At 44.8% G+C, this 57671-nt stretch carries 50 protein-coding genes and 1 tRNA gene; 26 read left to right on the top strand and 25 right to left on the bottom strand.

All coding sequences use genetic code 11. The annotated features are described in order from the left end of the window. Nucleotides 1–74: 74 nt before the first annotated feature. Complete coding sequence (locus L3C95_RS03550) at nucleotides 75–1064, top strand: SPASM domain-containing protein (RefSeq protein ID WP_236385284.1); 990 nt, start codon at nucleotides 75–77, stop codon at nucleotides 1062–1064. Nucleotides 1065–1070: 6 nt separating this feature from the next. On the opposite strand, the gene L3C95_RS03545 is transcribed toward L3C95_RS03550, so the two are convergent. Genes L3C95_RS03545 through L3C95_RS03535 form a run of 3 tightly spaced genes read right to left on the bottom strand, consistent with a single transcriptional unit; the run spans nucleotide 1071 to nucleotide 2142 of the window. Beyond that, a complete protein-coding gene (locus L3C95_RS03545; RefSeq protein WP_236385280.1) occupies nucleotides 1071–1439 on the bottom strand; it encodes a hypothetical protein in 369 nt (122 codons plus the stop codon). A gap of 31 nt (nucleotides 1440–1470) precedes the next feature. Continuing rightward, on the bottom strand, nucleotides 1471–1920 hold the full coding sequence (locus L3C95_RS03540) for a hypothetical protein (RefSeq protein ID WP_236385279.1): 450 nt from the start codon (nucleotides 1918–1920) through the stop codon (nucleotides 1471–1473). 24 nt (nucleotides 1921–1944) lie between these two features. Then, a complete protein-coding gene (locus tag L3C95_RS03535; RefSeq protein ID WP_236385278.1) occupies nucleotides 1945–2142 on the bottom strand; it encodes a YtxH domain-containing protein in 198 nt (65 codons plus the stop codon). A 258-nt stretch (nucleotides 2143–2400) separates the two neighbouring features. Between L3C95_RS03535 and L3C95_RS03530 the strand changes: the two genes are divergently transcribed. After that, the gene (locus L3C95_RS03530) at nucleotides 2401–3435 is read left to right on the top strand and encodes an AI-2E family transporter (RefSeq protein WP_236385275.1); all 1035 of its coding nucleotides are present in this window, start codon (nucleotides 2401–2403) and stop codon (nucleotides 3433–3435) included. A 1-nt stretch (nucleotide 3436) separates the two neighbouring features. On the opposite strand, the gene nadD is transcribed toward L3C95_RS03530, so the two are convergent. Genes nadD through paaA form a run of 5 tightly spaced genes read right to left on the bottom strand, consistent with a single transcriptional unit; the run spans nucleotide 3437 to nucleotide 6750 of the window. After that, nucleotides 3437–4006, bottom strand: coding sequence for a nicotinate (nicotinamide) nucleotide adenylyltransferase (gene nadD, locus L3C95_RS03525; RefSeq protein ID WP_236385273.1), 570 nt, complete (start codon nucleotides 4004–4006; stop codon nucleotides 3437–3439). A 56-nt stretch (nucleotides 4007–4062) separates the two neighbouring features. Continuing rightward, on the bottom strand, nucleotides 4063–4554 hold the full coding sequence (gene paaD, locus L3C95_RS03520) for a 1,2-phenylacetyl-CoA epoxidase subunit PaaD (RefSeq protein WP_236385271.1): 492 nt from the start codon (nucleotides 4552–4554) through the stop codon (nucleotides 4063–4065). 12 nt (nucleotides 4555–4566) lie between these two features. Further along, nucleotides 4567–5322 carry a 1,2-phenylacetyl-CoA epoxidase subunit PaaC gene (gene paaC / locus L3C95_RS03515; protein ID WP_236385267.1) on the bottom strand — a complete coding sequence of 252 codons (756 nt, stop codon included), beginning with the start codon at nucleotides 5320–5322 and terminating at the stop codon, nucleotides 4567–4569. Nucleotides 5323–5335: 13 nt separating this feature from the next. Further along, nucleotides 5336–5704, bottom strand: a complete 369-nt coding sequence (locus L3C95_RS03510; RefSeq protein WP_089829587.1) for a 1,2-phenylacetyl-CoA epoxidase subunit B — start codon at nucleotides 5702–5704, stop codon at nucleotides 5336–5338. Nucleotides 5705–5745: 41 nt separating this feature from the next. After that, nucleotides 5746–6750, bottom strand: a complete 1005-nt coding sequence (paaA, locus tag L3C95_RS03505) for a 1,2-phenylacetyl-CoA epoxidase subunit PaaA (RefSeq protein ID WP_236385251.1) — start codon at nucleotides 6748–6750, stop codon at nucleotides 5746–5748. Between the two features lie 63 nt (nucleotides 6751–6813). On the opposite strand from paaA, the gene L3C95_RS03500 reads away from it, so the two are divergent. Beyond that, nucleotides 6814–7488, top strand: a complete 675-nt coding sequence (locus L3C95_RS03500; RefSeq protein ID WP_236385250.1) for a hypothetical protein — start codon at nucleotides 6814–6816, stop codon at nucleotides 7486–7488. Here the strand turns inward: L3C95_RS03500 and L3C95_RS03495 are convergent. From L3C95_RS03495 to L3C95_RS03480, 4 genes are all read right to left on the bottom strand, one after another. Beyond that, the gene (locus tag L3C95_RS03495) at nucleotides 7428–8333 is read right to left on the bottom strand and encodes a M28 family peptidase (protein WP_236385248.1); all 906 of its coding nucleotides are present in this window, start codon (nucleotides 8331–8333) and stop codon (nucleotides 7428–7430) included. The genes L3C95_RS03500 and L3C95_RS03495 overlap by 61 nt on opposite strands. 58 nt (nucleotides 8334–8391) lie before the next feature. After that, entirely contained in the window at nucleotides 8392–10527 is a 2136-nt protein-coding gene (gene feoB / locus L3C95_RS03490) for a ferrous iron transport protein B (protein ID WP_236385246.1), read from the bottom strand. A 180-nt stretch (nucleotides 10528–10707) separates the two neighbouring features. Then, nucleotides 10708–12495 carry a PspC domain-containing protein gene (locus L3C95_RS03485; RefSeq protein WP_236385244.1) on the bottom strand — a complete coding sequence of 596 codons (1788 nt, stop codon included), beginning with the start codon at nucleotides 12493–12495 and terminating at the stop codon, nucleotides 10708–10710. 25 nt (nucleotides 12496–12520) lie between these two features. Further along, nucleotides 12521–12859: a PadR family transcriptional regulator gene (locus tag L3C95_RS03480; protein ID WP_236385242.1), complete on the bottom strand. Its 339-nt coding sequence runs from the start codon at nucleotides 12857–12859 to the stop codon at nucleotides 12521–12523. Nucleotides 12860–13571: 712 nt separating this feature from the next. On the opposite strand from L3C95_RS03480, the gene L3C95_RS03475 reads away from it, so the two are divergent. The 3 genes from L3C95_RS03475 (at nucleotide 13572) to L3C95_RS03465 (ending at nucleotide 16458) form a co-directional block, all read left to right on the top strand. Next, the gene (locus L3C95_RS03475; protein ID WP_236385241.1) at nucleotides 13572–13865 is read left to right on the top strand and encodes a hypothetical protein; all 294 of its coding nucleotides are present in this window, start codon (nucleotides 13572–13574) and stop codon (nucleotides 13863–13865) included. Nucleotides 13866–14076: 211 nt separating this feature from the next. Further along, on the top strand, nucleotides 14077–15723 hold the full coding sequence (locus tag L3C95_RS03470; RefSeq protein WP_236385240.1) for a SulP family inorganic anion transporter: 1647 nt from the start codon (nucleotides 14077–14079) through the stop codon (nucleotides 15721–15723). Between the two features lie 54 nt (nucleotides 15724–15777). Further along, nucleotides 15778–16458: a carbonic anhydrase family protein gene (locus tag L3C95_RS03465; protein ID WP_236385239.1), complete on the top strand. Its 681-nt coding sequence runs from the start codon at nucleotides 15778–15780 to the stop codon at nucleotides 16456–16458. Between the two features lie 91 nt (nucleotides 16459–16549). Here L3C95_RS03465 and L3C95_RS03460 read toward each other — a convergent pair whose 3' ends face one another. The 3 genes from L3C95_RS03460 to L3C95_RS03450 form a co-directional block, all read right to left on the bottom strand. Continuing rightward, nucleotides 16550–17683: a methionine aminotransferase gene (locus tag L3C95_RS03460; protein ID WP_236385234.1), complete on the bottom strand. Its 1134-nt coding sequence runs from the start codon at nucleotides 17681–17683 to the stop codon at nucleotides 16550–16552. A gap of 85 nt (nucleotides 17684–17768) precedes the next feature. Then, a complete protein-coding gene (locus tag L3C95_RS03455) occupies nucleotides 17769–18860 on the bottom strand; it encodes a mannose-1-phosphate guanylyltransferase (RefSeq protein WP_236385232.1) in 1092 nt (363 codons plus the stop codon). A gap of 1 nt (nucleotide 18861) precedes the next feature. Beyond that, on the bottom strand, nucleotides 18862–19836 hold the full coding sequence (locus tag L3C95_RS03450) for an SIS domain-containing protein (protein ID WP_236385230.1): 975 nt from the start codon (nucleotides 19834–19836) through the stop codon (nucleotides 18862–18864). A gap of 304 nt (nucleotides 19837–20140) precedes the next feature. Between L3C95_RS03450 and recQ the strand changes: the two genes are divergently transcribed. The 3 genes from recQ to L3C95_RS03435 all read left to right on the top strand — a co-directional run bounded on the left by recQ (nucleotide 20141) and on the right by L3C95_RS03435 (nucleotide 23276). Then, nucleotides 20141–22342 (top strand): DNA helicase RecQ, encoded by a 2202-nt coding sequence (gene recQ / locus L3C95_RS03445; RefSeq protein WP_236385228.1) that lies wholly within the window; start codon nucleotides 20141–20143, stop codon nucleotides 22340–22342. A gap of 20 nt (nucleotides 22343–22362) precedes the next feature. After that, the gene (locus tag L3C95_RS03440; RefSeq protein WP_236385226.1) at nucleotides 22363–23133 is read left to right on the top strand and encodes a DUF3050 domain-containing protein; all 771 of its coding nucleotides are present in this window, start codon (nucleotides 22363–22365) and stop codon (nucleotides 23131–23133) included. 70 nt (nucleotides 23134–23203) lie between these two features. Beyond that, a tRNA-Phe gene (locus tag L3C95_RS03435) sits at nucleotides 23204–23276 on the top strand. Between the two features lie 746 nt (nucleotides 23277–24022). Here the strand turns inward: L3C95_RS03435 and L3C95_RS03430 are convergent. Then, complete coding sequence (locus L3C95_RS03430) at nucleotides 24023–24640, bottom strand: Crp/Fnr family transcriptional regulator (RefSeq protein ID WP_236385223.1); 618 nt, start codon at nucleotides 24638–24640, stop codon at nucleotides 24023–24025. Between the two features lie 121 nt (nucleotides 24641–24761). Here L3C95_RS03430 and L3C95_RS03425 point away from each other — a divergent pair, with 121 nt between their 5' ends. From L3C95_RS03425 to L3C95_RS03415, 3 genes are all read left to right on the top strand, one after another. Further along, nucleotides 24762–25562 (top strand): helix-turn-helix domain-containing protein, encoded by an 801-nt coding sequence (locus L3C95_RS03425; protein WP_236385222.1) that lies wholly within the window; start codon nucleotides 24762–24764, stop codon nucleotides 25560–25562. Nucleotides 25563–25648: 86 nt separating this feature from the next. Continuing rightward, a complete protein-coding gene (locus L3C95_RS03420; protein ID WP_236385220.1) occupies nucleotides 25649–27097 on the top strand; it encodes a DUF885 domain-containing protein in 1449 nt (482 codons plus the stop codon). Continuing rightward, complete coding sequence (locus L3C95_RS03415; protein ID WP_236385218.1) at nucleotides 27084–27431, top strand: DUF885 family protein; 348 nt, start codon at nucleotides 27084–27086, stop codon at nucleotides 27429–27431. Before L3C95_RS03420 ends, L3C95_RS03415 begins: the two co-directional genes overlap by 14 nt. Nucleotides 27432–27485: 54 nt before the next feature. On the opposite strand, the gene L3C95_RS03410 is transcribed toward L3C95_RS03415, so the two are convergent. Together L3C95_RS03410 and L3C95_RS03405 are read right to left on the bottom strand one after the other, a co-directional pair. After that, nucleotides 27486–28775 carry a DUF4910 domain-containing protein gene (locus tag L3C95_RS03410; protein WP_236385216.1) on the bottom strand — a complete coding sequence of 430 codons (1290 nt, stop codon included), beginning with the start codon at nucleotides 28773–28775 and terminating at the stop codon, nucleotides 27486–27488. Continuing rightward, nucleotides 28776–29612 carry an AAC(3) family N-acetyltransferase gene (locus L3C95_RS03405; protein WP_236385215.1) on the bottom strand — a complete coding sequence of 279 codons (837 nt, stop codon included), beginning with the start codon at nucleotides 29610–29612 and terminating at the stop codon, nucleotides 28776–28778. Nucleotides 29613–29658: 46 nt separating this feature from the next. Between L3C95_RS03405 and L3C95_RS03400 the strand changes: the two genes are divergently transcribed. Together L3C95_RS03400 and L3C95_RS03395 are read left to right on the top strand one after the other, a co-directional pair. Then, nucleotides 29659–29877: an acyl carrier protein gene (locus tag L3C95_RS03400; protein ID WP_236385211.1), complete on the top strand. Its 219-nt coding sequence runs from the start codon at nucleotides 29659–29661 to the stop codon at nucleotides 29875–29877. Beyond that, entirely contained in the window at nucleotides 29870–30892 is a 1023-nt protein-coding gene (locus L3C95_RS03395; RefSeq protein ID WP_236385209.1) for a ketoacyl-ACP synthase III, read from the top strand. The genes L3C95_RS03400 and L3C95_RS03395 overlap by 8 nt, the downstream gene beginning before the upstream one ends. Before the next feature lie 82 nt (nucleotides 30893–30974). Here L3C95_RS03395 and L3C95_RS03390 read toward each other — a convergent pair whose 3' ends face one another. Both L3C95_RS03390 and rpiA read right to left on the bottom strand, forming a co-directional pair. Beyond that, nucleotides 30975–31820 (bottom strand): sulfurtransferase, encoded by an 846-nt coding sequence (locus L3C95_RS03390; RefSeq protein ID WP_236385207.1) that lies wholly within the window; start codon nucleotides 31818–31820, stop codon nucleotides 30975–30977. A 10-nt stretch (nucleotides 31821–31830) separates the two neighbouring features. Continuing rightward, on the bottom strand, nucleotides 31831–32505 hold the full coding sequence (gene rpiA / locus L3C95_RS03385) for a ribose-5-phosphate isomerase RpiA (RefSeq protein WP_236385205.1): 675 nt from the start codon (nucleotides 32503–32505) through the stop codon (nucleotides 31831–31833). A gap of 81 nt (nucleotides 32506–32586) precedes the next feature. Between rpiA and L3C95_RS03380 the strand changes: the two genes are divergently transcribed. Genes L3C95_RS03380 through L3C95_RS03345 form a run of 8 tightly spaced genes read left to right on the top strand, consistent with a single transcriptional unit; the run spans nucleotide 32587 to nucleotide 42548 of the window. After that, nucleotides 32587–33876 (top strand): MFS transporter, encoded by a 1290-nt coding sequence (locus L3C95_RS03380; RefSeq protein WP_236385202.1) that lies wholly within the window; start codon nucleotides 32587–32589, stop codon nucleotides 33874–33876. 11 nt (nucleotides 33877–33887) lie between these two features. After that, nucleotides 33888–34841 carry a carotenoid biosynthesis protein gene (locus L3C95_RS03375; protein ID WP_236385201.1) on the top strand — a complete coding sequence of 318 codons (954 nt, stop codon included), beginning with the start codon at nucleotides 33888–33890 and terminating at the stop codon, nucleotides 34839–34841. Nucleotides 34842–34896: 55 nt separating this feature from the next. After that, nucleotides 34897–35241 (top strand): hypothetical protein, encoded by a 345-nt coding sequence (locus L3C95_RS03370; RefSeq protein ID WP_236385199.1) that lies wholly within the window; start codon nucleotides 34897–34899, stop codon nucleotides 35239–35241. Between the two features lie 38 nt (nucleotides 35242–35279). Continuing rightward, nucleotides 35280–36587 carry an SWIM zinc finger domain-containing protein gene (locus L3C95_RS03365; protein WP_236385197.1) on the top strand — a complete coding sequence of 436 codons (1308 nt, stop codon included), beginning with the start codon at nucleotides 35280–35282 and terminating at the stop codon, nucleotides 36585–36587. Between the two features lie 6 nt (nucleotides 36588–36593). Continuing rightward, complete coding sequence (locus L3C95_RS03360) at nucleotides 36594–38042, top strand: DUF5691 domain-containing protein (RefSeq protein ID WP_236385195.1); 1449 nt, start codon at nucleotides 36594–36596, stop codon at nucleotides 38040–38042. Between the two features lie 36 nt (nucleotides 38043–38078). Next, nucleotides 38079–39155, top strand: a complete 1077-nt coding sequence (locus L3C95_RS03355; protein ID WP_236385193.1) for an ATP-binding protein — start codon at nucleotides 38079–38081, stop codon at nucleotides 39153–39155. A gap of 9 nt (nucleotides 39156–39164) precedes the next feature. Next, the gene (locus tag L3C95_RS03350) at nucleotides 39165–41411 is read left to right on the top strand and encodes a DUF5682 family protein (protein ID WP_236385192.1); all 2247 of its coding nucleotides are present in this window, start codon (nucleotides 39165–39167) and stop codon (nucleotides 41409–41411) included. A gap of 6 nt (nucleotides 41412–41417) precedes the next feature. Further along, nucleotides 41418–42548, top strand: coding sequence for a VWA domain-containing protein (locus tag L3C95_RS03345; RefSeq protein WP_236385191.1), 1131 nt, complete (start codon nucleotides 41418–41420; stop codon nucleotides 42546–42548). Here the strand turns inward: L3C95_RS03345 and L3C95_RS03340 are convergent, their stop codons facing one another. Then, nucleotides 42549–47216 carry a DUF3320 domain-containing protein gene (locus tag L3C95_RS03340; RefSeq protein WP_236385189.1) on the bottom strand — a complete coding sequence of 1556 codons (4668 nt, stop codon included), beginning with the start codon at nucleotides 47214–47216 and terminating at the stop codon, nucleotides 42549–42551. A gap of 121 nt (nucleotides 47217–47337) precedes the next feature. Between L3C95_RS03340 and cls the strand changes: the two genes are divergently transcribed. After that, complete coding sequence (gene cls / locus L3C95_RS03335; RefSeq protein ID WP_236385186.1) at nucleotides 47338–48816, top strand: cardiolipin synthase; 1479 nt, start codon at nucleotides 47338–47340, stop codon at nucleotides 48814–48816. Between the two features lie 7 nt (nucleotides 48817–48823). On the opposite strand, the gene L3C95_RS03330 is transcribed toward cls, so the two are convergent. The 4 genes from L3C95_RS03330 to ybeY all read right to left on the bottom strand — a co-directional run bounded on the left by L3C95_RS03330 (nucleotide 48824) and on the right by ybeY (nucleotide 55170). Then, nucleotides 48824–49171, bottom strand: coding sequence for a hypothetical protein (locus L3C95_RS03330; protein ID WP_236385185.1), 348 nt, complete (start codon nucleotides 49169–49171; stop codon nucleotides 48824–48826). A gap of 67 nt (nucleotides 49172–49238) precedes the next feature. Then, the gene (locus L3C95_RS03325; protein WP_236385182.1) at nucleotides 49239–50369 is read right to left on the bottom strand and encodes a lactonase family protein; all 1131 of its coding nucleotides are present in this window, start codon (nucleotides 50367–50369) and stop codon (nucleotides 49239–49241) included. A gap of 635 nt (nucleotides 50370–51004) precedes the next feature. Beyond that, complete coding sequence (gene mnmG, locus L3C95_RS03320) at nucleotides 51005–52873, bottom strand: tRNA uridine-5-carboxymethylaminomethyl(34) synthesis enzyme MnmG (protein WP_236385179.1); 1869 nt, start codon at nucleotides 52871–52873, stop codon at nucleotides 51005–51007. Between the two features lie 1865 nt (nucleotides 52874–54738). Further along, nucleotides 54739–55170 (bottom strand): rRNA maturation RNase YbeY, encoded by a 432-nt coding sequence (gene ybeY, locus L3C95_RS03315; RefSeq protein WP_236385178.1) that lies wholly within the window; start codon nucleotides 55168–55170, stop codon nucleotides 54739–54741. A gap of 199 nt (nucleotides 55171–55369) precedes the next feature. Here ybeY and L3C95_RS03310 point away from each other — a divergent pair, with 199 nt between their 5' ends. From L3C95_RS03310 to L3C95_RS03300, 3 genes are all read left to right on the top strand, one after another. Next, on the top strand, nucleotides 55370–55609 hold the full coding sequence (locus L3C95_RS03310) for a ferrous iron transport protein A (RefSeq protein ID WP_236385171.1): 240 nt from the start codon (nucleotides 55370–55372) through the stop codon (nucleotides 55607–55609). 215 nt (nucleotides 55610–55824) lie between these two features. Next, nucleotides 55825–56571, top strand: coding sequence for a helix-turn-helix domain-containing protein (locus L3C95_RS03305; RefSeq protein WP_236385169.1), 747 nt, complete (start codon nucleotides 55825–55827; stop codon nucleotides 56569–56571). A 130-nt stretch (nucleotides 56572–56701) separates the two neighbouring features. Further along, nucleotides 56702–56992 (top strand): SDR family NAD(P)-dependent oxidoreductase, encoded by a 291-nt coding sequence (locus L3C95_RS03300; protein ID WP_236385164.1) that lies wholly within the window; start codon nucleotides 56702–56704, stop codon nucleotides 56990–56992. Nucleotides 56993–57671: the final 679 nt, after the last annotated feature.

Here is a 57671-nt window from a genome sequence, read left to right as displayed (position 1 = left end):
ATAGATATCTTATTTTTACAACAATAAGTGATGTTGTTATGCCTGAATTTAATCTAAATGATACCCTCAATCTGATGTCCAAGTTTACGCTGCGCCGCGGCTGGAACGCCGCCAAGGTGTTAAGCAGCTACTTTGTAAGCAAATGGACAGGCAAACCTATTCAGTGGGGTTACCCTATCTCGGTATCATTTGAGCCGACAACATCCTGTAACCTGAGATGCCCTGAATGCCCCAGCGGATTAAGAGCCTTTACCCGCCCTACCGGCATGCTGCAGCAGGACTTCTTCAGAAAAACAATAGACGAGATCCATAAGGAGCTTTTATACCTGATATTTTATTTCCAGGGAGAACCCTTCCTCAATCCCGGCTTCCTGGAGATGGTTAAATACGCCCATGCAAAGGGTATCTATACCGCCACCTCTACCAACGCTCACTACCTCACGGAAGAGAATGCCCGTAAAACAGTGGAAAGCGGTTTGGACAGGCTGATCATCTCAATTGATGGTACAACACAGGACGTGTATACGCAGTACCGTGTGGGCGGTAACCTGGAGAAAGTGATACAGGGCGCGAAGAATATCGTAAAATGGAAAAAAGAGTTGAACTCAAAAACGCCGTTTGTCTTTTTCCAGTTCCTGGTTGTAAAACCAAATGAGCATCAGATTGAGGATATAAAGCAACTGGCAAAGGAAATCGGTGTGGATGAAGTTCGCTTTAAGACTGCCCAGGTATACGATTATGAAGAAGGTAACCGCCTGATCCCGACTATTGATAAGTACAGCCGTTATCACAGGAATGACGATGGTACCTATACCATCAAGAACAAAATGGGCAATCACTGCTGGCGTCTGTGGCATTCTCCCGTAATTACCTGGGACGGTCTGGTAGTGCCATGCTGTTTCGATAAAGACGCGCAGCACAAACTGGGCGATCTTAAACAGGAATCATTGAAGGAGTTATGGCATAACGATAAGTATATCCGTTTCCGGACGCAGATCCAGCAAGGCCGTAAGAATATTGATATTTGTGCTAACTGCAGTGAGGGAACAAAGGTTTGGGGATAACAATCTTTAATCTTCTTCTTTCTCGGCCGCAGCTTTGGCTTTCTTCTTTTTGCTGCGGCTTTTGCGGAACTTATCGAAAAGATTCATACCCAGCCGTACCCCCGCAAACTCTAATGCTGTCATCAGGGCGCTGGTAGTAAAGGATTTGAACTTGCCGCTTTGCCAGGCAACCTTCGCAATGCGCCCTGCCACACCCAACATCGCACTATGTTTGGTGCTGCCGGGAAGCACAGAGTTCAATGCCATTTTCCCATAATTTCCTTTAAAATACTGGACCCTGTCTCCTAGCTCATTTTCCAGTGCGCGGGAACGTTTTTTCAGCCGGGCTATCTCCTTCTGTAACAGGTCTCCGTTTGTTACTTTCACCTTGGGCATGTGTAAAGGTTTATCACTAATCTTTCAATTGTTATAATTGTTCGTACAATTCTTCTTCCTCTTCAATCTTTTTGCCATCGGCTTCTGCTTCCTTCTTCTGACCTTTATCCTCCTCTTCATCATATACTATATCCATCTCACTCATTAGCTCCTTAATTAGTATATTAGATAGAGGAACCTGGATCAGCGGTTTACGGAAAATGAGCAGAATGCCCAGCAACACTATGAACAAGGCCGCAGAACAAGAAAACCCAATGGTAAAACTATTGGTCATTTCGCCTATCCAGAAGCCAAGCACCATACCAAGGAATACGATAACAAAAAAGAACAGCAGGAAAGCCAGTATCAATGAAAAGAAAAGCGCTAAGGCTTTTGATAGCTTTCCTGCTGCCTGGAGTTTAATCAGGTCTAAACGAGTTTCGAGATATTCCTTGGCTACCTTGCCCGTCTGATTGAAGTAATTGCTGAAATTATCTTCCATGCAAATATTTTTTGTGACAAGGGTTTACGCCATCTCGTTTTCCAGAGCATCTTCAAAGTGCTCCTTTCTTTTCTTAAACTTGTCTTTCAATTTATCTGCCTGAAATCTCAGCTTTTCTACGAGTTCGTCTCTTTTGTCAGTATTCAGTAAATAACCTACAGCCACACCTACTGCGGCACCAACAATGAATGACACAACTGCTTTTGAACTGCTGTTCGCCATAAAATAAAAGTTTTAAAAGATGAACAATGGTTATAAATCGTACTGTACAGATTACAAACACTATTCCAATAATTATAATCTTTCCGTAATTGCTATTAATAAAATATTACGCTGACTCGGAAAGTATCCGGCAACCTGCTCTGATTAAACACTTTATGTGGTAGATTGGTTTACTTTATACCAGCCGGTACTATTGCAGGGAACGGTATTCTTTTTGCACGATTAATTATATTCACTGACAGATAACCTCTCAACCTCATGGGCGTAATAGATAACGAGCGAATTAAACAAGTCAGCTTTCTGCTGATCATTGTACTGCTGGCATATATACTCTTCCGGGAACTGTATACATTTTTCCCCGGATTTCTTGGCGCTATCACCATGTATATCCTCAGCAGGAAATACATGTTCCGCTTAGTGGAAGACCGGAAGTGGCGCAAAAGCCTTGCTGCTGCGCTACTAATGTTCATGTCATTTATAATTATATTGCTGCCTTTTGGCATGCTCATAAACATGCTTACCGACAAAATTGGTTATGCTGTTACGCATTCTTCAGAGCTGATTGCCGGCCTTAAAACAATCAATGACAAGATACAGGCTTCTACCAACATAGATATCCTTTCGCAGGTGCGACTGGAAAGGCTGCAGGAATACATTACTTCTGTTTTACCAGGATTGCTGGGTGCCACTTTTAACACACTAACAGCTATCGCTATACTCTATTTCATCCTGTACTTTATGCTGGTGAACGGTAGGGAAATGGAGGCCTGGTTATATGAATATATTCCGTTGAAAGACGAGAATGTGTTAAGGCTTGGGACTGAATTCCATAAATTGGTGATTGCCAATGCGGTGGGAATTCCCCTGATTGCGGTCATACAGGGTATCGTATCACTGCTCGGTTATTTCATTTTTCAGGTACCCCAACCCCTGTTCTGGTTTGCAGTGACATGTTTTACCGCCATGCTGCCTGTTGTTGGCGCCGCTGCTGTATATGTGCCTATGGGTGTTTACCTCCTTGCCACCAATATGACATGGCAGGGCATCGGCGTGCTGGTATATGGTTTTGCCGTAGTTGGTACCTCTGATAATTTATCCCGCCTGATACTGGCGAAGAAGATCGGTGATGTACACCCCCTGATTACCATTTTCGGGGTGTTGATAGGTGTGAACCTTTTTGGGTTTATCGGGCTGATTTTCGGTCCCCTGCTTATATCCATGTTCATACTCCTGCTGGATATTTACTCAAACGAGTTCCTGACCAAAAAACGGGAAGTGCGGGTGCAGCGGTGATTTACCGGTAATAGTTATTCTCTGCGATATATGCCACCACATTGTCAGGCACCAGGTAACGGATGGATTTCCCCTCCTGGATCCACTTGCGTATGTCAGTAGACGAAATATCCAGCATCGGCGCTTTCAATATTTCTACCCGTGCCCCGTGCGTCTCAGTTACTTCATGTCCCGGGCGCAGGTACACATAAATAGGATAGTTCCTGATAAGCTGCTGATAATTACGCCAGCGCGTGATGTTCTGGAAACTATCGCTACCCATGATGATGGTAAATTCTTGTGTAGGAAATTTCTCAGTCAGATAGGTGAGTGTATCGATGGTGAAGGAGGGTCTCGGCAGGGAAAACTCAATGTTGCTGGCCCTGAGCTTGGGTTCATCCTTAATGGCCAGTTCTACCAGGTGAAAGCGGTTATGCTCATTTAGTAATGATCCTGCCGGTTTTAGAGGGTTTTGCGGTGATACCACCAACCATACTTTATCGAGGTCCGTATTGTATGCCACATAGTTAGCTATAATCAGATGCCCGGTATGTATAGGATTAAAGGACCCAAAATACAAGCCTATCTTCATGCCCCTGTTTTTTGAGCGTGAATGTAATCAATAATGAGGAAATGTGATATATGTGCTTACGAGAGTGGCTTAAACTGCTCGAACATCATTCCGCATTGCCGGCAGAAATGCAGGGCTCTGCAGAGGGTAGACCCGAAGGGGGAACGTAAATAGGTATTTTCACTTCCGCAATGGGGACAGGTTACTTTGATCAGCATGTCCATACTCACGTCTCCTTCATGCCGGCCGGGAGGGGCAATACCGAAATCGCGCAGCTTCTCTTTTGCCTCGGCTGTCAACCGGTTGCTGTTCCAGTTTACTTCCTTATCCACACTTACAAATGCCGGCATCTGGAGATCCCGCTCAACGGCATTTTTAATGTTTTCCTTAATGATATCTACTGCAGGGCAGGCCGCAAAGGTAGGGATCATCTTAATGTGTACGCCTTCTATATCCACTTTAACGTCTGTGATCATTCCCAGTTCCAGTACACTTAATACAGGAATTTCCGGATCCATGACGTGCTCCAGCGATTGATATACCGCCTGCATTGTTGTTATCGTTTGCATAGTTTTTTATTTCTACCAGGTTGCTTCAGGATCGAGACGGAATACCTCTCCCATCTCATTCAGTAACTGCTGTAAATGCGGGGTATGCCGGCCGCTACGGCCTCCGTATACAGGGGCTGTCATTTCCGGCAAGACCAGGCCCGCTTTCTCTATGACAGGAGATATGTGACTGAGCCACTGTTCATATAAACCCGCTTCTCCCGGATAAATCTCTTCCGCTATCAGCAGGTCTTCTGCGGGTCCGGGCTCAAAAATGCCGCCTGCAAGCTGGAAGCTATTATCCAGTGCTGCCTGCATACGTTCACGGCTATCTTCTCCGGCAGTACAAAGCTGTATAATCCACGCGTCTGCGTGCAGTGTATGATACTTCAGTTCACCCTTCACTTTTCCAGCCAGGTGCTGAAAAGGCGCAAACTTGCTTTGTGCAAGCGCCTGATATCTCACTGTCTCCGCATGATCAAAGAGGAAGTGCCGCATCAGGCTGAAATCATACGTGTCTATGGGCATTTCCACGAAGTGGCAACACCGGAAGTCTTCCGCATTCCTGAGAAACGCAAACTGGTCTGGGTCTGTGCCTCCGAAATGTTCTTCCAGTATGCGGTAGAGTGCCAATGCGTGGCCTATCTTATCCTGTGCCATAGAAGAAAATGCGATGTCCTCTTCCATAACCGGCCCCAGGCCGGTCCATTCAGAATTGCGATGCCCGATCACCAGTTCATCATCTGCCATTTTTGTGATCAGTTCCTGTATAGCTTGTTGTAATTGCATTGGGATGTGGGGACTATTTTGTGTGTGCTTTAAACTTATTGATCTTTTCCATGACTTTGAACCCGCTGGCATCCCGGTAAGTTTTGTCCGGGTTGTTAGCGAACATGTCTTCATCTTCCAGGTCAAACGCGAGTATATCAGCACTGCGTACTACCCACAGATTCACACATTTCTTGCGGCGGCCAAATTGTTCCTTGGCAAAGATCAGCGCCAGATTGGCGTCGGGGGCATGTACACAACCTACATGTTCATGGTGCGCCCCTCTTTTTTCCTGGTGAAATACTTCAAATACATTCCAGTTCTCTCCTTCTTCTACTTTGAAGGAGCCGTCATTCTTATCTAACCTGAGCCGGTTAACACGTGGATCTAGTGAGTCATTCATAAATCGTGGTACTACATTATAACAATTACGTGGAGATGGCTTTATGCCACCGGAAGCGCACTGCGTTCCATTTCTTCAGGGCGCATGAGGGCCTTTCTGATCCAGCGGCCATGTTCTTCTGCCCATTTTCTTACATCCAGTCTTTCTTTATTGCAGGGACCATTCCCTTTGATCACTTCAAAAAAGAGGTCCCAGTCCGGATCGGAATACTCCCATTTCCCTGTATCCGGGTTCTTTCTTAACAGTGGGTCAGGGAGTGTTAGTCCCAGCTCCCATATCTTGGGAACATAGGCGTCCAGGAACTGGTTACGCATATCGTCATTGCTGGCCATCTTTACCTTCCATTGCATCAGCTTTTCGCTGTGGCTGGAGGCTTTATCCGGCGGACCAAAGAAATGCATAATGGGCTGCCACCAACGGTTAAGCGCATCCTGCAGCATCTCCTTCTGCGCCGGCGTACCGGTTGCCAGTTCGATGAAAGCATCATGCCCCTGTTTCAGGTGGAAGCTCTCTTCATAACAGATCCTTTCCAGCGCCCGGCAATAGGGGCCGTAGGAGCCTTTGGAATTGGCTACCTGGTTAACGATGGCCGCCGCATCGATCAGGAACCCGATCACCGTAACGTCTGCCCAGGTTTTGGCCGGGTAGTTAAAGACATTGGAATACTTTGACTTCCCACTCAACAGATCATTGATCATTGCTTCACGGGATTTGCCCAGCGTTTCTGCTGCGTTATACAGCAACTGTCCATGTCCTACCTCATCCTGCACCTTGGCAATGAGCGCTAGCTTGCGTTTAAAGCCCGGCGCCCGGGTGATCCAGGTGCCTTCCGGCAACGCGCCTATTATTTCGGAATGTGCATGTTGTTCGATCAGTCGTATAAGCTGTCTGCGATATTCCGCCGGCATCCAGTCGCCCGGTTCAATTTTTTCCCCTCTGGCAATACGCGCCTCAAACGCGGCCAGTTTTTCAGGATCATCATGCAACTGTTCTTCCCGCTGCTGCTTCCTGTTGGGTTCGTCGAAAATGTATCCGCCACCGTACATAGTGCGATTGTTTTGGTAGATCGTAAGTTACGAAAAATGTACCTTTAACTCTGAAGAGGTGCCATGTTTTTATTCCTTCAGCTCATATGGTGTTGTTTCCTGTTTCCTGTCAGGTCTTTGCAGGAAACGCCTCCTGCTACTGTTATAAAAGTGGTATTCTCGCCAGACAGGCGGCCGGAAGATCCTAACTCCGACAGTCTTTTCTATCAACCTCACAGGAAACTACGCTGGTCCGACTTTAAGGCTACTCCTCCCCTTCGCGGCCCCAGTGCGGCGGTGTCTTACACGAGCTTTGCCTATGAAGGCAGCAGTCTCCAGCGGAAAGATACCCTGCAGATCAACCTCACTTTACAGGTATTCTTTGTAAAGAGCGCTTCCTGGGTAAAATCATTTGCACGGGACGCCTACGCTCTGGAACATGAGCAACTCCATTTTGATATCACCTGGCTGGTGGCCCTCAGGTTCCAGCAACGTATTAAAAATATGGAGCTGACAGTTGAAGATTTCGACAGCATCATTCAGTATCAATATATTGAGTCCTTTCGGGAAATGAACAAGCTGCAGGAAGCATACGACCGCGACACCAATCACGGACAAGACCCGGCCGCCCAAAAAAACTGGAAACGTTCCATAGGAGAAGCCCTGGCCACCCTAACACTGGAAGGCGCCCTTACGCCTCATTTAACACCTTTATCCGCAGACTGCAGGACAGTCAGCACTTTTAACACCGCCTGGTAATAGAAAGATGGCTGGATGCCTTTGAACTCATCCGATACCTGGTGATAATCCGGATGGTCTTCCACACCGAAATAAAGCATGGGGATCTTTAACTTATAGAATTCATAATGGTCGCTCTGGTTGATCCAGTTATTGGACCCCTCCTCCTTTTTATCATGACCGGAAAGCACTTTTACCTGTCCGCCGGTATTGACCGCATCATCTACGTATTTTTTCAGTTCGGGAAACTGGGTTAATCCACAGACATACAATTCGTTCTTATCGTTCCGGCCTATCATATCCATATTGATATTCAACACCATCTGCGTTACAGGCACAGGTGGCTGCTTCACAAAGGCCTTCGCTCCCTGCAGGCCCTCTTCCTCACCGTCAAACGCTACAAAGATCATGGTATGTTCAGGTTGATGTTTTTTATAGTAAGCCATCAGTGCTAACAGGCCACCCACTCCGGAGGCGTTATCATCCGCTCCGTTATAGATACTGTCTTTGTCGGCCGGACTACCGCTTTTCACTCCCAGGTGGTCATAATGCGCCGTGACGACAATGGCAGATTCAGATTTACCTTTAATAAATCCGAACAGATTAGTACCCATGATCTGCTTTTCCCCCTGTTTAAAGTAAAAGGGATATTCATACGTATTGTGGAAGGGAGACAATCCTATCTGCTTAAAACGCCCGATAAGATAGAACTGGGCCTGGCGGCTACCACGTGTGCCGGCCATCCGGCCTTCATATTTGTCTGAAGAAAGGGTCTGTATATCTTTTATTAACTGGGTTGAGTCTATTGACTGCGCATGTATACTGATAGTCGATAAGAGCAGCAAGCTGTAGATGAGTATTTTCATACCTGATCTGGTTATACTGCAATATAAGGTATTTCACTGCGTGCCCCTTGTCAGCGATTTATTTCAATAACTGAAAGGCCAGGAAGCCAAAGAGGTATGCCAAGGCGGTCATATATACGAACTGAACCGCCGGGAACTTCCAGGATTTTGTCTCCCTTTTTACAATCGCCAGGGTACTCATGCACTGCATGGCAAAAGCGTAAAACAACATCAGTGAGATTCCGCTGGCCAGGGTATATACCGGCCGGCCATCTCTCCAGGTGGCATTGCTCATCTTTTCCCGTAATGTAGCATCGCCATCTTCAGGAGATTCGCCTACGCTATACAGGGTTGCCATGGTACCTACAAATACTTCACGGGCAGCAAAGGAAGTGATCAGCGCTATGCCGATCTTCCAGTCATATCCTAGTGGACGAATCACCGGCTCAATGGCATGCCCTAAAACACCGGCATAGGAATTGGCCAGTTTTTCGGATTGCATTTCCATATCCAGCGCATCCGTTTGTTCGGGATGGGCCGTCTTCAACTGTTCGTAGTGGGCCGTCACCTGATGCATCTTGTCTTTAGGACCATAAGATGCCAGGAACCAGAGTATGATGGAGATCACCATGATCACCTTACCGGCGTCTGTCACGAAGATCTTAGCCTTCTGCACCATCGTAGTGCCTACATTGGCCCAGCGGGGCGCTCTGTACACCGGCAGCTCCATGATGAAATAGCTTTTTTCCTTTATAGAGATGAATAGCTTCAGTATCGCAGCAATGAGCAAGGCCATTACAAATCCCATTAAATATAACCCCATCATCACCACTCCCTGCAGGTTCAGAATGCCCAACACGGGTTTATTGGGTATCACCAGTGCGATCATCACCGTATAAATGGGCAAACGGGCAGAGCAACTCATGAGGGGCGTGATTAGGATGGTGATCAGGCGTTCCTTTCTGTTTTCAATATTACGCGTGGCCATTATGGCGGGTACGGCACAAGCCACACCACTTATCAGTGGCATCACCGATTTTCCGTTCAGTCCCACCTGTCTCATCAGCCTGTCGGTCAGAAAACTGATCCTGGCCATATAGCCCGTATCTTCCAATACTGTAATAAAGGCAAACAGGATCATGATCTGGGGTATAAATACCGCAATGCCCCCCAGACCAGCAACGATGCCATTCACAAGAATGTCTGTCAGCTGATTGGCAGGAAGTACTTCTGTCAGCCAGCCGCTTAAGGCGCCGAAACCGGCCTCTATCCAGTCCATCGGGAAAGACGCCAGCCAGAATATGCTCTGGAACATAAAGAACATAATACCCAGCAGGATCACATACCCCCAGAAGCGGTGCAGCAGCAGGTTGTCCAGCTTTTCGGTTTGCAACTGCTTCTGTAAAGGATCGGCTTCCACCACGGTATTCTTCATGATATGCTTGATCCTGGCATACCGCTGCATGATCTCTTCTGCCTGTACCTTTGTCTTATTGAAATGATATGTTTGGAGAATGTTAGTGATCGCAAGTTTCTGTCCGCCGTTCAGGAATGGCAATTCATGATGATTCACGGCCACATGTAGGGCAGCATAATCACTTTTTACCTGCACATACTTCCTGATTTCCGTTACAACTTCCGGCGCCAGCGCCTGGCTGTCTATAAAATCACGGGGCTGCACAGCTTGTTTTTCTTTAGCCAGCAGGTCGATCATTTTCTTCAGCTCAGGGATGCCCTTATTCTTACGGGGGTTAATGGTCACCACCGGTACTCCTAATTCCCGTTCTAGGCCGGCTTCATCGATCTCCACACCCTTTTTACGGGCGATGTCCATCATGGTAAGGCCGATAATAACAGGAATTTTCAGGTCCATGATCTGGGAACAGAAGAGCAGATTGCGCTTGAGGTTGGCCGCGTCAGCAATAATGAGGATCATGTCAGGCTGTTCGTCGGCAGCTGGATTTACGAGCACGTCGTAGGTAACAAACTCGTCTGCGCTTTTAGGATAAAGGCTATAGGTACCGGGCAGGTCTATAATATTGGCTTGCAGATGGGCTGAAATGGTCGCCGCCCCCGTCTTCTTATCGACAGTAACGCCTGGAAAGTTGCTAACTTTCTGATTCAGACCCGTCAACGCATTAAAGAGCGAACTTTTCCCACTATTTGGATTACCTACCAGCGCAATGTTGATCGTTGCTTTTTTTGTTGCCTGCATTCCTTAGCCTTGTCCTGATAAAACGATTAAAAAAGCAAAACTATGAATTAATACGGCAGGGCCGGTATCGAATCGGGAAAAAGATGAGACATAAAAAAACCACGGTAAAAACCGTGGTAATGTTTCTTTAACTATTGAACTTATTGTGATGACAAAGTTTTCTCAAAATTCACAATCCCATCACTTAATTAGTTTATAAAAGCTGTAGGCGATCACGCTCATGCCGTCCAGGGCTATCTGGCTGTGTTCTGCAGCCGGGGTTTTGTCTGAACCGCTATTGTCTACAGGTGTTTTATTTTCCTGTTTTCCACCCTTGTAGCGATAATTCCTTTCCAGGGAATCCGCCCTGTTTTCAGGTGTGCTGTTACTGTCAGGGGTGCTCGGACGCTCCTGGTTAAGATCTTCAGGGAAACCATTATCATTCATTTTGATTTCCACCTGGCCCCTTTCGCGGTAATGACCCCATTCATCCCATTCATAATCATCGTCATAGTTCCAGTGATTATTATGGAAGTTCAGGCTTTTATCCATTACCACATGTTTATTGGCTGGCACTTTCACGATAACCCTCACATGTTGTCCTCTGAATTTTGAATCGGTAGGGATGGATATTCCACTGGGTACATACAGAATGGAATCCTTCTGAACGAGCTGGTATTGTATTTCCCTGGCCAGTTCTCTCGCCTGTGATACCCTTCTTCCCCTGGAGTAGCGTTCAACATACACTTCAAAACTGTCTGTATCGCTCTTTTCAAGTTTGATCCGGGCTGTATTGATGATAACTGTGTCTTCGGCTACGCGTAAAATATCATCGAAAAATTCTATCTCGTCGATGCCGGTATAATCGTCTGCCTGTTTAATGACTAACTTTCCACCAGAAGGTTGCACGAGTGCAAATTTTTCTTTTAGAGGAGCATTACCGGTACGGAAGTCTTTTATTACAGAAACGATCAATACGATGGCAGAAATCAGGCCGGCGAACCAAAGCAGGCTAAGGGTATATCCGACGTAGCGGTTGGCTTCTTTTATGCCGGTTGCCTTACGGACAAAGAATATGATCAGCGCCACGATAGGAATACCGATCAGGAATAAGATAGATAGCCATAGCAGCAGGTTCTGTAAGGGACCAGCCAGTACCAGGTTCTTAAGTGGGAAGAGGGCCGCAGAAGATATGGCAATGGCAACCCCTGCAGCTATCAGTGCAAACAGGATCACTACCGCCAGAAAATAGAAGAATCCTTTGGTCAGTAACAGCAGGACTCTTCCCAAGCCTTCAAAAAGGTTGCGGAAAATCCTTTCTATATCACTTCCAAATTGTCTTCCGCGGCCCTGGGAAAAATTTCTCATGTCATTTCCGAAGTTCTTCAGATGACCTTTTGCCGCGTTGAGCTCGTCTTGTACGGTAGCTCTGATATTATTTACATCGACCTTCTCCCCCCTCATCTGCAGCTTTTCAGCTGCAGTGTTGGCTTCAGGGGTTACTACCCAAAGAATGAAATATACCAGGATGCCGGATCCAAAGCCGCCAATAGCCAGGAGGGCAAATATGATACGGAATACCACCGGATCTACATTCAGGTAGGCGCCTAAACCACCGCACACGCCGCCCAGTACTTTACTGTCTGGGTCGCGATATAATCTTTTGCGGGGGCGGACACTATCGTATACCGGATCGTTACCCGGCTGTTGTTGCTGACTGGTTTCTCCTGCTTCTTCAAACTGTTCGGGAGTTCCCATGGCGGCTTTTACAGAGTGTACGTCCTCATCCGTGATACAATGGGTCGTTTTCAGCTTGTTCAGGAACAGTTCCGCTATGCGGCTTTCGATATCACTCACAATCTCATCCCCTCCTTCTTCTCGGGCAAAATACCGCGCAAGACTATCCAGGTATTGCCGCAATATCTCATATGCGCTATCTTCTATAGCGATAAGGCGGCCTGCCAGGTTTATGTTAATAATCTTTTTCATTTCGAGTCTCTATTTTAGGTTTTGGTTATTGGATGGTATTTGTTGTAGTGAGCTGCGTGACCGCATTTGCCAGCTCGTTCCAGGTTGCTTCCAGTTCCTTGTAGAATAATTCTCCCTTTTCGGTCATGGAAAAATACTTTCTCGGCGGCCCCGAGCTGCTTTCAACCCATCGGTAGGAAAGTAATTCCGCGTTTTTAAGTCGTGTGAGTAGCGGGTAAAGGGTGCCCTCCAGGATGTCCAGCTTTGCTTCTTTCATTTTTTCTATAATGTCTGAAGGATAAGCTTCTCCTTGCTTGATGACTGAGAGAATGCAGAATTCCAGCACCCCTTTTCTCATCTGTGACTGTGTGTTATCTATATTCATGGCAAGTGAGCTTTATGAATAAAATGATACCTATACATTTCTAATGGTGGTTTTTGATGATTACGATGTAAAGATACGTGTTTTATACTACTATGCAATACACAATACCATATTAAACAAAATAACTTGCTTAAGATATTACCGGTCTTTGGCTCCTATATCAGCCATGGCACGGCATTTCAATCCGATTCCGCCCCGGTTTTAAGTTTTCGACTTTTGTGATGAATGGCATTAGCCCGGTATGAACGTCTATCAGGTGCATTCCCGGCGACATTCAAAACCCGCCTCGCCAAAGCCTCTGTTGTCAAGCGATCTGCGAAAGGGTACTGCTTAATATGCTTAATGGTAGGATTCTTTCCCGCTTCTTCACCATCACTTTACCATCATTTTCATATCGCTTTATCAACATTTCTATATCACTTCACCGACATCTGTATATCCAAGGGATATATATATGACGGTGAAGTGATATCCAGATGACGGTATAAGGATATGGAGATATAGGAATCAAAGCGGAACCAGTACGGGCTTACGTTAATAAAGGGTGCAAAAGGGGATTTGACAGTGGTGGCAGAAGGGGCTGTTGCTCAACGTCTTTCACTAACGTCCAAGGGTACAGGTTGCAACCATTCATCATAAAAGGGGATTTAACATTTTTTTAAATGGTATATTTACAAAGTCGACATTGGCTTACCTATTTTTGTACGGAACGATGAAAAGAGTCATTGGCATATTTCTCCTGGCACTGATGTGCACACAACTCCTTCCAATCAAGGAGGTGGGGAAGATATTGTTCAATAATCAGATCGTAGAGGAGCATCCGGTAGAAGATGGTGGTTGCTGTTGCGATCTGGTAAAGTTGAGTAAGGAGTTAAAATTCCTGAAAGACGATAACAACATTCAGTTTGCTCCTTCATTACTGGTAAAAAGTCTTCATTATAACTTCTTTGCGGAAATTCCTCAGGGGCCTACCCGGGAAATACACTGTCCTCCACCCAATTGTTAACAGTATTGTACTTTAGCATCTGTCGCATTGCCTATACGGGCAATCCCGGCATGTACGCTGGTACAATTCTCCGCTTTTCCGCGCATGTACTGCGCTGTATTTACTATCATCAATATTTTATTCACTTAACAGGAGTAATGTAACTATGCCATGTAGTAAAGGCATGTTTATTCCCTGTTTTAACGCATTGCGTTTTTAAATCCTTCTGACTATGAGCAGGCAATCTTTATTTTCCAACCTGAAAGGTGATCTCTCTGCTGGTCTTGTTGTATTTCTGATAGCGGTACCTCTTTGCCTGGGTATTGCCCTGGCATCTGGAGCTCCTTTATTCGCCGGAATGATTGCTGGTATAGTGGGTGGCATCGTCGTCGGCTCATTGAGTGGTTCTCAACTGAGTGTAAGTGGTCCTGCCGCCGGTCTTACTGCCGTAGTACTTACCGCCATCACCAAGTTTGGCGTATTTGACATCTTCCTGCTGGCCGTTGTTATAGGAGGTATCATGCAGCTGGCGCTTGGCCTTGTAAAGGCGGGTATTGTTGCTAATTATTTCCCTTCCAACGTTATCAAGGGAATGCTGACCGCTATCGGTATTATCATTATACTAAAACAGCTGCCGCATGCATTCGGATATGACGCCGATTCCGAAGGAGATTTCGCATTTATCCAGATAGATGGAGATAACAGCTTTACCGCTTTACTCTCCACACTGAATCATATTCACCTTGGGGCAACATTAATTACCCTGGTTTCAATAGGAATCATCCTCTATTGGAATAAGATCCCGAAACTGGGAGCAATCCCTGCACCGCTGGTAGCTGTACTGGTTGGTGTGGGTATGAATGCCCTGTTTATTGCAACCGGCAGTGTACTGGCAGTTGCTCCCAGCCACCTGGTAAGTCTGCCAGTGGCGAAAGACTTCAGTTCCTTTATCGGCCAGTTCAGCCTGCCTGACTTCAGCGCCATTACCAATAAAGACGTATGGATCGTTGGAGCCACTATCGCTATTGTGGCTTCCATAGAAACGCTGCTGAACCTGGAGGCGACTGATAAACTGGACCCGTTGAAGAGGTATTCTTCCCCTAACAGGGAGCTGAAGGCGCAGGGTATTGGTAACATCATAAGTGGTATGCTGGGTGGTTTGCCTGTCACCTCCGTGATTGTGCGTTCCTCTGCAAATATCAACTCTGGTGCCCGTACCAGACTTTCTACCATTGCACATGGTTCCTTACTGCTGGTTTGTACTGCACTGATACCATCCTTACTAAATAAGATCCCACTGGCCACACTGGCAGCGGTATTGCTTGTAACTGGTTACAAGTTGTGTAAGATCTCCATTTTCAAAGAGATGTTTAAGAATGGTAAGTACCAGTGGGTACCATTCCTGGTAACAGTAATTGCCATCGTATTTACCGACCTGTTGATCGGTATAGCCCTTGGTATGGCGGTAAGCGTGATCGCTATCTTACGTGGTAATATCCGCAGTTCTTACTTCTTCCGTAAGGAAAAATACAGGACTGGTGACAGTATCATCCTGGAACTGGCGCAGGAAGTGTCTTTCCTGAACAAGGCAAGCATCCTGCTGACGCTGGATCATATGCCGGAAAACTCAACAGTAGTGATAGACGCGAGCAAAACTACTTATATAGACTTTGACGTATTGGAAACGATCCGCGAGTTTAAAGACGTAAAGGCTGTTCAAAAGAACATTACTGTGATCCTGACCGGATTCAGGGACGAATACAGGCTCCCGAATACCGAAAACATCTCTCCTGAGCATCAGCAAAAGATTGCCAGTGGCCATGTTCATACCATTACCGGTAATCATGAACAATTGTTGAAAGAACTGCAGCTGAACTAAAGCAGTTCCGACAAGGAAAGGATTAATTATTAAAAAAAGCAAAAGTTGACAAAAATGAAAACATTAAATAAAGCATCTCAGGCAAATATCACTCCCGCTCAGGCTTACGAACTTCTCAGAAAAGGTAATGAACGCTTTGTGGACAACCTGCGGCTGCACCGCAACCTGCTGGAGCAGGTAAATGAGACCCGTGACGGCCAGTGGCCAATGGCTGCTATTGTAAGCTGTATGGACTCCCGCACGTCTGCTGAGCTCATTTTTGACCAGGGACTGGGAGACATCTTCAGCATCCGTCTGGCTGGCGCAGTGATTTCTGAGAACGTATTGGGTAGTCTCGAATATGCTTGTAAAGTAGCTGGTTCAAAATTTATTGTTGTACTCGGTCATACAAAATGTGGTGCTATCAAAGGCGCCTGCGATAAAGTGGAAATGGGTAACCTGACCGGATTACTGGGCAAGATCACCCCGGCAGTATATGCTGAAAAGACGATCAAAGAAAACAGAACGTCCTCAAATCCTGCATTTGTAGACGCAGTAACAGACATTCATACAAAGCGTTCCGTACAGGCTATTATGGAGCAGAGCCATATTCTGCGCGACATGATCCTGAATGGCGAGATTGGCATTATCGGCGCTGTGTATAATGTGGAAACAGGTGTGGTAACCTTCCATGAAGACACCCTGGTGATAGGTCGTGAGACGTTCAAAGAGGCTCCTGAAGCAGTAATTGCCTAAGGACCTACAACTGTTGACAAGCCATGCTTGTAGTCATATACAAAGGAAAAGCCGCTCTTCTTCAAGAGTGGCTTTTTTCTTTCTGTTATGTTTATATCTTTCTGAGCCTTTCTGCTGCCTGCTCCAACGTTTCTTTCTTCTTAGCAAAGCAGAAACGTACCACATGATCGTCCTTTCCGTTTTCGTAAAATGCTGATACAGGAATACTGGCTACCCCAAATTCTTTAGTGATACGGGTGGCAAAATCCTTATCTCCCTCATTTGAAATACGGTCATAGCGCATCAGCTGGAAATAACTTCCCTTTGAGTGAAGGGGAGTAAACCGTGTATCTTTCATCAGCTCCAGAAAGTAATCCCGTTTTTGCTGGTAAAAGCCGGGCAGGGAAAGATAGTGTTCCGGCGTCTGGAGATAGCGGGAAAGTCCGTACTGCATAGGCGTATTTACGGAGAAACACAGGTACTGATGTACTTTCCTGTATTCTGACATCAGATTTGCAGGCGCCACACAATAGCCCATTTTCCAACCGGTATTATGAAACACTTTTCCAAAAGAGAAGGTTACGAAACTGTTCCGCAGCAATTCCGGGTAACGAAGTATACTGAGGTGCGCTTCCCCATCATAGGTCAGGTGTTCATACACCTCATCTGACAGAACCAGCAGCTTATGTTCTGTCACAATCTTTTGCAGCTCTTCCAGATCCTGGTGACTGATGATACTGGCGGTAGGATTGTGCGGGGTATTGATCATGATCATCCTGGTACGTGGTGTGATCTTGCTACGCACCAGATTCCAGTCAATACTATAATCAGGATAAGACAGGGGAATCAGTACCGGTACCCCTCCGTTCACCCGTACATTGGGGATATAACTATCGTAAGCGGGTTCAAAGATAATGACCTCATCACCGGGAGCAATACACGTAGCAATGGCAGTAAAGATCGCATATGTGCCGCCTGGTGTGATGGTGATCTCTGTATCCGGATTTACCTGTTGTCCGTACAGGCTATGGATCTTCTGCGCAATCACCTCCCTCAGTGGTATAATGCCCGGCATAGGAGCGTATTGATTATACCCGTCATCCATGGCTTCACTTACCAGCTTTTTCAACAGGTCGTCACAATCAAAATCAGGAAACCCCTGCGAAAGGTTAATGGCCTTGTGTTGCGCAGCGAGCGAAGACATAACAGAGAATATGGTGGTGCCTACGTTAGGAAGTTTTGACATAAAAAAGGGATGATCAATTGCGAATCAATGTCTGAAATTAAAACATGTAATCCGTAATTGATCATCCGATCCTTGCAATTATTATTTACAGGAACTTTTCTCCTTTGTTTCTTTTTACTTCGGCTACATACTCTTTGATCTGTTGTTCGTTCTCTTTTTTACAGATCAGCAACACATCAGAAGTGTCGACCACGATGAATTCATCAAGGCCCTGTATGACCAGCAGTTTTTCCTGTGGCGCTTTCACCATACAGTTGGTAGCATCCACCAGCATTACATTCTTGCCCTGTACGGCATTACCATCTTCATCTCTCTCGAGGTTTTCATAGGCTGATGCCCATGTACCCAGATCGCTCCATCCGAAGTTGGACGGTATCACATATACATTGTCCGCCTTTTCCATGATGGCATAATCAATGGAAATGTTCGTACACTGTGGATAGATATTCTCTATCACTTTCTTTTCTTCCGCTGTATTCAACTTACCAGCGCTCTGCAGGAACAGCTCGTCTATTTCGGGAAGATATTTATTGAAGGCGGTCAGTATTGTCTTTACGTTCCAGACAAAGATACCGGCATTCCAAAGGAAGTCTCCGCTTTGCAGGAATGTCCTGGCCAGTTCCAGGTTAGGCTTTTCGGTGAATGTCTTTACGGGATAAACATTATCCGCCACCTGTTGTGTTTCAAACTGGATATAGCCATACCCGGTATCGGGGCGGGTCGGCTTGATGCCAAGCGTTACCAGGGCACTGTGTTTCTGTACGAACATCAATGCATTAAGGCAGGTACTGGCGAAGGCAATAGGATCCATGATCAGATGATCTGCAGGTGCGCAGATGATATTTGCTTTGGGATCCTGCTTGTTTATTTTATGGGAAATATAAGCGATGCAGGGAGCAGTATTTTTCCTGGAGGGTTCACTGACGATGTTTTCGGTCAGCAGCTCCGGAAGCTGTTCCTTCACCTTTGATACATAGTGATGATGTGTGACTATGAAAATGTTTTCATGTGGAATAAATTGTGCGAACCTTTCGAAGGTCCATTGTAACAAGGTTTTCCCGGTATTCAGAATATCCAGGAACTGTTTGGGGTGATCAGTGCGGCTATAGGGCCAGAAACGACTACCTATCCCCCCGGCCATTATGGCCACGTAAAAATGCCTGTTCACAGCTGTCATCTTATATTATACCTTCCCTGATTAAATCATGTAAATGAATGATGCCTATATATCGTTTATCTCTCAAAACCAATAGTTGTGTGATATCATGTTCCCTCATCTTTTCCAGCGCATTGATAGCCAGTTCATCTTCCTGGATCGTTTTGGGATGAGTTGACATGATATTTTCTGCGATAACGCTTTCAGCCGGTATTCCCTTTTCGAGCATACGGCGAAGGTCTCCATCAGTGATGATTCCGGCCAGCTGTTCATCTGACTCAAGTACTGCTGTTACTCCCAGCATGCCGGAAGAGATCGTTACAATGATCTCTTTTAAGGAACTGGTCCTTTGTACCTGCGGAGCTTTATGCAGGCGGCTCAGATCTCCCACCTTGAGATATAATTTTTTACCCAGTGTGCCTCCCGGATGAAACTTGGCAAAGTCTGCCGCTGTAAATCCATGCCATTCTATCAGGCAAACAGCCAGCGCGTCTCCCATTGCCAGTTGGGCAGTAGTGCTGGTTGTCGGTGCCAGGTTGTTAGGGCAGGCTTCCTGGCTAACGGTGGTATTTAATACCAGATCTGATTCCCTGGCCAGGAAAGAGTCCATATTGCCCACCATGCCAATGAGCTTATTCCCAAAGCTTTTCACTAATGGGACCAATACTTTTATTTCGGGTGAATTTCCGCTCTTCGAAATACATAAGATAATATCATCCTCCTGGATCATCCCCAGATCCCCGTGGATAGCATCCGCAGCATGCATAAAAATTGCAGGAGTGCCAGTGGAATTCAATGTTGCTACAATCTTCTGACCGATAATTGCGCTTTTGCCTATACCGGATACAACTAATCGTCCTGCACAGCGTGCAATCAATTCTACCGCCTGTTCAAAGTCACTATTGATGTATTGCCTGAGGTCTGAGACCGCTGCAGCCTCGAGGCTCAGTGTCCGGTTCGCCACTTCCGCAATATTAATAACCGTTCTATTTTTCATGGGCAGCCACAAAGTTAACTAGGATTCAGCAGATTAAGCCTATGATATTGTCTTATTTTATAATAAGGAACCCTTCCGGGCAGATTTTTCCCAATCTCTCCTTTTCTTCTCCTCCACCACGCGTTGATGAACCCGGTAAATGTAGTCTGAACGTGCATTTGGATGAGCCATAACAGCTTAAACCACATAAAATAATTGCCGGTCAGCGCATTTTTAGTTAACTTCGTGTCCCCTAAAAAACACATAAACAATATCCATAATTTGTTACTTTCTTTAGAGTTTATTTGTTTTAAATTTGAATGCAATGGCTGTTGTAAAGGTAAGTTTGATCGATGCATTACGGGAACACTTTGGGTTTGATTCCTTCAAAGGGAACCAGGAAATCATCATCAAGAGCATCCTTGCCGGTAAAGATACTTTTGTAATAATGCCAACCGGCGGAGGAAAGTCTTTATGTTATCAATTACCGGCTCTCATGAGTCCGGGCTGCGCGCTGATAGTATCCCCTCTTATTGCTTTAATGAAAAACCAGGTTGACCTGGTCCGCTCATACAGCAGTAAAGATAATGTGGCGCACTTTCTCAATTCTACCCTGTCAAAAGCACAGATAAAAAAAGTAAGGACTGATCTGCTTGCCGGCAAGACCAAAATGCTCTATGTAGCACCGGAAACGCTGACCAAGCAGGAAAACCTGGATTTCTTCCGGGAACTGGAGATCTCTTTTATCGCCGTGGATGAGGCGCATTGTATCTCTGAATGGGGGCACGACTTCCGTCCGGAATACCGCCGTCTGAAAGAGATGATAGAACAGATCAATGGTAACCTTCCTATTATCGCGCTCACGGCTACTGCTACGCCGAAAGTACAGAGTGATATTGTGAAGAACCTTGGCCTCCGTGATCCACAGGTGTTCCTTTCTTCTTTTAACAGGCCGAACCTCTACTATGAGATCCGTCCTAAGCGCAAGAAGGACCAGACCATCCGGGAGATTGTCAAGTTTATCCACCAACATAAAGGTAAAAGCGGTATTATATATACGCTTAATCGTAAAACCACTGAAGAACTGGCAGACATGCTGGTGGCCAACAATATTAAAGCTGTTGCCTACCATGCCGGCCTGGATGCAGGCACCCGCGCCCAGCGCCAGGATATGTTCCTGCATGAAGACGTGGATGTGATCGTGGCTACCATCGCCTTTGGTATGGGTATCGATAAGCCTGACGTCCGTTTTGTTATTCACTATAACATTCCCAAGAGCCTGGAAAACTATTACCAGGAAACGGGGCGTGCCGGTCGTGATGGACTGGAAGGTATCTGTATCTGCTTTTACTCCTATAAAGACGTACAGAAACTGGAGCACCTCATGCGCGATAAACCATTGAGTGAGAGGGAAATGGGTGCACAGCTTATTAATGAAACTGTCGCCTATGCAGAGAGTTCTGCCTGTCGCAGAAAGGTGATCCTCCACTACTTTGGGGAAAAATATGAGGAGTCTCAGTGTAATAACGCCTGCGACAACTGCCGGAATCCGAAAGAAAAGATAGAGGTTAAGAACCGGGTAGTGATCGTTCTTAATGCCATTAAAGCATTACAAGAGCGTTTTGGCAGTGAATATGTTGTGAATATCATCACCGGTAAGGTAAATCCGCAGATCACTACTTATCAGCATAATCAACTGGAAGTATTTGGCGAGGGAAAAGAATTTGATGCGCACTTCTGGAATTCCCTCATCCGCCAGATGATGCTGGAAGACCTGATCGAAAAGGATATTGAAGAATACGGTCTGCTGAAGATCACGGAAAAAGGACGCAAATTCCTGAAGGAGCCATATTCTATCATGGTGTCTTTAAACCACCAGTTTGAAGAAGAAGGCGGGGAGGATGATGATGTGGCTACCGAAGGCCAGGCATCTGCAGATACTGTGCTGTTTGAAATGCTGAAGGAATTGCGTAAAAAGGTAGCGAAAGAAAAGAACCTGCCTCCTTTCGTCATCTTCCTGGAAACATCGCTGGAAGATATGGCGACCCAATACCCCACCACTATCCAGGAACTCGAAAAGATCCAGGGAGTAAGTAAGGGTAAAGCAATCCGCTATGGTAAGCAATTCGTGGATGTTATCTCCAAATATGTGGAGGAGAATGATATCGTGAAGCCCGATGACTTTGTGATGAAGAGCGTGGTGAATAAGAGCGGTCTGAAGGTGTTTATCATACAGAACATTGATAAGAAAATGCCGCTTGAGACCATTGCCCGCAACAAGGAATTGACCATTCCGCAATTGCTGGATGAAATGGAAACCATTGTAGCAAGCGGTACTAAATTGAACCTCGATTATTGCCTGGACGAAGAACTGGACGACTATGCCCAGGATGAGATCATGGAATATTTCAAGGGTTGCGAAACCTCCAGTCTGGCACTGGCACGAGAAGAGCTGATAGAAAGTGATTACACCATCGAACAGCTGAAACTCATGCGTATCAAGTTCCTGGTGGAATATGGAAACTAATAGCTGAATCTTAACCGTACATGACTGGCATACCACACATTAAAGGAACCATCGCTCCTATCAGGGAATCTATCGTACAACATCCACTGTATACCGAAATACAACGCATTGAAGATATCCGTTCTTTTATGCAGTATCACGTATTCGCCGTATGGGATTTTATGTCATTGCTGAAATCTTTACAACGACATCTTACCTGTACAGATATTCCATGGGTACCTAAAGGCAATGCCGCCACCCGTTATCTCATTAATGAGATCGTAACCGGCGAAGAGAGTGATGTAGCTCCTGATGGCACCCGTGTCAGTCATTTCGAACTGTACCTGCAGGCAATGGAGCAGGCGGGTGCGGATACTTCCGGCATTTCCGAATGCCTGCGGCAATTACAGAGCGGTAAATCAATTGCCTCGGTGTCAGACACCCTGCCTCCCGCAGTGCGTTCTTTTGTGAGATATACATTCGACCTGATCGCGACAGCCCCTGTACATGTGCAGGCCGCTGTATTTACCTTTGGTCGTGAAGATCTTATCCCTGATATGTTCCTGGCCCTGGTAACAGACCTGGACAAACAATTTCCGGGACAGATCAGTCTCTTCAAATATTATCTCGAAAGACATATTGAAGTAGACGGAGATCATCATAGTCATTTAGGCATGGAAATGGTACAGGAACTTTGTGGAAATGATCCGGTAAAATGGGAGCAGGCAGCACAGGCATCGAAGATGGCTTTGGAACAACGAAACGCGCTGTGGAATGGAATTCTGGAAGAAATTAAAAGTTTTGTTGCATAAAAATTTGGAAGTTACTTTTTAATTTGCTTATCTTTGCAATCCCTTCACGAGAGGGACACAAAAAAAAGATGGTGCGGTAGCTCAGTTGGTAGAGCAAAGGACTGAAAATCCTTGTGTCGGCGGTTCGATCCCGCCTCACACCACACAAAGCCTCTGATAATTATCGGAGGCTTTTTTATGTAAAACGGCTTCCGTTTAGTATTCGGTCATCCGTCCTCCGGTTGCACCGCGCCTACAAGTACGCAGCACGCCTTAGGCGTGGCTGATCGATGCGACCCTCGCCCAGAAATTCTTCTGATAAAATGTTTGATTCTCTCCGTGTATATGATATTATACAGGAGGACCTTTCTCTCTGAATAAAATTGGAATAGTCAGAACCTTTGATGCTATCCTTCACTCAGCAGGGAACAGGGACCGAAGAAGAAGACATTCTCCGGCACCCCGTGTTCCCCATGAGTAGTGGTTAAATGGTTAACTGGTTGTGCTAATAGTAAACCGGCATGAAAATACTGGCCACTTTTCACTGGCATTCATAGGTATAGGTATTGGGACAATTACATCTATCTATAAAAGTAAATTGGCTTGAAATAATGCTACAGTCATGTTTGCATTTACTTGTTCTCTTAGAAATAAACTCTCTTAAAAAGCAGGTACGGTCATCTCGCGCTTTACTTGTTCACTTTTCTCTTCATGACAATGTTTCACTCACATTGTGATGGAAAATTAGAAAGATTTAGTGAAACCCCGACACCTGGCGAAAGCTGTCTTAAAGACACTTTTTAAAATCAAAAATTCCGGAAGGCAGACACAGCGTAGCCTGAAGCGTTTTTCTCTGATCAATTATGCGGTTTAACAGGAGCACTTTTTTGATATATATCAAATTTTATTTTTACGTTGCCCTCTTCCGGGCAGACGTTTTGGCCCTCACTCTGCTTAATGTTTCATTAGTTATACCTAGAAAAGAGGCGACATAGGTAAGCTGTACCCGATTGGCAAGCTGGGGATAAAATTCCTGGAAAAGCGCATATTTCTTCTCAGCATCATGCAGCCGCGTAATATATGCCCGGTTCTCAGCTAAGATGTAGTGGAACTCTGTTATTCTCCGGCCAGTAATATTAAATGAAGGATACTTCTCGTAGATTTTATTCAGATCAGAAAAATTAATAGCCAGCAACTCACTTTCTTCTACTGCCTGTATATTTTCCACCGTCTCCACCTGCAGCAAAAAACTACGGATGCCTGCTACGATCTCATTTTCCATGGCAAACCATGTGGTGATTTCTTTATTTCCTTCTTTAATAAACCCTCTTAACAACCCTTTCCTGATAAAATAAAGATTATGACATACTTCTCCACTCCTCAACAGGTATTTTCCTTTTGGAATAGTGCAGCAATAAATACTTTTCACTAAATGTTGTTCAATGCCCTTACCAACAGGCTGAAATGAATTTAACATTTGCCACAATGGTTGCAGGTCTTCTTTTGCGGGTTGCTTTCTGGCGTTCATGGAGTTTTCATATAGTGTTCACATACTTTAAAGTTAATACATTTGAGCGATTTCTATTATGTGTTTGCCGTGCTTATTTAAACCCATATCTTTGATATTGTCCAACTTTAAAAGTCTTCTCATGAACAATCCTGTTGTGCTTTCCAAAGGCTGTTACGTAGGATCGAAGGTGAAGGAACATAACATCGGATATATCACCACCAGCGAAACCATCTTCCCTGAGAATCTTACATCTGACTGGCATTGCCACGAAAATCCTCATTTCTCGCATATCCTTTCCGGTGGCAGCCAGGAAATAAGGGAAAAGAAGGCTGAACAGCAAAGAGCTGGAACAGGATTGTACTATTATCCGGGAGTTATACATCAGAATGTACATTACCGTCCGGGAACACGCATATTCAACCTTGAAATAGAAGAAAGTTTCTTTAAAAGATACAACCTGGCCATTCCCCCCGAATCATTGATGTATGAAGGCAATGCGGTCATTAATGCAGGCGGATTAATACGGTTGTTAAAGGAACATTACTATAATGACTGCTGCAGCAGCATTTCCCTGGAGCAGTTGTGCATAAATCTGATCGATTCCAATCCTGCCATAGAAAGGCACTATCCCGAATGGACCCGGCAGATCATAACCGTATTGAACGACCTCTGGGATGAACCGCTTTCTCTCGCAGATCTTGCTGCACACGTAAATATTCACCCTGTTACCCTATCAAAATACTTCAGCCGGTATTTTTCGTGTACACTGGGAGAATACCTGAGAAGGATAAAAATTGAACGGGCACTCGTCCTGGTCCGCTCGAAAAAGTATTCACTGACAGAAATTGCTTACATGTGTGGTTTTACAGATCAGGCGCACTTTACCAGGACTTTTCAACAGGTTACGGCCATGCTCCCGAAAGAATACAAAAAGCTCTGATCGCTCCGCGCTAATGCTATACAATTTTGCCGCCGGGCGGCCTTTTACCTTTGTGTCACAGGGGTAGAAAATGTGCCCGGTTCTTTATGAAACATGTTCTTGTGAAAATCAGCAGCGTCTTTATTGTATGCTGTTGTGTAGTCAGTACAACAACTTATAGCCAGCAGCGCAATGTTCAGTTACACCAGCTTTTCGAAAATTATTACCGGGAAAGCTTGCAACTCGATCCTATTAGTGCAACGTTTGCGGGCGATCACCGTTATAACCATCTGTTAGCGAATGACATATCAGCTCCTTATTTAAATCAGAAAGAGCTGTTTGACAAAAAGTATCTGCGTCTGCTGTCTGCGTATGACAGGCGCTCGCTGAACAGTGCAGACCAGATTTCTTTCGACGTGCTGAAGGAGATCCTTGAAATGGATATCGAAAGAATGAAGTATCATTCGGAATATCTCCCGATCAACCAGTTCTCCTCTCTCCCACTCTTAATGGGACAATTTGGTTCCGGAAAGTCAGCACAACCCTTTGCTACAGCAAAAGATTATAAGAACTGGTTCAAACGCATTACTGCATTTTCCGCGTGGACAGATACTGCTATCAGCAATATGCAAAAAGGTGTTTCCAGGGGATTCGTTTTACCTAAAGCGCTGGTAATGAAAATCATTCCACAGATGGAAAGCCTCGCGGAAAAAGACACTGCAAAGAATACGCTGTTTCAGCCGTTACATAATCTGCCACCCAACATATCTGCCGCAGAACAGGAACAACTAAAACAATCCTTTCTGCAGGCATTGATCACACAACTACTTCCGGCATACCAGCGTCTTGCAGATTATCTGAAGAAGGATTACCTCCCACATGCCGCTGATGCAGCAGGACTCTCGGCTATTCCTGGTGGTATGGAGCTATACAGATACTATGTACGCTATTTTACTACCACCAACCGGTCTCCGGAGGATATCTACAAGACGGGCATAAAGGAAGTAACCCGGATCACGGCAACCATGGAGGAACTGAAAAAGCAAAGCGGCTTCACTGGTACCTTACAGGAATACTTTGTCTTTCTCAGAACAGACCGGCAGTTCATGCCTTTCAAAACGCCGGAGGAGGTTATACAGGCTTACCAGCATATCTACGATAAGATAAAACCACATCTGCATACGATGCTCAGTGTAGCTCCCAAAGGCAAATTTGAGATCAGACGGGTGGAAGCTTTCCGGGAAGCCTCACAAAATGGGCCTTCTTATACAATAGGAGCGATGGATGGCAGCCATCCGGGGATATTCTATGTCCCGGTTCCTGATGCCACAAAGATCAACGTTACGTTCCTGGGTATGGAAGCGACGTTCATACATGAAGCCATCCCCGGGCATCATTACCAGATTTCATTACAACAGGAAAACACAACACTGCCAACCTTCAGACGGCAGATCAACTTCAGCGCTTTCACCGAAGGATGGGCATTGTATTGCGAGTCGCTGGGGCAAGCACCTTGGATGTTATACCGATATACCACAACAGATGGGCGCCCTTAATAATGAGATTCACCGCGCCATCCGTCTGGTGTTAGATGTAGGCATCCATACCGGCAGGATGACCAGGGAAGATGCGATCAAATATATGTTAGCGCATGAATCCATCAGCGAAGAAGAAGCTGTTACATCGGTAGAGCGTTATATGGCAATGCCGGGGCAAGCACTCACCTATAAGATCGGGGAACTGGAAATCTTGCGCTTACGGGAAAAATACAGGAAGCGTTTAGGTAAAAGGTTCAATATCATCAAATTCAATGATGCTTTATTAGCACAGGGAGATATGCCGCTGAAGGTGCTTGAACATTACATGGACAACTGGGCCGCCAATCACTGATCAATAAAAAAAGGCTTTGGAACTATTGTTTCAAAGCCTTTATCTTTCTACCTGCTATGCCATAACCTCCAAAACGTCTTTTTCCAGAAGAGGCTGTAAAAAAGACTCACAATCCCAATAAGGCACCCCAATTATATTGCAGATGTCAATCATGTCATTAGTTCCATCAGCATATGCTATAAAATTCATCATATTCCTGACGGTTGCTCCTGTTGCCTTGGTCGAAATTGTAGGATAGAGCCCGCGCTTACCCAATTGTGGCTCTCCTAATACTTTAACCTTAGGTGTAAAATTCAATTCAAACAGTTCAATGCACTTTTTATAGACCTCCAGTGTACCACTTAAGCCCTTTTCGGTTACCAGATCGAAATTATCCAATGATGTATGATATTCCGGATAATCACCAAATTTTGTCCTTAGTATGCTGCAGATTGGCAGATCTACCCCTGGTGCACAGTACTGGCGTTCGTCACTTCCTCTGTCCAAAAAGGTGTATTTTCGGAACGTTGCCGTGTTGCTCAACACGTGCAACGCAATTTTATCAGACAATGTATTGCCATACCTGGAGGGCAAATAGGAAAACGTTCTCTCATCGCCTACACAGGAAAGATTATATCCACCAACTACCCTTTCCTTTAAAAGACCCAGATTATGATGGAGATAAGTGATAGATCCGATTGTTTCCGGAATAAATACAAAACGGTAAGTATACCTGCGCTTTTCTTTCTTCAATAACCACTCCGCAAGGAAGGTAGCGACTACCGGGCCACTGAGCTCATTGTTCACCATGGACGGATGACAGACATAGGTAGATATAAAAATCTCCTTTTCTGTTTCCCCGGGTATGATCAGATCGGCATATGTCAGATGGCCATCCTTTAACTCACTCTTAATCACTACATGAAATGAGGATGTCCTGTCTATTTGCTGGTATTCGTTGTAGGCTACACAGAAACCCCAGAACTCCCTGTAATAGGACGTGATATAAGGTATTGCTGTAGGCTGCTCTTCTATAGTAAAGAGATGTTTGTTTAGTTCTTCCCATGAGACAACCGTGTCCATCGGAATGGAATAACCTACAAGATGCAAATTGTGATTTTTGAAGTCAATAATCCGCTTTCCGGACTTAAGATCTATAACATATGCTTCTGAAACATTCCATTCTTTCGGAACCGTCCAGTCAAATACTTTTGTTCCCGAGGGTACCTCATGTATTTCAAGGGGAATTCTCTTTTGAAGTATTTTTAGTGATGTTCTTACGCCTTCGCCGGTAATGCTTCTGTTAATAGGGAATAGTTCTTTGCAAAGCTCTATCATCATTGCTCCTCTCAGTTTAAAGATCAATTACTCAAAATCGGATTTAGTAAACGCCCGTCCTAATTTATCGAGCGAGGGGGCCACCCATTGTAAGGTTTCTTTGTCTAACAGGTACAAGGGATCGCCGGAAATCTTTGTAAAAAGAAAATCTGTCATTTCGCGCACACTGCAAAAGCAGATCCTGGTATTATTTTCCTCTTGCTTGTAAAGGATATTCTCGTTGACAAGGTCTGCTATAATTTTATCCCAGTCATAATCCAGATGTTTTCCCCATGGACGCACATGATATTTATAGCGGACTGATATCTCCTCGTCTCCATCCACTACAATTCCTTCAAATATTTTGTCGTATCTGTATGGAACAGTACCTAGCTTTCTTTCTATATAGTGAAGGACCGTTGAGTGTTTAAACTCGGATCCGTAGTGGAAGAGTAAAGTATCCTGATCATACAGGTAGTTGAAAAAAGAGGTGTCGCCAAATGGATCGATCTCAGGGCCAGACGCCTTTACTGGTTCATTATATGTATAAGGCCCCTTACCGCTAAAGGAAAAGACCGGGTCTTTCGTGTACCAGTCTGCAACGTTTTTCCGGAAATACTCAGACAGTACTCCTACCTCGGATCTTCTGTTCCTGACATCGGTTTTTTTCTCCGGAAGGAACTTATAATTAAATGTTGGCTGATATATGCTGATATTGCCAAATAACAGAGATAACTTGTCGTTGTGATCCGCTATGAACTTTTCCTTTCCTCCTCTCGTAAACTCCACAGCGAATCCCTGCATCAGATCGGAGTGAATCAGAACGCTTCCCGGGGCCTTCTGTCCAATCAAAGTCCTGACATTTTTCTCTATATTTGTTTCCATAACACGAAAATATATCATTTTTCATATGATTGACAAACAGACTTTTTTGAATCAATTTAAGGAACAATATATTGGAGATACAAGTTCATTGACCCTGGATAGCGAGTTTCGTAAGATTGATTCCTGGGATTCACTTACCGGGATGTCCATACTCGTCATGATAAAGGATGAATATGATATCGACATGAGTGCGGATGCATTGAAGGCATGTATCACCATTGGTGATGTATATGATTTTGTGGAAAAAAATGTTGCTAATGCCTGAGGCGTTTCTTATACAGACTGCTTATTATCTTCCCGAAGAGCTGCTCAGTAATGAAAAGATAAATGCAGCTCACCCTGAATGGTCTATCGATAAAATAGCGACGAAAACGGGAATTGAGAATCGATATTATGCCAACACAAATCAAACCAGCGGAGACCTGGCAGCCGAAGCGGCCAACCGTCTTTTCGAAAAGGGTGTTGTTAGTAAAGATGATATTGATTTCCTGATTTTATGCACCCAAAGTCCTGATTATTTTCTCCCGACGACAGCTTGCATTCTTCAGGATAGACTGGGATTAAGGAAAGAAATCGGGGCTTTTGACTTTAACCTGGGTTGTTCCGGATTTGTTTACGGGCTTGGGATGGCGAAAGGACTTATAGCCAGCGGACAGGCAAAGAATGTCCTTTTGCTGACAGCAGAGACTTATTCTAAATTCATCCATCCCGACGATAAGAAGAATAAAACAATCTTCGGAGATGCGGCCGCAGCGACACTTATTTCGGCTACCCCCCGGCCGGATATGCCCGCCGGAAAGATCCTGGACTTTACTTATAAGACCGACGGTTCGGGCGCAGAACATCTTATTGTTAAAAACGGCGCTTTCAGGAACAGACAAACTGGTACAGCTGAGGACGTATATGCAGAAGATGAATTCTTTTCCAATGACGATTATCTGTTCATGGACGGGAAGCAGATATTTGATTTCACCGCCTTCAACGTTCCCCGGCTGATTAAAGATTGCCTCAGTAAAAATGCGTTGGAACTTGGCAATATTGATGTCTTTATTTTCCATCAGGCCAATCAATATATGCTGGATACAATCAGACGAATGAGCAAAATTCCTCCTGAGAAGTTCTATCTTTTTATGAAAGATTGCGGGAATACTGTTTCATCTACAATTCCTATCGCCCTTGGTAATGCGTTGGACCAACAGGTTATAACAGCCGGAAAGAAGGTACTACTCAGTGGCTTTGGTGTGGGACTCTCTATGGGAGCAACAATACTGGAATACTAAATATAACACTATAATAGCGAAGGCCTCTGCACCGGTAATATCCTGACACAGAGGCCTTCGCTGTTTTATCAAAGATTTCTACTCAGGCTCCTACCGCAACAGGCCTGCCCGGATCAGTGATCCACTCACTCCAGGATCCTGCATACAACTTCGGCAAGCAATATCCCGCATATGCTGACAACAACACATTGAATGCTGCCGTTACTCCTGATCCACAGTAAAAAATCACATCTTCTTTCGCAAAATCAGCCGCAAAATAGGCTCTTACTGCCTCTGGTCGTGCTACGAGTCCCTCAGCCGTAATATTCGCGTTAAACGGCCTGGAAATCGCCTCAGGGATATGTCCTGCTACCGGATCGATGGTTTCATTCTGGCCGGCATATCTGTCTGCCGTTCTGGAATCTATCACACAGCTGCCATGTTTTTCAGTTGCCTTTAGCACTTCTTCGGCAGAGGCAAGCAGGGAATCATTAAAATGTGCAGTGAATGATCCTCCTTTGGGTGTAACCACACCGCTTTCCAATGGAAATCCTTTTTCAGTCCATACTTTTTTCCCACCGTCCAATACTGCCACCTGCTCATGTCCTGCCCATTTCAGCAACCACCATAACCTGGCGGCAGCCATAAAACCAGCGCCTGCGTCGTAAGCAATCACCTGCGTAGTTGGCGTGATACCCCAGGCAGAGAACTTCGCTTCAAGTGCTTGTTTCTCCGGAAGAGGATGACGCCCCGTTACTCCGGCAATGATCTCTCCCGAAAGGTCCTTATCCAGGTCTGCATATAATGCACCCGGAATATGTGATTGTTCATATTCTTTTCTGCCCCATTCCTTATCGTTCAGCACAAAGCTGCAATCAATGAAAAGAACATCCGGAGCGTTGATTAGCACCTGTGCTTCCGCAGGCTTTACAAAATTTGTATAGCTCATAGTGTGTCTTTTAAATCGTCTTCACTTCGCCATTTTCATAGGCGATAATAACCGTTGGTTTCATGTTGATGAAGAGCCCTGTTTCAACCACACCGGTGATCGCCTTCAGCTGGTGATGCAGCTGTTCCGGGTTTTCAATTACACCGAAGGCACAATCGAGGATATAATTCCCATTGTCGGTGATATATGGTTTATCGTCTTTCGTTCTCAGTGTAGGCGCTCCCTTGAGGGACTGCACTGCTCTGAACACCAGTTCCCATCCGAAAGGGATGATCTCAATCGGCAGGGGAAATTTACCGAGGGTCTTTACATACTTACGCTCATCGGCTACGATCACTTTTTTTCTGCTGGCCATTGCTACTATCTTTTCACGCAGCAGCGCACCACCGCCCCCTTTGATAATCTGCAGGTCGTGACTCACCTCGTCTGCGCCATCTATATCAATGTCCAGCTGTTGTATTTCACTAAAAGAGGTAATGGGAATTCCCAGCTCTCGTGCCTGTTTTTCAGATGCCAGAGAAGTAGCTACGGCACGGATATTTAATCCACCTTTTACCATTTCACCCAGCTTCTCTATAGCCCAATAGGCCGTGGAGCCTGTTCCTAATCCAACCAGCATACCGGGCTGTACCAACGCTGCAGCCTTCTCTCCCGCTGCTTTCTTTGCTTGTGTGATCGTGTCCATTGTTATCCTGTTAATTGTTTAGCAATATAATACTATTGCCCCGATTGTATTATTTTTGAAATCTACCATCCTTTCCAAATAATGAGCAATTATCAAAAAAGTGATACCGCCCGCCGCATAAAAGCCATTTTCACAGGCTCTATCGGTAATCTGGTTGAATGGTACGACTGGTATGCCTATGCGGCCTTTGCCCTGTACTTCGCACCTGTTTTCTTTCCAAAGGGAAATACTACTGCCCAGCTGCTGGATACTGCCGCAATCTTTGCCGTAGGCTTCCTCATGCGGCCTATCGGTGGATGGCTGTTTGGCAGCATCGCTGACCGTAAAGGCAGAAAAGCGTCCATGACCTTGTCTGTTTTATTAATGTCCCTCGGCAGCATGATGATTGCCCTGGCCCCTTCCTATAAGAGTGCCGGTATCCTCTCGCCTATTATTCTGCTGGCGGCCAGGCTGTTGCAAGGGCTGAGCGTGGGAGGCGAATATGGGACCTCCGCCACTTATCTCAGTGAGATATCAACACCGGGAAAAAGAGGTTTTTATTCCAGTTTCCAATATGTAACGCTCATCGGCGGACAACTAACTGCGCTGGGTATACAGTTATTACTGCAGAAGGTTTTCCTTACCCCGGAACAGTTACATGAATGGGGCTGGCGCATCCCTTTTGTAATAGGTGCGGGACTCTCCCTTTTCGCCCTGGTGATCCGTCAACATATGCAGGAGACGGTTTCCACTGAAAAAGAGAATAAAAAGCGGGGCTCTGTGCTTATCCTGCTGAAAGAACATCCCAAGGCTGTACTGACTGTTGTGGGCCTAACCATGGGGGGAACACTTGCCTTCTACACGTATACCACCTACATGCAGAAGTTCCTGGTAAACACGGTACATCTTACCAAAGAAAGATCTACAGTACTTACATTCTTCCTCATGCTTATTTATGCCTGTCTGCAGCCGCTGTTTGGTATGCTCAGCGATAAAACGGGCCGAAAGCCGCTTCTGCTGGGCTTCGGAGTATTGGGCACCTTACTCACAGTTCCCATCCTGTCTGCCATCAGTCATGCAGGTACTGAGTGGGTGGCCTTCTTCCTTATCCTGGCAGCACTGATCATCGTAAGTGGATATACTTCCATTAACGCGGTTGTGAAGGCTGAAATGTTCCCTGCCGAGGTCCGGGCACTGGGCGTAGGTCTCCCATATGCGCTTACAGTAGCACTGTTTGGCGGTACGGCAGAGTATATTGCCTTGTACTTTAAGAAGGCAGATCATGAATCGCTGTATTACTGGTATGTCACCGGTTGTATCTTTATATCCCTGATTGTTTATACGCTTGTGAGAGATACCAAACAGACCTCTTACATGGATAAAGAACAATGAAAATCCCTGCTATGTTACCTTACGCAAACATGCCTTATGGCTTTCCTCCTGCACTCTGCTATCCGATTACAGAATGCTGTATGATCTTATTGTTCATCCTTTCATTGTTCCATGCATGGAAAAGAGGAACAGGACATGTTGCGTATCTGCTCGGTGGTTTCGGTTTTGGATTACTGCTGGAATATGTGAATGTTATGTCCAATGCAGGCTATAAATACGGCCAGTTCTGGCTTATGCTCGGACATGCACCAGACAATATTCCTGTTTGCATCGGTATGGGATGGGGTATTATCATTTACACTTCCAGGCTTGTGTCTGATAGCCGGGGCCTGCCGCTTATTGCCGCTGCTGCATTTGATGCCTTGCTGGCCCTGAGCATAGACCTGAGCATGGACGTAGTAGCCTACCGCCTGCATATGTGGCATTGGGATTGGGAAACGCGTGGACCAGGGCTCTCCCCTCTTACGGCACAATGGTTCGGTATTCCCTATGGGAATTTCTTCGGTTGGTTGTGTGTGGTGTTCTTTTATTCCACATTTGCCCGTGCACTTGAAAAAATACATCTCCGTGGTCGTGTTATCAGCCGTATCTGGCAGGCTATTACGCCACTGTTGTCCATACTTGTTTGTCAGGCAGCGCTATGGATCACGCTCTTTCCCATGTCGACCTGGCTGCATGAAAACTTTGGCATTGCCAGCAGGGAAAAACTGATTTTCCTGCTCATCTTATTTCCGATAATCACCGTCTGGGGATTCAGAAAAGAACGAACCCTGCAGACAGGTAAGCTCCCTGCCATTACATGGCTGGTGCCTGGCTGGTTTCATCTTTACTTTTTCGCCTGGTTATTCATAGGCGGCTTTGCCGGAGAAAATCCATGGATGACTTTCTTTTGCGTGTTAAATCTGCTGCTGGGCATATTTATTCACTGGTGGACTCACCTTCGGAAACCGGCAATAGGTTCCTAATATTTTAATCCCGAACTTAGCAACCCGGATGTTATTTTAAAATCTTGAAGAAACTATGCAACAACAGGAAAGCAAGAGCCAGAAAATCAGTAAAATTGCGGCAAAGACGGCCCTGAGGATCTTTATTATCATTCTCGCAATGGGACTTCTCCCGCTTATTGCCGGACAGGGTGAATCTTGGGAGGCGAAAATGGTCAATGCCCATTTGGTGTTCCCCAGTAAATGGACATTAGTTGCTCCAGCCGTCCTATTCATTGGCTTTATCACGCTTGCTAGCATTTGCGTAAAAAATAAATACAAGCAAACAGATGTAAACTGGCTACTGGTCTTAAATTCCGTTATCCTGATCGCTTATCTGGTGATGTTATATACCAGGATTTATCATGCCCTGCTGGCGTGACATTGTTTGTATACAGTACTTTTTAAATTTTATATCCATTGCGCCTATCAGAAGAACAGGTGCTTGCGTTGGCACCAGATGAACCTTCCAGGAAAGCCGGAAAGGCATTGGCCGGTACTGCCAAATGGGTAAGTAAAGGCGCCAGTGAACAGGCCTTATGGGGAGAATGCCAGGGAAGTGGCAGCAAGCCTTATCAAACACAGGTAGATCTCTCTGATAATATTGCATTCAAGTGCAGTTGCCCCAGCCGTAAATTCCCCTGTAAACATGGTATAGGATTGATGCTGTTGTATGCACGACAGCCGGAACTATTTACAGATAATATTCCGCCTGCCTGGGTGAATGACTGGTTACAAAAGCGGGCTCAAAAAGAATCAAAACAACCTGATAAGGAGGAAAAAACTGTTGATGAAACAGCACAGGCCAAAAGGCAACAGGCCCGGCAACAGAAAGTGGAAGATGGTATCTATGAGCTGTTATTATGGATGAAAGACATCGTGCGTAATGGTCTGTTGCAGCTGCCAGAAAAAGGTACTTCTTACTGGGAAACCATGGCCCGCAGAATGGTAGACGCACAGGCGCCAGGCTTGGCGGGCATGGTACGTGGACTATCAGAGATCAATTTTTACAGTGAAGGCTGGCAACATGAATTCATGGACCAGTTCCTCCGCATTTACCTGGTAGCGCAGGGCTTCCTCCAGGGAGACACGCTTTCGGCTTCCTTACAACAGGAACTCCGGTCGCTGGTTGGTTTCACACAAAGCCAGGAGATGCTCCGCCAACAGACCGGCACAAAAGATACCTGGCTGATCCTCAATAAACAAACGACAGAAGAAGATAATCTCACCACCGAAAAATATTGGCTGTACGGTCTTCACTCCTTTCAGCCGGCACTGGTGCTACAGTTCTATGCCCGGGGTATGTCAAGACCGCAATTGTTACTGACTCCCGGCATGTCTATTGAAGCTGAACTGGTCTATTTTCAGTCCAATGTGCCTTTGAGAGCGCTCATCAAAGAGCCCGTTACCAACAATTCCCTGCAGGATACATATGGTTTGCCGGGATGGCAGGAACTGACAGCTGCCGAAACCAGACTTTCGGAAAAGATGCCTGTCCGCAGTGAACGGCCGTATATTGTACAACAGCTCACCCCTGTTCAGCACAACATGAAATGGTGGTTGAAAGATCAGCGGGAGCAGATCATGCCGTTGAAAACCGGCTTTCGCAATATCTGGAAACTATTGTCACTAAGCGGAGGACATCCTTTGGACATGGCATTACTCGGAAAAGAACAGGAATATGAACCACTGGGTGTGTGGCATAACGGGACCTATAAATTATTATAGCAGGACATGTGGAATAATATTATCAATACAGCACTCCTGGGTACAGGAAAAAAGCAGCTAACACCTGCCGATCTTCCAGCAGATCTCGTTGCTGTTGCTGAAAAAATAATGAGGGATAAGCGTCTTGATGTGGAAACACAGTTCCTGCATATCGCTGCTGTTATGCTGAATTACAGGCAGAGCGGCGTTAACCCTGTTAACAACAGTGGAATACCCTTACAGCCCGCTCCTGCAGAAGAGCGTTCCTATTGTAGTACCCAGGCAGTATATGCACTGCAGGATGCACTCGATATGGACCTCTTACCGTTGGTCACCTACTGGCTGGAAGCCTGTCATGATAAAGGACAGATCGTTGTTCCGGAATATGTTCCTGTACTGCTCGACACTGCTGTGTCGCAGAAACGTATACGCCATCTGGCCATGACAGTATGTGGAAAACGTGGCCAATGGCTGAGTAGCATGAATCCTGACTGGCAATTTCCCTTTGCCGTAAGCAATGAGGATCGCTGGCAGACCGGTAGTCCCGAAGACCGTAGACAGGTGTTGCAGGAGATCAGGCAATCCTATCCCGGTATGGCGCGCGAATGGCTACAACAAACGTGGGCGCAGGAGAATATTTCCACCAGAACAGAATTCCTGAAGATCATGCGCATCAATATCTCTGAAGATGATCTTCCCTGGCTGGAATCCCTGCAGGAGAAAAACCAGAAGGTAAAAGATGAGGTCTGGGCACTCCTGAAACAGATCCCTTCCTCCTTCATTGTACAGGCTTACTGGCAGATATTGCAACATGCTATTTCGTGCGGACCTGGCCAGTCATTACACATTTCTTTGCAGCTGCCCCTGGATAAAAGGATTATTGAATCAGGTATTGCTACACTGAGCAATGAGAAGAACATTAGTGAAGAAGCCTACATTCTTTTTCAACTAATGGGCAGCGTGCCTCCATCATGGTGGGAGTCTCTTTTCAATGCAGATAAGGAAGAGGTTTTCGGGCTTTTTGAAAAAGATGATCTTGGCAAACGTTTCATACCTGCACTTATACTTGCTGCCGGCCGGTTTAAGGATGCTGTATGGTTAAGGTTATTGCTTGAAAAAAGTACAGCCTTTTACCCGGATGTTATTCCTTTGCTGCCGGCGGCAGAACAGGAAGCATATGCATTACGCCTGTTCAGCAATTATCCGCAGGATGTCATTAATTACCTGAGCAACCGCACAGATGAATGGGGCCTTGCAATTACCAGCGAAGTACTAAAATGGATGGCCCGCAATCCTTATCAGTATACCCGCAATTTCTTTGATAAGCATGTATTACAGCTTCCTCCGGTTATAACGGATGAACTGGAAAAGCTTGCTCCGGAAGAACCTGCGTATCAGGCCACCTGGAGAAATACCAGCGAGCATATACGAAAGCTGTTGTCCTGTAAGGTACAGATTAATAACGCCTTCAAATAATTATAAATCCAAACGATCACTTTCAAGCATATAAAGATGTCAAACGTATTACGTCAACATGCCGAAGAATTATTCCTTGAGGAACTGGACGAGCTGAGAAAGCAGGATACTGAAAAGCGTCCTTACACCTGGCAGTTATCCCCGCAGGCGGTAGTTACTTATCTGATGGGCGGAAGACTGAAGAATGGATTTGAAGTACAACCTAAATATATCGGCAACCGCAGACTGATTGAGATCGCTGTAGCGACACTTACTACTGACAGAGCATTACTGCTGTACGGCCTGCCGGGTACTGCCAAAAGCTGGGTAAGTGAACACCTGGCGGCTGCTATCAGCGGAGATTCGACGCTGATAGTACAAGGCACTGCCGGTACCGGTGAAGAAGCCATCCGTTATGGCTGGAACTATGCACGCCTGCTGGCCGAAGGGCCTTCAGAAAAAGCCCTGGTAGAAACGCCGGTAATGCGGGCCATGCAAGCCGGCAAAATAGCACGGATAGAAGAGCTGACCCGTATCAGTGCCGACGTGCAGGATACGCTGATCACAATACTATCTGAAAAGACCTTACCGGTTCCAGAGCTCAATACCGCTGTCATGGCGCAAAAAGGATTCAATATTATCGCTACCGCCAATAACAGGGACAAGGGAGTAAATGACCTCTCCAGCGCATTAAAGCGCCGTTTCAATACTGTGATCTTACCTGTGCCTGACTCTATGGAGGAAGAAATAGATATTGTAAAACGCCGTGTGGAAAGCTATGAGAAAGTAATGGAACTGCCTGCAGAAAAACCTGCTGTAGAAGAGATCCGTCGTATTGTGACCATCTTCCGCGAGTTGAGGAATGGTGTTACTACAGACGGCAAAACCAAGATAAAGGTACCTAGCGGCACCCTGAGTACGGCAGAAGCAATATCTGTTGTGAACAATGGACTGGCTATGGCAGCTTATTTTGGTGATGGACAACTGAAAGCAACAGATCTGGCAGCCGGCATTATTGGAGCGGTATTAAAAGATCCGGTGCAAGACAAGCTGGTATGGCAGGAATACCTGGAAACAGTGGTGAAAAACCGCGAGGACTGGAAAGATATTTACCGCGCCTGTCGTGACCTATAAACCGCTTTTATGTCAATACACATATTAGGCATACGACATCATGGCCCGGGCTCTGCCCGACATGTGAAGGAATACCTGGAAAAGACAAGGCCTGACATTGTGTTGGTGGAAGGTCCTCCGGAAGCCGATGCTATACTGGAATGGGTAGGCAATGAACATTTGGTTCCACCGGTGGCTATTCTTTGCTATCAGCCGGAAGCTCCCCAGAAGGCCGTATTCTATCCGTTTGCGGAATTCTCTCCCGAATGGCAGGCCATCTTATATGCCCGTAAAAACAAGATCCCGGTGCGTTTCATGGATTTACCCATGGCGCATCAGTTTGAACTGAAAGCTGCCCGTGAACCGAAGATAGATGCGGAAGAAGCACCATCTTTAAATAGTACGCTGGCCCCTCACATACCCGATGCCCGCACTGTAAAATATAATCCTATCGCTTATCTGGCCGGCGCAGCCGGATTCGAAGATGAAGAGAAATGGTGGGAACATATGTTTGAATACAGACAAGACCCACAGGAAGTATTTACTGCCATAACAGAAGGTATACAGGCATTACGGCAGGATCTGCGTCTTCCCTACGACAGAGAAGAACAGTTGCGTGAAGCGCACATGCGCAAAACCATCCGCCAGGCAGAGCGAGAAATGTTCACAGAGATCGCTGTCGTTTGTGGTGCGTGGCATGCACCAGCCCTTATCGACATGCCTAAGGCGAAAGATGATAACGACCTGCTGAAAGGGCTTCCTAAAGTAAAAGTAGCTACCACATGGATTCCGTGGACGTACAACCGTCTGAGTTACAGCAGCGGATATGGCGCCGGCATCAATTCCCCGGGATGGTATGAACACAACTGGCGCTACCCGGCTGATGACGGTTCCCGCTGGATGGCACGTGTAGCAAAACTATTCAGGGAACAACAAAAAGATATATCAGTCGCTCACGTACTGGAAGCAGTTCGTCTTTCATCTGCATTGACAGCACTCAGGTACCTGCCCAAACCAGGACTGGAAGAGCTGAACGAGGCTACACTTAGTGTGCTTTGCAACGGCGAAGACTTCATGATGCAGTTGATCAACAATGAACTTATTGTCAGTGATAAGATCGGAGAAGTTCCTTCAGACATACCGCGGCCTCCTTTGCAGACAGATATCGAAAAGCAGCAAAAAAGATTACGCCTGCCACAGACAGCTGACTTTAAAGACTATGTACTCGATCTCCGTAAAGAAACTGATCTTGAACGAAGCATCCTGCTGCACCGGCTTGAAATGCTCGGCATTCAATGGGGACAACGTTATGGTACTAATGGTAAAGGCACTTTTAAGGAACAATGGCGACTCCAATGGGATCCCGGCTTTTCAATAGATATCATAGAGAAAGGTAGTTGGGGGAATACCGTGGAAGAAGCTACATCCCAATATGTACAGCATGAGGCGCGTACCACCACCTCTTTAAAAGAAGTATGTACTTTACTGGAAACGGCCATACCTGCTGAATTGCATGCTGCTGTTGAGATATTGGTACAGCGCGTAAATAATCTTGCTGCTGCTACCGGAGATGTAATGCAACTGATGACAGTCATACCAGGCCTGGTGCAGATCAGCCGGTATGGCAACGTAAGAAAGACGGATGCATCACTGGTTGAAAATATCATTGCCGGGATGATCACACGTATCTGTATCAGTCTGCCCGCCGCCTGTATTTCTATTGCGGATGATGCTGCAACTGAGTTACTGGAACTCATTTATGGTATGAATGATGCCATTCTGATACTACAGGAACCTGAGCTCACCTTGCAATGGCAACAAACGCTCTTTCAGATTGCCGGCAATGATAGTACAGCACCGATCATCGGAGGTTATGCTACCAGACTATTGACGGACCATAGGCAGATTGCCGGCAACGAACTGGTAAGGACATTCAGTTATGCTATGTCTGCTGCAGTGCCACCTGCTATATCTGCATCATGGTTGGAAGGCTTTCTGAAAGGCAGTGGTACATTATTACTTGTGGATAATGATCTATGGACTGTCGTATATAACTGGATGCATCAACTGGAAGAAGATGCATTCAAACAATTACTCCCTTTACTGCGAAGAACCTTTTCAGGTTTCAGTAAACCCGAAAGAAGAAAGCTTGGTGAAAAGGCAAAAAGTGGCACCACCGGCAATTCTGGCATCCATCAGCAGGAGATGGACAACATAGATAACGAAAGGGCGCTGAAAGGCGTTCCTGTTGTATTACAAATGTTAGGTATTAAATAATAGTGTATGGATGATCTGAATAAATGGCGTCTCGTGTTAGGTGGAAACGATGCTGACGGCACTGGTTTCTCGCTTAGCGGACAGGAACTGCAAATGGACAAAACCCTGGAGGCGCTTTATGATAGCGAGAAGAAAGGAGGTCTTGGTCCCTCCTCTCCTAACGTAAGCCGCTGGCTGGGTGATATCCGTACATTCTTTCCCGCCTCTGTTGTCCAGGTAATGCAACGCGATGCCCTGCAACGCTTAAACATCACACAGATGCTGCTGGAAAAAGAAATGTTAGAGAATGTAGAGCCGGACGTACACCTGGTTGCAACATTATTAACATTACGCCATGCCATTCCCGACAAGACAAGAGATACCGCCAAACAGGTAGTAAAACGGGTAGTGGACGATTTACTCAAAAAGTTGACACAACCAACACTGCAGGCCATTACAGGCAGCCTTCACAGAAGTATTCGTAACAGGAGGCCCCGTTATAATGAGATCAACTGGCATGCAACTATACTCAAGAACTTACAGCATTATCAGCCGGAATACAAAACGATCATTCCTGAAACACGCATTGGTTACGGACGTAAAACAACCTCTCTGAAAGACGTTGTGCTATGCCTTGACCAAAGCGGATCAATGGGTACGTCTGTCGTTTACTCAGGTATATTCGGATCTGTAATGGCCTCCATACCTGCTATTAAAACCCGCATGATCGTTTTCGACACAGCTGTTGCTGATCTGACAGAAGAGCTGAAAGATCCGGTAGATCTGTTGTTTGGTGTGCAGTTAGGCGGTGGCACCGATATTAACGCTGCGCTATCATACTGTCAGCAGATCATTACAAAACCTGCTGATACAGTACTTGTGCTGATCACAGACCTCTTTGAAGGGGGCAGTGATGATAACATGCGTAAACGTGCAGCCGAGCTGATAGCAGCCGGCGTACAGGTGATCGTGTTACTCGCACTGAATGATGAAGGAGCACCTGCTTATGATCATAGCAATGCACAATTCTTTTCCAATCTGGGCATTCCCGTTTTTGCCTGTACACCAGACCGATTTCCTGATCTGATGGCGGCTGCCCTTAGCAAACAGGATATTAACAGTTGGGCGGCCAAAGAAGATCTGATATTGAAAAAGTGATTATTTTACTTTCAACCATTCATCGTCCTGGTAAATGATCCCATCTGCCAGTGCCTTTTCAATGGCATCCTGCAGATCCACTTTAAGGTCTTCTGTAAGTCGGGCAAATCCCAATGTCTTTGCAATGATCGATATCGCTGCAAACATTGTAATAGCAATCGCATCCCCTACCACCTTTTCAATCACCACCTGCAATTCCTCCGGTGCGATATAAGTCATCCTGCGCGATACAGCAGGAAGATTTATTCTGCTACGTACCAATGGTGTATCCATTGTTGCATCCCACAGAAATTCATCTTTCACGACTATCGAATCATTACCAACAGCATCTGCAATAGCCTGTTTCAACACTTCACGTATTCTATTACCTACACGAGATACATCAGCGGCATCCAATATCCGGCGGGTTACCTCTTCCACATGAACAGGGCTCTCTACGCGCACCACCATTTCCAGCCAGGATCTTAATTTATCAGCCGGATGTTGATGCAGATCTTTCGTCGCTATCTCTTCCGGCAATACGGCCATCTCATACAATGGTACATCACTTCCCTCCTCTTCATCTTCTCTTATCATGGTATAATCTTCCTCAGATATAGCATTCATATCCTGATCATTGTCCTGTCCTCCGCGTGCATACTCAATAGCCGCTATCAATCTTCTCAATTCTCTTGCCGGATGCCGGAACCAGTCAGTACTCCATACATTGTAAATGTTCCAGCCCATATTCTCCAACACCTGCTGTCTTAGCCTGTCCCTGTCTTTCGCGGAGCGCGCGTTATGATACGCAGCGCCATCACACATAATACCAAGGATATATTTACCCGGATGTTCCGGATCAACTACTGCCAGGTCTATATAAAAGCCTTTACTGCCAATCTGTTTCTTTACATTATAACCAGCTGCTGTTAAATGCTCGGCAACAAGCGTTTCGAAAGGAATATTTACAGGCTTGCCATCAGTATAGCCGCTTTGCATTGATCCATGCTGTGCGAAATACAGGAAATTCTTTAACGCACGTACGCCTTCGCTTTCTGTTTTAGTTAGATCAATATCATCAGCAGTCAGGTTCGTAAATACTTCACAGCGTTGCTTCGCACGGGTGATCAATACGTTTAATCTTTTCTCACCACCTTCGTTATTTAAAGGTCCGAAAGACAGATTCACAGTACCTTCCGGTGTGCGGCCATAACCAATGCTGATAAATATTACATCACGTTCATCACCCTGAACATTCTCCAGGTTCTTAACAAAAAACGGTTCATGCGGATGTGCCTTGAAGAACATTTCCACTTCAGGCATTTTCTTTCTTGCTGCTTCCAACGATAACTGTATTGCCTGCATTTGGGCAGAGCTGAAAGCAACAACACCAAGACTCATCTCCGGATGATGCTTTGCATGTTCGACCACCGCTTCGGTAATCGCATCTGCTTCACGTTGATTTGTTCTCGTCTTACCACGGTCGTATGTTGCATCTGTCAGATGATGATAAACCAATCCCATTTTATGCGCTGCACCCGGGCTGGGGAAGATCACTAACTTATCTTCATAGAATTCATGATTAGACATGCTGATCAGCGATTCATGGCGGCTGCGATAATGCCAGCGCAACATTCGCTGTGGTGCGCCCTGTGCATCACACATCCCCAGAATGCTCGGCATATCTGCAGTTACATTTTCCTCATCATCCACTTCTTTCATCAATGAATCGAAGAATGTACTTGGCGGTAACTGTTTGCTATCTCCAACTACAACCAGTTGCTTTCCCCGCAATAAAGCACCCAGTGCATCTACTGGTCGCACCTGACTCGCCTCATCAAATATTACAAGATCAAACTGCAGAGAACCTGGTGGTAAGAAGTTTGCAATAGAAAGAGGGCTCATCATAAACACAGGCTTGATAGCTTGTATTGCCAGTCCTGCAGCCTGCATCAGTTTACGTATAGGCATGTGCCTTGCCTTCTTGTTAAACTCCGTCCGCAGCACATTCACCTGTCCGCCTGCTTCCAGTGGCGGTACACCATCCCAATGTTTCAAAGCAGCCCTTGCCCTGTTATATTGCAGGTTCAGCGTATCTAGCTTCACAAACTGTTTTATCGCAGCTTCATGACTTGATCTTTCAAACTTGCGTAAGGATGCATGTGCAATCAGTGCTTTCTCCCACAGATATTCATACCATGTTTTCTGCAATGCACCTTTTAATGCAGTCACACTTTCCGGCCAGTATGCAACTGCATCTGTCAATATCTGTAGCCCTTCTGCTGATGCAGTTTCCACGAGATTATTCCAGGAGATGGTGTGATGTATTTCCGGTAATCCATTGATCCATGATTGCATCAACAGGATCTGATCTTCATAAGGCCTTTGCAATAATGGTGTGATATCACGGAAGCGTTTTTTCTCATTCAATGCAAATGCAGTAACAACTGCATCTATCGCTGCCCCCTGTTGCGACAGATGTGTCAGCAGTGTATCATAGTAGCGCTTTGCTATTTCTACCGGTTCATTTTTCTCCAGATAATCTAATATCACAGAAGAACATGTGCCATAACCGATCTGTTTATGTACCTCTGATAAATAGTTAGCAATACTTTCGAGTACTTCCCAGTTTGTAAGTCCCTTCTGCCAACGCTGTGCAAACAATTCTTTCGCAAGTGTTTCATATTCCTGCAACAATTTACTCAAACGTCTCGCTTCAAGGATCGCATCAATACATGATAATTTTCCCTGCAGATCATCAGGTGCACCTGCTTTACATAAAGCTGCCAGCTGACGACTGGTCTTATTATAATCACCTTTTAAAAATTTATACCACTTATCTCCATACGCCAGTAAGTTCTGGCGCATTTCAAGCACCTGCTGCTCCCATGCTTCAGGTATCAGAACAGGATCATATACCTGATGGATCTGACGTAGTCGTTTACCTGTATCTATTAACTCTTTGATATCTTCTTTCTGTTGCAACCACGCCGGATGTTTTAATTGTACGCCTGATATATCAGGGCGCACAGACGCAAGCTGCACAAAGAAAGACAGGTCCATACTATACTTCCTGTTGAGCGGCATTGGCAATCCTACCTGACCTGCAATAACAGCACTTTCATGTTGTAAGGTTACTGTCGTACTTTCTGCTTTCTGTAATATGGGTATTAATTTATCCTGACCGGCTGGTGTCAATACCGTTAACTCGCTTCCCCAGAATAACAATGCCGAAGGCATACCAGTTTCAGCTAGTCTGTTCTCTATCCTTGTTGCCATTGCTTCTGCACGTTGCATGCGCAAGGCATTCCATGCACCAATATCAGGTAGAGCTATACGTGGTAAGTCGGTTGTTGCAAATTGTTCTTTCAACTTTAACAGATATCCCATTAGCTGATGAGGAGTAATACCACTTTCTCCAACAGGCGTATTTACAGCAGTGCTGTAATCATTCAACTCTTTTCTATAGTCATCAAGCAATGTTACTTCCTGCTGCAGTTGAAGAATGGCCGGCTTACCCAGTTCCAATGTCCTTCTTAACTCCTGATGCAGCTCTTTCTTATTTGCTTTATGACTATGTAACTCAAGACATGCCTCGCCTAACTGAATGCTGTCCAGTCTGCGTTTCACCACTTCCAGCGCAGCCATCTTCTCAGCCACAAACAATACTTTCTTTCCTTCACCAACTGCATTGGCAATAAGATTGGTAATAGTTTGCGACTTACCTGTACCGGGAGGTCCCTGTATCACCAGGTTACGTCCTTCCTGTACAGCCAACATTGCCAGCAATTGGGAACCATCTGCATCAACTACCTGATGCAATTCATGTGCTGATGTTTCGGTATCAATAAATGCATCTTCGCGGATCTCTGATGTATGTTCTTTAAATCCGTCACCAAAAAGGCTTTGCAGAATAGGATGATCGGCAGGCTTTTCATCTGCAGGCCATCCATCACTGTCAAGGTCATGGTATAACATTAATTTACCGAACGAGAAAAATCCCAGTTCAACAGCATCAGTAACTACTTCCCAATCCTGCATACCATTGATGGCTGCTGCAATTTGATCTATGTAATCAGTAACGGCTATTTCATCTGACTCCGGCATATCGGGCAACATGATACCAAATTCTGCTTTTATCTTAGTCTGCAAACTGAGGTTCATCTCCACTTCACTACCGGTATAGCGCAAACGAAATTTTTCTCTTGCACTTGAACGTTCAAGAGAAACAGGTATTAATATTAATGGCGCCTGACGTAGTTCTTTACCGTTATCTTTTTCATACCATTTCAACATACCCAATGTGAGGAACAGAATATTCACACCTTGTTCCTCAAGGCTGGTACGCGCCGCATAATAAGTATTTAACAACCTGTTTTGTAATGCAGCAGCTGTTTCATTTGTCTGCAAACGTGTATCATACACTATTTCCTCCGGCTCCTGTAGCGGCAATGGAGGTTCGGCAACCTCGGCTTCTTTTTCTTTCTTTTCTTTTGAATCAGTTTTAGGAAGAAAGGTCATTGCCTTTCCCTGCTTCACCAATACTTCATATATATTGGCAACGCTTTCCTGTTCAATATGCACTCCACGACTAAGGGGTAAACGGTAATTCAACAAAGGGTTACGTAGTCCCAGATCCAGTAGTTCCCGGCGTGAGGCCTCCAATTTGATAAGGATTGATTCCTTCATGTATAGTTCGTTGTAAGAACAAAAAAAATGATAATTTATGTTAAGAACGATTGATGGGGATAATTTATTCTAATAATATTACCATTAACTTTATTGGCATAATTCTTTAGAAAACAACCGCGTGTATCAGATATTATATTTTCTCTGGGGTACAGACTGGCATATAGCATTGAAAATCACCGGTTATGTGCTCATCTCACTGTCTTTTATCGGAGTAGTGGGTACTATTTTGCTGGAAAACCGCAATCCGGTGAAGGCGATGGCTTATATCATGCTGCTGGTCTTCGTCCCCATACTGGGACTAGTAGTATATTATTACCTCGGTAGAGACCTCCGTAAGAAACGCCGTTTCACACTTAAAGGCAGTAAAGATGAAACTTTAATGTTGCGCTATTGGGAGTCGCAGCGGAAAGAGATAGAACATTTGCAGATCCAGCTTAGGCACCTGGTGGCAAGTAAACAGGAAATATCTGCCATGTTGCTGAATACCCGGCACTCTGTGCTTTCCCGCGACAATCGTGTACAACTCTTACTGAACGGAGAAGAAAAGTTTCCGGCAGTAATGGAAGCATTGCGGGCAGCGAAGCATCATATACATATTGAGTACTACATTTTTGCCGCAGATGAAGTGGGTAATGAAGTTGCCAATATCCTGGTGGAAAAATTGAAGGAAGGAGTAGAAGTCAGATTCATATACGACGATCTGGGAAGTGATGACATCGGCGACATTCCAGATCTGCTGGAAGAACATGGTGCGGAAGTGTTTTCGTTTTCACCGGTACTGATCAATTTTTATCTCAACGCCAACTATCGTGATCACAGAAAGATAATCATCATAGATGGAGAAGTAGGATTTACGGGAGGTATCAATATGGATGCCCGTTATCTGAACAACGCAAAAAATCCCGTATTCTGGAGAGACACACATCTGAAACTGGAAGGTGATGTTGTCAATTTACTACAACTGCAATTCATGATGAGTTATCGTTATTGCAGCAAAAATACTTTTCCTTTCGGACCTCCTTACTTCCACCGTTCGGATCTTGGTGAGAATTGTTTTGTAGATATTGTAGCCAGTGGTCCTGATTCAGATTTCCCCATGGCGATGCAGACTATTCTGATGGCGATCAATGTGGCAAGACGTTCCATTCGCATCAGTAATCCATACTTTATTCCCAACGAACAAATATTGACAGCCCTGCAAATGGCTGCACTTGCGGGTAAAACTGTACAACTGATCTTACCTTTCCGGGGAGACTCTTTCTTTGTTCAACATGCAGCACAATCTTATATCAAGTCTATGCTTGATGCCGGAGTGAAAGTTTATTTCTATCAAAAGGGTTTTATACATGCCAAGTCAATTGCGATAGACGATAACCTCGCCATTGTTGGTTCAGTTAATCTGGATTACAGGAGTTTCTATCTGAATAGTGAAATTGCAGTAGTCGTTTATGACAAACAATTTGTGCACAAGTTAAACTCGGCCTTCGAACAGGACTTGCTCGATTCTGTTCACATCGAGCGACGTCTGTGGAAAAACCGTTCCATTTGGGAGAGGTTCATTGATGCTGTATGCAGACTCTTAACTCCATTATTATAATATATGATCATGGCTCATTGTTGCCCTCTTCCAGATCTTCATGTCTATCGCCACCCAGGCTATAATAATTATTTTCTTCATCCTCCTCTCCGATCCGCTCATTCTCATCATCGAGATCTGATCCCGGAACATCAAGTCCTTCTTCTCCTTCCTGCTCAGCCGGATTTCCCGATGACTCTCTTGCCAGTTCATTATTGATGCGGGAGGATCTTGTTACTTTTTCCACATCAAGATCTTCCTGTTCACCTCTGTAAGTAATATCTTCATTTGCGGGATATGCAGGATAACCCGGAAACTTTTCGTCTTCTTTTGATCTGGACTTTTTATCTGTCGGTTTTGCCTCTTTCTTTTTCATAGTCATTCTTTTTAGTTCTTCTGAAAAAGTTATGCCAATCAGATGTAAAGTGAATCGCCAATTCTTATTAGTTACTGCCGATCATTTTTAAACACACCGGTTTGGGAACTTTAATTTCCTGACCGGTAGATTTTAACAAGCCAGTCGTTTTATTTCTTTTAAACACTACGACATTATCAGTATTCTGATTTGCCACTAACAAAAAGTTACCATCGGGGTCAATCATAAAATTGCGTGGCGCCTTTCCACCTGATGCCTGTTCACCTTTTTTTATCAGCTGTCCATTTTTACGATCTATACTATAGATAACAATGTTGTTCAGTTTATCTCTGTTGGAGGCATACAAAAATTTTCCATCCGGCGAAACATGAATGTCTGCACCAGATACAGGTCCTTTATAGGTAGCAGGTAAAGTCGATATAGTTTGGAAAGGAATCAGTTTTCCTCTTACATAATTAAAGCCTGTCACTTTTCCATCCAGTTCATGAATAACGTATGCCCATTTTCCGTTGGGATGAAAAGTAATATGTCTCGGACCAGATCCCGGAGGTACCAGGGCATACCCGGTATCTGCAGGTATCAGTGGTAATACATCTCCCTGTCTGTAATTATAAATAACAACCTGGTCTATACCAAGATCTGAAACATACAGTGATTTATGGTCGGGGCCAAATACAGTACAATGCACATGTGGTTTTTCCTGTCTTTCCTTGTTCGGTCCTGTACCTGTATGTTCAATTGTCTGTACAGGTGCATCAATTTTTCCGTCTGCACGAACAGGCAATACCGACAAACTTCCTCCACTATAATTTCCCACGATCACATATTTACCATCCTCGTCCGTAGTAACGTAACAAGGTGCTGCTCCACCTGAAACCTGCTTATTCAAAAAAGTCAATTGTCCACTGGCCGTGTCCCACTCAAAAGCACTTACTCCTCCTTCATTATTTTCATTTACTGAATACACATGTTTCTGATCAGGTGCAATAACCAGATAAGATGGATTGTTTACATTTTTGGTGGTGCTCACATAACGTAACGCTCCTGTAGTTGTATTAAACGCGTAAACATTAATTCCCTCTTCTGTACTTTTTGTATATGTGCCTACCAGTAAATATTTTTCCTTCGTTGTATCGGTTTGCGCTGCCATCATATTTGAGGATAATAAAAGGGTGTAGGTAAGTAAGGTATTGAGCATAACCAGGACTTTTTAGGTTAGACAAATTACTAAATATGATATAAAGTAGAAAAAAGCATTTTAGAGCCTTTATTTTAAAACAAACCCCGTTTTGAACCAATCATACTACCCATTGACAGATCGTCGAAATTTAAGGAGATAATGAGACCGCTCCAAAATTCAGTAATTAATTGATTTTCAATCAATTAATTAATTTTAAATAAAAAGCCCAGTCCGAAGACACGGACCGGGTACTGTATACTTCTAATTTAACCTTAACTTTAATCGTTATTCATTTGATGAATGAATAAATAAAATTGGAGCAATGTCACATTACATTGAATTGCAATGTGCATTTATCCATATAGTTAGATCGCGAAATAGTGATGTTGGTAAATTTTCCAGGAAATCCGGTGGTGAATAAATTCATAGCAGCAACTACATGCTCGTCAGTGGAACTGGCTATAAATAGATTTCAACCTGCTTCGTTAGAAATTCTTCGTGGATGAAAATTTTTTCAGTCGTGTCATAGGTTCAGTCTCTCTCATCTTTTTTCAGGGTCCTCAGATTTTGGTCGACAAACGAATATAACCAAAAAAAAATACATGCCCTTAGAAAGCATGTATTTTTATTTTTCAATTCAATAAATATTTTTTCTACCTACCCATATACACCATCAGGATCTGTACATCACTTGGATTCACTCCACTGATCCTGCTTGCTTGTCCTAAGGTACGTGGACGAATTTTATTAAATTTCTGCCTTGCCTCTGTACTTAGTGAAACAAGTTTTGAATAATCGAAACTATCGGGAATAATCAGATCTTCCATCTGGCTCATTCTTTTTACCAGGTCAATTTCCTTTTCGATATACACTTCATACTTGATCTGTATCTCTGCCTGTTCCAAAGTTTCATCACTAAACTCTGCCAGTGCTTTTCCAATTTTGGCTACACTATTTCTCATAGAGAAAATATCCAGAGATGGTCTCAACAAAATTTGATAAGCACGCATCCTTTGCGGAAGTGGTGAAGAATCTTTTTCTGCGAGCAGGTGATTTATTTCTTCCGGATCAATTGGCAGTTCTTTAAGAATAGTTTTTATCTTCTCTACTCCTTCTTTCTTCAGCGTCACTTTATGCAATCTGTTTTGTCCGGCCAATCCCATCTCAAAACTTTTCTCCGTCAGACGCAGGTCAGCGTTATCCTGTCTTAACAAAGTTCTGAACTCGGCTCTTGAGGTAAACATACGATATGGTTCATCGGTACCCTTATTAATCAGATCATCGATCAGTACTCCTATGTATGCCTCACTTCTCTTCAATACAAATGGTGCCTGACCGGTTGCTTTCAGGTGAGCATTGATACCTGCCATCAATCCCTGGCAAGCTGCTTCTTCATAACCGGTTGTTCCATTGATCTGTCCTGCAAAAAACAAATTCTGGATTTGCTTAGTTTCCAGGGAAAATTGCAATTGGGTTGGTGGAAAATAATCATACTCTATCGCATAACCCGGGCGGAACATTTTCACATTCTCAAATCCTGGTACTAACTGCAATGCTTTATATTGTACATCTTCCGGAAGAGATGTTGAAAAACCATTCACATAAATTTCTACCGTGTTCCAACCTTCCGGCTCCACGAACAATTGGTGCCTGTCTCTTTCTGCGAAGCGGTTGATCTTATCTTCAATACTTGGACAGTATCTTGGACCTACTCCCTGAATCCTTCCCTGAAACATGGGTGATCTGTCGAAACCGGTCTTCAGCATTTCATGTACCTTATCACTCGTATAGGTGATGTGGCAACTTCTCTGTTGTTCCGGTTTAATCTTCTCAACATCCAAAAAAGAAAAACCTGTGATGACTTCATCACCTGGTTGCTCTTCCATTTTTGAATAGTCAAGACTTCTCGCATCGATTCTCGGAGGTGTTCCTGTTTTCAAACGGTCACTTTCGAAACCCAGGGAAACTAGTTGTTCGGTGATTCCAGTCGCCGCTTTTTCTGCTACCCTTCCTCCACCGAATTGTTTATCGCCTATATGCATCACTCCATTCAGGAATGTACCATTGGTTAATACTACTGACTTTGCTTTTATTTCATGACCGAGGCCTGTCACTACACCGTAGCAAACACCATCTTTCACTAAGAGTCCTTTTACCATATCCTGGTAGAAGTCCACATTAGGGGTTTGCTCTAATGCTTCTCTCCATTTAGCAGCAAACAGCATACGATCATTCTGGGTACGGGGGCTCCACATAGCTGGTCCCTTCGAACGGTTCAGCATGCGGAACTGTATCATTGACTGATCTGTAACTATACCAGAGTATCCACCCAGGGCGTCAATCTCTCTTACTATCTGACCTTTGGCGATACCTCCCATTGCCGGATTGCAACTCATCTGAGCTATAGTTTGCATATTCATGGTCACCAGTAATACCTTGGATCCCATATTTGCAGCAGCTGCCGCTGCCTCGCAACCGGCGTGTCCGGCGCCTACCACAATAACATCGTAAGATGGAAACATAATCTTGTTTAAATAGAAATGCAAAAGTACATAGAAGGAAGGATATATAATGTTCCACGTGGAACATCTTAGGGAATGTTTCACAAGTGCATCGCTAAGGGGGACCCTTTAATACTTACTGATCCTTTCTTGGGATGATAAGTTGTAGATGAACCCACGGTCGTCACGCTGGGACCATGGGTTGAGTTCATTAGAAACCTGTGCGGTTTTAAGCAGTTTGGCAGCAGATATTTGGTAAGCGACTGTCAATTGGATGACCAAAATAACTAGGCAGTGATTTCCACTTGAAACTGCTATGCCCAATCGGCCCCTTGTTCTTCGGAAGTGCTGTAATGTGAAAGTCGTTGGTGGTACTGCGGTCTTCAGGCTGGGATCACTGGCTGTGTTCTTTGAAGCTGCGTGTCGATTAGGCGTTTGGAATCGTGTGAGCTTTTTGAATATGCATCAAACCCCTGTCAATCGTGCGGACATGCTTCAAACAACAAAGGCCAGTGATTCCCACCTGAAACCGCTATGCTTATCGGCTTCGGCCCTTCCTTTATACACCGTTATTATTCAGGAGAAATAATTGTGAAATAGATTAACGCTTCGCTCCTTCTGGGTCCGTTCATTGAACGCACACAATACATACCAGGCAGCCGCCCCACTTGCTTAGCACCAACTTCTATTCTTGTTCTTCCGATAGGGTAGGTCATTTCTTTTCCCCTACGTACTGTAGCCGTATCTCCTGGCATACTAGCTTAGTTTTAACAACTTAAGCGCTGGGCTTTTCAAGTATCCCTCGCCTGGGCAGAAAGTTCGTATCCAGACACTCAACCTTATGATGACTGGCGAACGACTACCTTATATTGACCACCTTGTTTCACACCCCGGGTGACAAGCAAACAGTTCTATGCCTTTGCGCCCCGCCACAACTATAATGTAGGCACCAGACACGTGGGCGGATCAATTACGCCCCTAGATGCTTCGACCCTTCCAACTTCTTTTGCTTTGATCACCTATAGCTACAGACACTATCTGCACCTTGAGATGTACATGATCTCCCCAAAAACCGTGAGAATCGTCCATCCAAAAACACCGCCTTTTAACTGTTACCAAAGTCAGGATCCAACTTGATCCCTGGAATATAAAAACGTTACCGGACGTGCCAGCTACGAAAGAGTTATACATTTATTGACTACAAAAAACATTCTTTTACAGGTTAATAGATAAACAACTATTCAACTATTCGTTGCAAAGCCGCTACTATAGTCTGTCTTCGGATATAATCCATATATAACCCATATATAATCCATATACAAGCCATATATAACCCGTATCTATAGGGATATGGGTTATATATGGGTTATATATGGCTCGCACATGTGTTATATATGAGTTGAAAAAGGGAAAGCACTGATATATCACTAGTTTAACAATATCGATTAAGCCGACTCAGAAGGGTGATAGACTTTTCTAAAAGATATCAGTCATTATAGAGTTAGAGCTACAAATCTGTATAGCTAGCGCTGTTGGGAGTTTACCAACAACACACTACCGATCTGAGGTGGGGGCCTGAAGCAATTCATAACGACCATGAGGTCGTTAAGCGGGTAAACATTAATATTCAATCATTCGGTGAAGCACCCTTGCATTTTTTGCGGTACATGATTCCTGCAGGTCAGTGCGGTACAGAGTACAAACCAGGCGACTACTTTCTTAAGACGGTTATCCTAGTTGGGATAGAGGGATAGCGTTCGTAAGGGCTATTGTTAATCGGTCTGATACCAGGCATGTAAAACTAACAACCAACCCGAGCAATTGCCTTCAAAACAAAAACCCCGCGATAGACTATCGCGGGGTTTCGTAATGTTCCACGTGGAACATTACGAGTTTATCCCAAAGTAAAGCTCAAGGTATTCGTTCTCTTTCTGACGCATCAAGGCAGATTGATCTTTAGTCTTGTCTTTGAAGCCACATAAATGCAAAGCACCATGAAAAATTACCCTATGCAGCTCATGTTCTTCGGGTACCTTAAACTTCAATGCATTCTCCCTGACCCTATCTACACTGATGTAGATTTCTCCTTCGGTAATGGCTGGGTCCTCCCCTAACTCAAAGGTTACAATATCTGTAAGGGTGTCGTGCTGCAAAAACTGCTGGTTGATCTGCAGCAGGTATTCGTCCGAGCAGAAAACATACTGGAGATTACGGAGCCCCTGCCCTTCCCTGGCAAACAAATTCTTAATAAAAGTCTTTAGTCCTGTCCTGTTTTTAAGATTTAACTTCACCTCATGAGGGGTAAAATTGATAGCCATAACCTGCGCGCTGTGTTTTATAAGTAATTCAGAATGTAAAAATATAGTGAAATTTCCGTTTAGCCTTCATCTGTCTTTGTTCGATTGAGACCCAGCCTGTACCTTTGCTCCATCAAACATCGACCTTAGTAAGATATACAATTTATCACCTGCTAAGTTTGAGAAAAAGCACCAGGCATTAAAGATTAAATTACAACGGATGAAAAAGGGAGTGATAAAATTGTCTTCGCTTGCTATAGGTAAAAGTGCTGTCATCACATCGTTCGAAAAAGATGATTTGCACATTAAATTGATGGAAATGGGATGTGTACCAGGTGAAACTGTTAAAATAGAGAAGATTGCTCCCCTGGGAGATCCGATCTCTATTATGGTAGCCGGCTATAATCTTTCCCTTCGCAAAACAGAAGCAGACTTTATATGGGTAGAAGAAGTACATTAAAAAGTAAATACGAGTGATCCTCCCTTCTCTTGGCAGGTAATGGATCATTCGTATTTTTGATACAATAAAGCTACCCGTTAACAAACCAACCCACCAACTCTCCTCTCAGTACGCAGTACTTCACAGAGACAAAACCCAAAATGCTCCATTTGGGTATCACCAACTAGCAAGACGACAAAAAGGTTGCAGGTTTTGAAATCTATTCCATCGAAGGAATGATACCTGATTATAGTCCTGCAAAATCCGGATTTTATAGATTTGGGATTCTCCTTTGTGGCGCTCTTCATGTACAACTCGGACTGGAACACTTTGAAGTAAGTGCCAGCTCAGTCAATTTTTCCATTCCAGGCCAAATACATGCTAAGTTCAATGTTAGTCCCGACACTTTTGGCTACCATCTATTATTTGACGGGAGTTTTATCGAGAGTCTGGTTCCCGCAGGCAGACCAGGAGCTGAATTTCCACTTCTTAACTATGCCCGGCAACAGACTTTTAAATGTACTAGGGAAGAAATACACGAACTAACCTCACTGCTTTTAAGAATAAACCAGGAGGTGCAGGAACTAAACTCAGGTAGAGAAACCGCAATAAAAATGTACCTCGACCTGATGTTGCTGACTGCAAAACGAAGCTATGAAAGGCAAAACCTTCCAATCTCCCCCGGTGATGCAAGTGCCAGCTCCTATCTTGTAACCCGGTTCTATAAACTCGTGGCTGAACATTTTTTATCATTGCGGCAGGTGGCTGATTATGCAAAGCTGCTTCATGTCACACCTAATCACCTGAACAGAATGGTAAAAAATGTCAGCAACCGGACAGCATCAGATGCTATCAGCGAGATGCTGGCACAAGAAGCCAAAGTGCTGCTTAGATCCACTTCCCTATCCGCGGCGGAAATTGCTTACGAATTGAACTTTAGCGAGCCGGCTGCCTTTAGCCATTTCTTCAAAAAAATAACATGACTTACTCCCCTTGCCTACCGCCAGCAGGAAAATGGCAGCGCAGTTGCAGCATCCGATCAATGATCTGCATTCCTTGAACAATTTTTCCTGCCAACAGCTTTGAAACTTTGTACTGTTAAACAAACAGACAATGACAAAGCATTTTAACAATCAGAAAGTATTTGTCGCCGGCGGCACCTCAGGTATCGGATTGGCCACCGCAAAAAAATTACTGGCATTAAGCGACGATGTAACAGTTACCGCGCGCGATCAGAAAAAAATATCAGCGCTTCGAATGTCGGATCCGGATTTAAAAGTAGCGGCATTGGATAGTACCGATAAAAATGAACTACGCAATTTCTTTTCATCGGGTGCGTTCGATCACCTCATTATTACCCTTAGCGGAGCAAAAAGCGGCGGATTATTCCTCGGCAGTAATTGACACACCCTGGTGGAATTTCTTAAATGAAGCAGACAAGCGCGCAACTTTTTTAAATTTTCCGCATAAATAGCCGTAGGAAGAGCCGGCGCGGCGGAGGAAATTGCCGATGTAATTGTTGGAGTCGTGACAAACAACTACATGAATGGCAGTGTAATTTTCTGTCACGGCGGACTTTCCTGAAACATAATTTAACTTTCACCAAAAATGTGGATAACTCATTAAATTTTGTGATGCCGCGAAGCCGCCTACACTCCGCTCCTTCTACACAGTGGCTACGATGCAGATTTTCATCACATTTATAAGGCCTTCATTTTTGAAGGCCTTATACTGTTAATAAACCACCAAATCCTGTGGGTACCTACAGTAAAATAGTGTATATCGTAGCTACAAGCCCTTCATTTTAAAGCCACCTGAATTTCATATACCCGCATGTACTACGACCTTCATATTTTCATCGTCGCTATAAGCCCTTCAAAAACGAAGGCCTTATGCTTTTGATAAATTGACATTCTCTGTAGGTACCTACGGAGTAATATCATCCATCACAACCATAAAGCCTTCATTTTTAAACGCCGTAAATGAAGTATACCTGACCGAGACATCAGATATAGGTTTTCATCGTTTCTATAAGCGCTTCAAAAATGAAGGCGCTATATTTTTGATATTTCTACTTTTCACG

Origin of the sequence: Chitinophaga filiformis (assembly GCF_021646545.1) — a bacterium.
Lineage (GTDB): Bacteria > Bacteroidota > Bacteroidia > Chitinophagales > Chitinophagaceae > Chitinophaga > Chitinophaga filiformis_A.
This window is presented reverse-complemented; position numbering and strand designations above follow the sequence as displayed.

Coding starts and splice junctions, on each gene's coding strand:
- L3C95_RS03330 (WP_236385185.1), bottom strand. CDS start 49,171: ATGAAAAAGAAAGAGGCAAAACCGACAGATAAAAAGTCCAGATCAAAA.
- L3C95_RS03375 (WP_236385201.1), top strand. CDS start 33,888: ATGTTACCTTACGCAAACATGCCTTATGGCTTTCCTCCTGCACTCTGC.
- L3C95_RS03455 (WP_236385232.1), bottom strand. CDS start 18,860: ATGACAGCTGTGAACAGGCATTTTTACGTGGCCATAATGGCCGGGGGG.
- L3C95_RS03425 (WP_236385222.1), top strand. CDS start 24,762: ATGAACAATCCTGTTGTGCTTTCCAAAGGCTGTTACGTAGGATCGAAG.
- ybeY (WP_236385178.1), bottom strand. CDS start 55,170: ATGGCTATCAATTTTACCCCTCATGAGGTGAAGTTAAATCTTAAAAAC.
- rpiA (WP_236385205.1), bottom strand. CDS start 32,505: ATGGACACGATCACACAAGCAAAGAAAGCAGCGGGAGAGAAGGCTGCA.
- L3C95_RS03310 (WP_236385171.1), top strand. CDS start 55,370: ATGAAAAAGGGAGTGATAAAATTGTCTTCGCTTGCTATAGGTAAAAGT.
- L3C95_RS03340 (WP_236385189.1), bottom strand. CDS start 47,216: ATGAAGGAATCAATCCTTATCAAATTGGAGGCCTCACGCCGGGAACTA.
- L3C95_RS03305 (WP_236385169.1), top strand. CDS start 55,825: ATGATACCTGATTATAGTCCTGCAAAATCCGGATTTTATAGATTTGGG.
- feoB (WP_236385246.1), bottom strand. CDS start 10,527: ATGCAGGCAACAAAAAAAGCAACGATCAACATTGCGCTGGTAGGTAAT.
- L3C95_RS03380 (WP_236385202.1), top strand. CDS start 32,587: ATGAGCAATTATCAAAAAAGTGATACCGCCCGCCGCATAAAAGCCATT.
- L3C95_RS03355 (WP_236385193.1), top strand. CDS start 38,079: ATGTCAAACGTATTACGTCAACATGCCGAAGAATTATTCCTTGAGGAA.
- L3C95_RS03545 (WP_236385280.1), bottom strand. CDS start 1,439: ATGCCCAAGGTGAAAGTAACAAACGGAGACCTGTTACAGAAGGAGATA.
- L3C95_RS03530 (WP_236385275.1), top strand. CDS start 2,401: ATGGGCGTAATAGATAACGAGCGAATTAAACAAGTCAGCTTTCTGCTG.
- L3C95_RS03480 (WP_236385242.1), bottom strand. CDS start 12,859: ATGAATATAGATAACACACAGTCACAGATGAGAAAAGGGGTGCTGGAA.
- paaA (WP_236385251.1), bottom strand. CDS start 6,750: ATGTACGGTGGCGGATACATTTTCGACGAACCCAACAGGAAGCAGCAG.
- L3C95_RS03540 (WP_236385279.1), bottom strand. CDS start 1,920: ATGGAAGATAATTTCAGCAATTACTTCAATCAGACGGGCAAGGTAGCC.
- paaD (WP_236385271.1), bottom strand. CDS start 4,554: ATGCAAACGATAACAACAATGCAGGCGGTATATCAATCGCTGGAGCAC.
- L3C95_RS03415 (WP_236385218.1), top strand. CDS start 27,084: ATGGGCGCCCTTAATAATGAGATTCACCGCGCCATCCGTCTGGTGTTA.
- L3C95_RS03395 (WP_236385209.1), top strand. CDS start 29,870: ATGCCTGAGGCGTTTCTTATACAGACTGCTTATTATCTTCCCGAAGAG.
- L3C95_RS03475 (WP_236385241.1), top strand. CDS start 13,572: ATGAAAAGAGTCATTGGCATATTTCTCCTGGCACTGATGTGCACACAA.
- L3C95_RS03485 (WP_236385244.1), bottom strand. CDS start 12,495: ATGAAAAAGATTATTAACATAAACCTGGCAGGCCGCCTTATCGCTATA.
- L3C95_RS03390 (WP_236385207.1), bottom strand. CDS start 31,820: ATGAGCTATACAAATTTTGTAAAGCCTGCGGAAGCACAGGTGCTAATC.
- L3C95_RS03460 (WP_236385234.1), bottom strand. CDS start 17,683: ATGTCAAAACTTCCTAACGTAGGCACCACCATATTCTCTGTTATGTCT.
- L3C95_RS03535 (WP_236385278.1), bottom strand. CDS start 2,142: ATGGCGAACAGCAGTTCAAAAGCAGTTGTGTCATTCATTGTTGGTGCC.
- L3C95_RS03440 (WP_236385226.1), top strand. CDS start 22,363: ATGACTGGCATACCACACATTAAAGGAACCATCGCTCCTATCAGGGAA.
- recQ (WP_236385228.1), top strand. CDS start 20,141: ATGGCTGTTGTAAAGGTAAGTTTGATCGATGCATTACGGGAACACTTT.
- L3C95_RS03405 (WP_236385215.1), bottom strand. CDS start 29,612: ATGGAAACAAATATAGAGAAAAATGTCAGGACTTTGATTGGACAGAAG.
- mnmG (WP_236385179.1), bottom strand. CDS start 52,873: ATGTTTCCATCTTACGATGTTATTGTGGTAGGCGCCGGACACGCCGGT.
- paaC (WP_236385267.1), bottom strand. CDS start 5,322: ATGCAATTACAACAAGCTATACAGGAACTGATCACAAAAATGGCAGAT.
- L3C95_RS03350 (WP_236385192.1), top strand. CDS start 39,165: ATGTCAATACACATATTAGGCATACGACATCATGGCCCGGGCTCTGCC.
- L3C95_RS03300 (WP_236385164.1), top strand. CDS start 56,702: ATGACAAAGCATTTTAACAATCAGAAAGTATTTGTCGCCGGCGGCACC.
- L3C95_RS03500 (WP_236385250.1), top strand. CDS start 6,814: ATGTTTTTATTCCTTCAGCTCATATGGTGTTGTTTCCTGTTTCCTGTC.
- L3C95_RS03360 (WP_236385195.1), top strand. CDS start 36,594: ATGTGGAATAATATTATCAATACAGCACTCCTGGGTACAGGAAAAAAG.
- L3C95_RS03430 (WP_236385223.1), bottom strand. CDS start 24,640: ATGAACGCCAGAAAGCAACCCGCAAAAGAAGACCTGCAACCATTGTGG.
- L3C95_RS03495 (WP_236385248.1), bottom strand. CDS start 8,333: ATGAAAATACTCATCTACAGCTTGCTGCTCTTATCGACTATCAGTATA.
- L3C95_RS03510 (WP_089829587.1), bottom strand. CDS start 5,704: ATGAATGACTCACTAGATCCACGTGTTAACCGGCTCAGGTTAGATAAG.
- L3C95_RS03325 (WP_236385182.1), bottom strand. CDS start 50,369: ATGCTCAATACCTTACTTACCTACACCCTTTTATTATCCTCAAATATG.
- L3C95_RS03550 (WP_236385284.1), top strand. CDS start 75: ATGTCCAAGTTTACGCTGCGCCGCGGCTGGAACGCCGCCAAGGTGTTA.
- L3C95_RS03420 (WP_236385220.1), top strand. CDS start 25,649: ATGAAACATGTTCTTGTGAAAATCAGCAGCGTCTTTATTGTATGCTGT.
- L3C95_RS03370 (WP_236385199.1), top strand. CDS start 34,897: ATGCAACAACAGGAAAGCAAGAGCCAGAAAATCAGTAAAATTGCGGCA.
- L3C95_RS03345 (WP_236385191.1), top strand. CDS start 41,418: ATGGATGATCTGAATAAATGGCGTCTCGTGTTAGGTGGAAACGATGCT.
- L3C95_RS03465 (WP_236385239.1), top strand. CDS start 15,778: ATGAAAACATTAAATAAAGCATCTCAGGCAAATATCACTCCCGCTCAG.
- L3C95_RS03450 (WP_236385230.1), bottom strand. CDS start 19,836: ATGAAAAATAGAACGGTTATTAATATTGCGGAAGTGGCGAACCGGACA.
- L3C95_RS03470 (WP_236385240.1), top strand. CDS start 14,077: ATGAGCAGGCAATCTTTATTTTCCAACCTGAAAGGTGATCTCTCTGCT.
- nadD (WP_236385273.1), bottom strand. CDS start 4,006: ATGAAGATAGGCTTGTATTTTGGGTCCTTTAATCCTATACATACCGGG.